The sequence below is a fragment of the Paenibacillus sp. EB106-05-06-XG162 genome, assembly GCF_058791655.1.
The window spans coordinates 173,014-230,684 of the sequence record NZ_JBYTDT010000006.1 but is presented as its reverse complement, the minus strand read 5'-3'; the positions used below and the strand labels follow the sequence as shown (position 1 = coordinate 230,684).

The window sequence follows — 57,671 nt, the reverse complement described above, 5'->3', positions numbered from 1 at the left end:
TCACCAGCATGCTTACATCCTCCAATTGCGATGATGACAAGTGCGTTAACAGAGGAAGGGTCCGATGCCCATTAGATGTTTGATCCCGTAATACGAGATGTTGACCGGATTCATCTGCAATGACAACTTCATCTTGATTGGAATGCATCACCTCGGCCACATGTAGCAATACGAGCGGATTGGCGTGACTTAACGGATTCTTCAGCTGGTTTTTCACTTTTTTGATGACATCTGTATACGATCGCTCGGCATATTTCGATATATGTACGACCTCATGCGAATCCATCGGTCTAGCAGCTATCTCTTCAAAGCGTACTCTTCGGTTCATATCCCCTGGATATTGATATAAGGAGGGAGTTCGCACAGCATCAAAGAAGCTGTCCTCTTCACGCATCAGCTTCGCCGCTTTGTAAGGCCGATATTGAAGGGTACGATGAATCTCCCCACTGTCTCGTTCGAGCCAATATCCTTCGTCAACATATTCTTGTCTTGCCGAATCGTCATAGCTCACAAATGCGAGCTGAACCAACTCTACCTGTTCCTTCATCAACCCGTATTCCTTCAGATCTGTAAGCTGCCATGCATGTCCCAGCCATTCCTCGATCGTCGATTCATGATCAAGCGCCAATGTTGGATCTGCTAATTTGCTTGTCAAATACGCACGTCCCTTTTTTATAAAAGCATGCATCACGGCCAATTGCTCCACGACGTCCGTATATACTTGCTCACGATCGTCTACTTCTGAGAGCAGTAAGGTAAGCCGTCGCAACTCCGTTTGCGCACCCGCGAGATAATAATTTCCCATTTGCTTCACATGCTCTTGCATCGTCTTGATGACCTTCTTATCAATCGTGCCCAGACCATTACGAACCAATGATCGAAGCAACTTCTCGAGGACATCCAATCCTTCGAGCTGTGATTGGATTTTTTTCTTGAGCGCCGTCTTGTTCACTTTCTTCGGCTTAAGTTCCGCCCCTTCACTCGTCTGTTGCGACTTCTTCTCTTCCCGCTTCTCTGCTTTTTCCCGTTTGGCAGCAATGTCTTCCGGCACTGCGGCGGCAGTGAATGCTTCTCCCCCGATGTAGGCATATAATAGTCCCAACGCATGCTTACATGGCAATTGCCTGCTTGGGCAAGAACAACGTAGTATCGGTTTATCCGGTTGAATGAAATCTGCTGAGCATTGGTAATTCGAGCTTCCGCTTCCTTTGCATTCCGCGAATAACAATGTACCGTCTTCGGATTGATGCAGCTGCACGAAACTGCGTTTTTTCACCAGACCTTGGGCATTCTTTATCGCCGCGGTATTCGAAGCTAGTGAATCCACGAATGATGATGTCATTTCAATCAAAATTATCGCTCCTATCTCTCTTACTTCCTTACTACTTTATCAACGTACGTCGGATCTCTTATAAGTATGAATGGTTGAATTATACTCATCTTCCACTTTATACCGATAAGGAGCTTTTGGCTATGCCCGAGTAGTCTCAAGATAGGAACCAAATCAAAAAGGAACCACCCCCATGCCAGCATTCAGCACATAGGATCGTCCCTTTATTATGTGAGGTGCTACCCCCTTCTGAGTTGACGCAATATTCAATATTATATACACTGTATCAACGCCCTCGTGCCTGTTCATATTTTTCAATACATGAAGGAGGAATCAGAAAATGAATATCACCGTCGTCGCATACGACCCAAATTGGCCAGAGGTTTATTTGCAGGAAGAGCATGCCATTCAGAGTATTCTTCAAGATGAGCTTGTGAGCAGCTTTCATATCGGAAGTACTTCCGTACCGAACTTACAAGCAAAGCCGATCATTGACATTTTGCTTGTCGTGAACGATATCAATAAGCTAGATGATTACTCGACACACTTTGAAGAGCTTGGCTATGAAGTCATGGGCGAGTTTGGTATTGCAGGGAGAAGATATTATCGCAAAGGCGGAGATGATCGCACGCATCAAATCCATGCGTTCCAATATGATCAAATTCAAGAAATCGAGCGACATCTCGCGTTCCGAGATTATCTTCGTCAGAACCCTGACATCTGCAAAGCGTATGGCGAATTGAAAAGTAAATTAGCCGAACAATATCCAACAGATATTGATGGTTATAGTATTGGGAAAGATGATTTTGTCGAAAAAATCGAAAAAGAGGCGCTCAAGTGGCATTGGCGCCATCGGTGAAATCAAATCTACCGAAGCGACTTATGCAGAACCTTCCTCTCATCCGGCAGCTTTGCATATTTATCTTGGTAGAGCTTAAGCACGCGCCCTACCCCCATCTTAGTAAGCTCATCCTGAAAGTCATCCCAGTCTTGATTCATCCCGAGTTCTCCCGTTACGAATTGGATCACTTTCAACGTAACGAAGTTCTTGATTGGCGACATGATTTTCGTAATCTCAATGAATTCATCGGACGTAAAGGGAATGGCGGGGCCAGCGAAGAAACCGATTTCGTCTGCATTTGCGGTATATAACTGCTGGGATTCAAGTCCAACGGCGCCCCATCTTCTCGCGTACTCCGCATCCTGATCATAAGGCACCCATATCCCAGATCGTCCGTCCACGCCCGCTTCCTGCGGCGTAACCTCGCCGTATGGATTTAGCTTGGTCTGCAATCGAGCCGTGTATCGATTCTCCCCGTTGACTCGATTGAATGTATCGCCTTCGATTCCCCAGTTCGTCAATTCCACGATTTCATCGGAATATTGCGCATCCAGCAGTGCAATCAGTTCTCGGATATACGGGGATTTCGCATGGATGGCAATGACCCAATTCCCGCGAGAATTCGGATACTGAACGGGCTGCAGCGCCTGCAAGCCTTGATCCGTCATGGGTGGCAGCACTGCTTTCAAGCTATAGAATGAATCTCTCTTTACCCCTTTCTCAATCCAGCCATCCATCTCGATAAAATATTCTCCGAATAAGGCAAACGTCTTGCCTCCGATCACATTTTCGAAAAATTGCGGTTCTGAGACCGTCGCGAAATCAGGATCAATTAGACCCGCCTGATAAAATTTACGGGCCATCATGACAGCCTTCTTAAAGTTAGGCTCGGCGGGACCGAATGTATACGTCATCTCGTCATTATCGAAATAAACACCGCTCTGGGTATGGTAAGCCATATAGAATTGCTGGAACAAATTAGCCGGGCCCGAACGGCTTGAGATCGGCTTGGAATCGGGATAAATCTGCTTGAGCCGGTTCAACGACTCGTACAATTCATCGAATGTCGTAGGAAGCAGCATGCCATTGCGGTAGAAGATATCCTCACGCAGGATATAACCGATCGGCATTTGACCGTACGTGTTCAGACCATCTATGCCATATAGCTTACCATCTTCGGTCATCATATCCTCAACAATCTGGGGGTACCGTTCAATCCAACGCTTTAAATGGGGCATTTCGTCAAGGTAAGGCCGTAAATCTAGCAGCAATCCCATCGGACCGAACCGCTGTACCATATCTTTATTAACGATAAATATATCCGGTTTCTGACCAGCCGAGGTTAGTACTTGATTGATTCGCTTCATATATTCATTGACAGGAAACTGCAGCCAATCAAATGTTAGATTCGTCCTCCGTTCGAATTCTTTATCGATTGGCGTATTCCGGTCGCGATCAAACGCAGGAACCGCAGCATGTATAACGACGGGGCTTATCGGGGGTGTGCCAGACACGAGTTCATCATAGGGCAAACATACGGCTGACAGGACTACTAGAATTCCGGCACAGATCCATATGACCAGTTTTCTACGGCGTATCCACATCCTCTACTCCCCCTCTAACGACGAATTGTTATATATGGTGAAGGCGATCTTGCGGTATTCATTCGGTGTGGTGCCTTCCAGCTTCTTGAACATACGTATGAACGCATTCGCATTATTGAATCCGATGAGTTTGCCGATATCAGACGCTGTATGTTCGGTGCTAAGGAGCAGTTCCTTCGCTTTGTCAATACGTAGGCGGTTGATATAATCGGTAAACGTGACGCCCTGATGCTTCTTGAAGTATTGCGATACATAGTTCGTATTCATATGAAACCGTTCGGAGATTGACGTTAAATTCGCTTCAGCCAGATTAGAGGATATGTACTCCAGCATGCCGGTTATGGCCTGAGACGATTGCTGCTGGGAATGGACCTGAGCGGTTACATGCTCATATATGCTACGACAGGCTTCTTCAATTCGACGTGGATGATTGAGCGCATTGACGTATGCAATCATCTCACCAGCAGGCATTCCGAACATTGCTTCCTCGTCGATTCGACGGTTATACACCGTTTCAGCGGCGAAATAGAGCAGATCACTTACGAATTGCCGGAATACCGCAAATCGCATCTGCTGGCTTCTCGCACCTTCGAACAGCTGATCGAGCAGCACTGAAGCGCCATCCACATAGCCGTTCTCTAAATATTTGCGCGCTGTCTCCTTCACATCCGAGGAGAAAATAGCGCCAATCGCGCCGGGCGTACTGGTTGATGCGTGGTAAATCATAAGGTTCTCCCCTACGCTGCGCATATCGAGTATATCAGTCGCTTCCTTATATGCTTGCTGAATATTCTCTAGCTTATCGAAGACTCTACTTATGCCAACCGTAAGACTGATCTCACCTGCCAATTCTTCTTCATAAATGGATAAGAGTGGATGCATCTGTTGTGACACGAAAAGATCGATAGATTCATCATCCTGCTCCTGCAAGAACAACACCATCTCATTGCTGGTTACATCCAGGACGGGTTTGTGAAGTAGAGTCATACGCGTATGAAGCTCAGCCGCTTGCAGTTGATTATCTCTAGCGAAATCAGACCTAACGACAGCAATCGCAAAGCTGCCGCCTCCGCGAAAAAACTCATATTTCTGCGACAGCCGTTCAATGTCATCCTTGTTCAATTGCTGATGAAGTGCTCGATACAAAAAAATCTGCAGCAGTGATGGCATCGACTCCTGATGGGATTGATGCAATGTCGTAATGCTCTCTTTGATATAATCGTATTCGGATTTGTTGCTCTCGAAGGGAGCTATGGCAAAGCGTTTGACAACATGAACCATCTCAGCGAGCGGCGAATATATGCCTCGTGAGAATACAACGGAAGCAACGATCCCAACCAACATTGATAAAGCGATGACACCTATCGTCATATACAGGAACTGATAGACCGGAGCCGTCAACACCTTCTCGGGCGTTACGACGAGAAAACCGAGGTTGTCCCAAGAAGAAGGGTGATAGGTTAATATATAATCGTCGCCATGAATCGATATTTCTGATTCGGACAATCCACTTGTAGCATTGAGTTGAAGCTTCCCGATGTCGAACGTATCGCCGAGCTTATCGCGATCGGTTGCACTAATGATGCGATTGTGGAGCGTATCGATTAGATAAATATCGCCTTTTTTGGTGATGTTCATATTGTTGATCATTTGATAGATCTTCTGTTCATCAATATTAACAACCATATAGCTGCGTGATCCGACCACGCTCTCTATGTTAAGCACTAGCGGGATAATGGTCTTGTATTTTTTCTCACTTCCCGAACCTCTCTCACTGTACACATCCGTCGCCGGCAAAATGGTCGATACAATGCCACGCTTGAACTGCTCGTCCCAGAAAGCCAATGGATAATCCTTGAATCGGTAGTGCTTGCTTAAGTAGAACGCGGGTTCATAGGAGCCGGATCCTGCTAGGATCGTGTTCAGGTTGGAAAAATAAATATAGGAATCGTCCACGGCGCTATCGCTTACGAAAAGGTCATACAGTTTGCTGCTTAGCAAATACGCCGTTGAAGCGTATTGGATTTGTGACTTGTCTCTCATGGATAATAAATTCAAATAGCTCGGATCAGACGAAATGCTGTACCCCTGGTCCTTCATTTTGTCGAGTAAGCCGTCGAGTGAAGACGAGGCCCGCGCGCAAATAGTTACTGTTTGCTTCACGAGCATCATCGATCATTCGATAATTCGAATAAACGGCAATGGTACTGGACGAGATGAGGAGCAACACAATCAGCACGAAGAAACGCAAAAAGATGGCAATTAGCGTTTTTTTCTTCATTTGGGCTGTGGCCTTACGGGGAAACGCTGTGACCCAATGCTTCATAGGGACCCTCCCACCGGAAATGAATGCGCATACATCTAGTTGTAATAATATAACACAGGTATTGGAACATGTACTACAAAAAATGGATATACAAAAAGGCAGCAAAGACTCCGCTTGAAGCTTCACTGCCTTATTCAATGGTTGGTATTGATGAAGGATTACCGTACAGAAATTGGAGATTCGATGCCTGTAATCCTACATTCATCTCCCGCTTGCAGATCAACACGGAATGATTCACCAGCCGTACAATTGATCTCATTAGATTGATCCCCGATGATAATCAACAGACCTTCACAGCCAAAATCGTTCTGGACTCGGAAGGAGCCACCTCGTTCTGCACGCAGCTTGATATAATCTAGCTTACCTCCACTTAACCTTGCCGATAGGAGTACACCCATTTCGCCCCTGAAATCGCGGAACTCGGCTGTGCGATCAGCCCATGCTGCTGGAATTGCTGGGAATACGCGGATCGTTCCTTCATCCACCTGCAGCAGCATATCCTGCAGGGCACTTACTGCCGCGAAGTTGCCTTCCAACGTAAAAGGGCGGTAATGGAACATGCATACCCCCGAATGCTTGTAATCGCCGTTCAAATGGAATCCATTCGGTGAGCATGTATAACGCCACATTTGCTGCAAATGATAGAGTGCGGCTTCTCCATTCCCTTGCCATGCGTACATCGCTGCCGCCCATGCAAATGAATAACCGACCCATTGGCCTTTGCCTAGCACTTCCAAATGAGAGATCGTCTTATCGATAATGTCACGATCGCGCGTAGACGCGTTTCGATTGAGCAGTTTCAATGGGAATATGGACATCATATGTGAAAAGTGACGATGGCTCTCCGTTAGTGATTCCTTCGGGTTGATCATCAGTACGCCGTCCTTGTTAACAGCCAGCTCTGGTAGATTTTCGAGAACATCTGCCCATTGTTCGGCGTCATCGTTGTAATCTAACTGTCCGGCCATATCTCTCAGACGGCGGAACAGATAGATTAACAGGGATAAGTCATAGTTACTTACGGGATCGAGCCATGCCTCTAACCGGTTATCATGGAACTCCGGCGAGCTTGATAACGGCAGCCTTAGCTTGCCATCTTCGCCTGGCACGAGCCAGCGCTGGACGCATTCCGCCGTTTCTTGGAAGTATACATAAGCTTTATCGCGCAGAAATTCTTGATTCCCCGTGCTCAGCCAGTAATGATCGAAGGCCTGGCATAACCAGATCTGGTTCGTAATGCTCAAGCTGTACATCGGCCATCCGCCCATCGCCCCGCCAGTCAGGGTCATCACCGAAGGGAGATTGATACCAGGCGCATCATAGAAGCGCTCGGCGAATATTCTGGCTTCCGGTCGCAAGTTCCACAGAAAATCGATGAAGCTCTCCCCTTCTTCGAGATGGTTAGCCTTCGGATAATGCCAATAGCTAAGCTGCGTATTGAGATCATGATGGTAATCACCTTTCCAAGGGGGCAGCTTCCCTTCATCGGCAGTCCATACCCCTTGCAGAGGCATCGGTGGAGCTCCTTTTCGGGAACAGGAACCGAACAGATAATTGTTCAGCACCCACATCTTCTCCGCTTCCTCATCCGGCAAGGCGATGGAGCTCTGAGCCCAGTATCGAGCCCACCATTCGACATGCTCGACGAACGCGGCATCATACCCGGTCTCCAGAGCGGATGCGGTCTTCCGTTTCGCCTTCTCCAACCAATCCATGCCATCGTGGTTCGTGGCAACCGTATATACGGCTATCCGCTCCCCTGCAGCTGAATGGCCTTCTGCTACGACAATAGCGTATTCGAGTTCATGCGCGGTATGTTGATGGAACCAACGCACATGACCTTCCGCATGCTGTGAAGCAGCTGAGTAACCAAGCCGAGTCAGGCTTGAATGAAATACGAGGTTCGCGTTGTCATCCTGCTGGGCGCCAACATAATCCGGTGGAACGATGTCCAATCTTCCTGCTGCTTCCGGATCACCAACAATTCGAATATAGCCAAGGCCATTCACGGCATGCAAGTAACTGGACACCGTAACGGTGCGATCCCCGAAGGTCATCTCGATGTTCGCGCATGCTTCCTGTAGAGCTAGGTTACTTTTGATCTGATCAGCAGGTTGTCTGAAATTCAGCTCCAAGCGCCCGGCCGGAAGCTTCGTCGGATACGGATACTTTTCATAAATGCGATCGAATTGGTTCAATAGCCCCTCTTGATCGCCCCGCTTCACGCAATCGATCATTTCAGCATACGTGAACCCCGCGTCATTCACTTCTGGAGCCAGCCGGAGATCCCATAGATCCCCTCGATCCAGACTGAATTTGAGCGGTGCACCGTTCCCCCATAGGAGACATCCCGTTAGTCCATTGCCAAGCGGCAGCGCCTCATCCCACCTTGCGATCGGTTGTTCGAATAGAAGATCATACTTGTTCACTTGATAGAGCTCCTCCCCATCCGTCTTACTAGCAGATAGGGCAAACCGTCTGTATCAGATCAGACGGCGCCCACGAAGCTTGTCATCGTTCTATCTGCCAGCCTGTTACTGCTGTACTTTATCGTTATACAATTTTAGAATCGACTCATAATCGCCCATCTTTTTAATCGTATCTTGGAACTTGCCCCATTCGGAGAAGTCCATTTCACCTTTAATGAATTTCACGGCGCTTTCTTTGACATACGTCTCGATCGGTGTCATCGTATTGGCTTTCAGGTCACTTTCATCCTTCGTGAACATCATTTTTGGCGCATGATCCATAGGAGCAATCGATTCTTTGCCCCCGTACTTGTCTGAGGCGAACCAGTAGTTCTCCATCTGTGCTTTCCCATCATGGTAGAACATCACATCCGGGATCGACGTGTATTTGGCAATGCGCTCCTGTGGTGTAAATACGATACCTGGTCTCGTGCGCATCGATGCGGATACGCCTAATTTTGCGAGTTCACCAACAAAATCATCTGATTGAATCAGAGCGGGCAGGAACTGCTTCTTCCCGTCCTTCACCTCATAAGATTTGCCCTCTATCCCCCACATGAGCAAATCGACCATCTTGTCGCTGTACTGATAATCAAGCAGCTTCACAATCTGCTCCACATTCTCGGATTTCGCAGAGATCACTAGACCCGAGCCGTTGCTTAATCCCTTGCCTTTTGGCTCACTGCCATATTTCCAGGCTTTACCGTATTTCGGATTGTCAGCACCCATGGCTAACGTCCATGTTACGCCAGCCTGCTTGTTCGCATTGAAATCAGCTACATACCCTGACCATAGCGGAGGATAGATAAATGATTTGCCCGAGGTGGCTTTAGTCTTGGCCTCATCCATATTGTCGGACCAATAGGCCGGATCCAGCAGCTTCTCCTTATACAGCTTATTCAGGAATATCAGAGCCTCCTTATAAGCCTCTTCCGTTGGACCGTATACATATTTCTCGCCGTTCCAATAAATGTTCCCTGCGGTATGATTCGCGCTCAGGATGCCGTCATACTCTAAATATTGCTCGCTCTGTCCTACGGGATAGGCATCCGGATACAATGCTTTCAACTGTTTGGCTGCATCATACAATTCATCGAGTGTCGTCGGCACCTTGATATTATGCTTCTGGAAGACGTCGAGGCGATAGGCTGCGGCATATTGGCTTGGCTCAATGTCTGTCGGATTCGTATAGCCGTCATAGAATGCGAACAACTTTTTATTTTCGTTCATCAAATATTGCTCGTTGTTGCCTGTCGCATCGATATATGTTTTATAATTCGGCATCTTATCTATATGCTGTGACAAGTCTACGAACAACCCTTGTTCTCCGAATTTGATTATATTATCTTGACCCCGCACCAGCATGACGTCTGGAATATCGCCGCTCGTCAGCATGACCTTCGTCTTCTCCGTATATTCGGCCCATGGAATGCGCGTCCAATCAATTTTGACTTCAGTCCCTAGATAATTCTGGATGTCCTTCTCATATTCCTGCTGCACAATCGTTCCCGTCGGATCGCCTCCGAAATGCGGAATCACAACCTTCAAATGCAACGCATTGGCCTTATCGGAACTCCCCTTGTCTACTGATTTCGATTCACTTGTGCCTGATCCTCCGCTGCAGCCGCTAAGATACGTTGTAATTAGCAGCAGCGCCATCAACATGCCCATTAACGTTTTTTTCATGTCAACTCTCCCCTATCCTTTGATTGAACCTACCATAACGCCTTTAACGAAATACTTCTGCACGAACGGATAAATGCACAGAATCGGAGCCATTGTGATGACGACGGCAGCCATTTGAATGTTCTTCGGGTTGATTTGTCGATTTTGGATCATCTCTGTTGCCTGTTCGCTGCTGCCATATCCCTGCTGTGTGAAAATAATGCTGCGCAAGAACATTTGGAGCGGATAACGATTCTCGTCCCGCAAATAGATGAGTGCGCTGAACCATTCATTCCAATGCCCAACAATCGTGAACAAGGCGAATGTAGCGAGCAGCGCCTTAGACAGCGGCAGATAGATTCGAAATAGTACCGTCAGGTCATTCGCGCCATCCATATACGCCGATTCACGCAGTTCGCTCGGGATGTTCTGGAAGAAGGTACGAAAAATAATGACATTATAAGCACTGATGCAGCCCGGCAATACCATCACCCAAAACGTATTAAGGAGGTGCAGCTCTTTCATTAACAAATACGTCGGAATCATGCCGCCGCTGAAGAACATCGTCACCGCGAGGAAGATCGTAATCGGCTTTTTGATTCGGAACTTCGATACCGTAAGCGGATAAGCCATGAGCGAAGTCAGCAGCAGCGTCAACAGCGTGCCTACGGTCGCATACATGATGGTATTGGCGTAACTCGTATACAGAAGCCGCTTCTCAAATATGATCTGGTAGCCCTTGATATTGAAGCCTTTCGGGAAAAAACTCACTTGACCGAGCGCAATAAAATCCGCATGGCTGAGCGAAATCGATATGACATGCAGCAGCGGGTATATCGTGATGACGATCAGCAGCAGCATGAATCCATAGTTGAACACATCGAACAAGCGGGAACCTAAGCTATGTTTATACCCCATCTACATTCACCTACCATAAACTTGTTTCGGAAAATTTGCGTGACAATCGGTTCGTAGCCAGGACGAACAGAAAGGAGACAACGGACAGCATCAATCCGACGGCAGCGCTGTATTCGAAGCGTCCTCCCTCTAGACCAACTCTGTACACGTAGGTACCAATGACATCGGCCGTCTCATAGGTCCCTGGGTTGTACATCAGCATGACCTTCATGAAGTCGGTACCCAGAATGCCGCCAATAGATAGGATGAACAAGATAATCGTGGTGGGCATAATGGCGGGAAGTGAGATGTGTTTCATTTTCTGCCAGCGATTCGCCCCATCGATCGAAGCAACGTCGTACAATGTTGGATCGGCATTACTAAGTGCAGCCAGATACAGAATGGTGCCCCAGCCAATGCCCTGCCAAATCCCGGACCCTACGAACAATGTGCGGAAATATTGCGGTTCCGTAATGAAGTTGACGGGCTCCTTTCCGAACCATCCTGCGATCGTGTTGAACATGCCGTCCAACGAGGTGAATTCCTTGAGCATGCCTACAATAATTACGGTCGAGATGAAATGTGGAAAGTACGATACCGTTTGTACGAATTTCTTGAATGCAAGCACTCGAATTTCATTCAGCAGCAGTGCGAGTACGATTGGAGCGGGAAAACCGAACATTAGACTGTATACGCCAAGGATTAACGTATTTTTGACGGTTCGCACTGCAATGGGATTGTTAATAAATTCATGAAAATATTTGAACCCCACCCATTCGCTTCCCCATATGCCTTTTGCCACATTATAATCCTTGAAGGCGATTAACACGCCGTACATCGGGAAATATGCGAATATGAGCACGATGAGGAACCCTGGCAGTACCATGAGATATAAGTACTTTTGTCTCCAAAAGGATTGGAGGAATGGACTTTGATTCTTAGATCGATGCGGATCTACTTGAAGCTCACTTGTCACAGCAGCGGTTTGATTTCTCATGAAACTCACCTCCTTTTATGTTGTTGAATTGGATTAGGACACTCACAAGATATATGATAACGCTTCCATGAATCAATGGATAAAAGATTAGAAGATATCGAAAATGTTAGATCTGGCCCTATACAATATGTTAGATGCTTTAGTTCGAGGGATATAACAATAGCAAAAAGAAGGACCTCCCCGTTTACGAAAAAGGATGTCCTTCTGATTTCATTAGGAATTGTGCAATTGGAGATTTACTGTTGAATGAAGGTTAGGTCAATATAAAATTTGTTAACCAATGGAACAAAAAAACAGGCACTTTCCCTCATGGGCGTAAGTGCCTGTAATTACATTAAATCTATAAGTTATATAGCCTTTCAAGTATCCATTCCGCACATTCATCAGGTGTATTTACACTGGTATCGACTGTGCAGAGGTATGTGATATGCTCTGCCATGATGTCGTGTTGCCAATCCGATTGGTCTACGGATCGGTCGCCACGCTGGATATTTCGTTGCCGACATATTTCCAATGGACAATACACCTCAACGATATGTAGGGGGGAACCCTTAAATATTTCTTTGACTTGTTCATAGTGTGGTTTAAGTTCGGGTTTCTCCACTAATATCCCATCGATTAACACATTCTTTCCGCAATCAGAAAATAGTTTTGCCGTCCGATACATCATCATAATGGCATCACTAAGATATTTCCAATAATCTTCCTGCAAATATTTATCACCAATCATTTGTTCGAAAAGATCATTAGCTACGACATAGTAAAATGCTTCAGATCTCGATTGGATGGCATCTACGATCGAGGTTTTCCCTGAGCTTGTGACCCCATTCAGAAATACAATCTTCCCTTTCTCCACTCATTCGGCCTCCACATTCGTTGGAAATAGAGTCATTTGAGTAACGATCTGCCTGTTTTAATGGCATATGCATAATCTTCTCGCCCGTTTTCACTAGCAATCCGACTGGCTCTCTCCCAATCATAATCTATCATCACATGCTCAATGCTTATGCAATGATTTGTTCGATGTGCAATTACATATTCAGCATAAGGGGTGCCAGATTCCATGACATGCGGAAAAGGAAGCTCATCATCGTAGGCAGGCAGCCCGACACTACCCGCATTTACGATCAACTTGCCGTTCGGTAAGTAAATCGATTTGAACACATGACTATGACCGCAGAAAATAAAACTTTGTGTTATATTTCCGAGTTCTATCATCAGTTCATTCGGATCCTTAATTCTAACGCCATGTTCGTCGACATCCTCCAACAAGTACTTATCATTTACAAATGGTGTCCCGTGACAGAACAGAAGATCATCGCATCTCCAAGTCGCTTGATAAGAAGATCTGATCCAATTCTCGATGTCTGTATTCAATAATGGTTTTACAAATTGAAACGTAGCAGATGGACTGTACGCTTCCAGAAGAATTTGATCGCAATTCCCCATGATATGGATGATGGTCTGATTCTCCATTAATAGCCTTGCTGTACCCAAAGGGTCGATCGGTCCGAACAAACTATCGCCTAAATTCACGACTTGGTGAATCTCGCGCGCTGAAATGTCTTTTAATACTGCTTCTAATGCTAGGCTGTTACTATGAATATCTGAAATAATAGCGATTGACTCTTGCATAATTTCTCTCCTGTTCTATGATGAAAAAAATAACTGCCACTTCCCTCCGAGGGGACATGGCGGTCTCTACTAGATGCGTTCAGCATGCTGTTTATCATGATAGCTCAGCAATTCAACTGGTATACATAGGTACCGTTGTCAAGTCATTATCATCATGATATATATATTCATTAGATAAGATAACACGTAATTTTGTCAATGTTTGCCACGAGTTCGTTGGCTCCGTCTATGAATGCCATTCCTCCATTATGGTTGCTCGAAATAAGTAAAAATCCACGAAGACCTCTCCTCGTGGATTTCTGATAATTATGTCACGGAATTCGTAGATGGGTTAACCACTTGATTCAACATCAACCGAAGGTCTTCTGCATCCGGATCTATTTGGATAGCTAATTCCAAGACCTTCACTGCATGAATTGAGTCACCATGACCAAGAAGGCTCTGAGCGATGTAACGGTAGCTATAATCATTCTCCGCTGGGACAAACCCCAGAGTTGTCCGTTGATCCATATTAGACTTGTGCTCGTTCACAGCAGCCGTAATGCCTTCTGCAGCCAAAATACCAGTCACATGCATGGTGAGTGAACGCGGAATGACCCGAACTTGCTCTCCTAACAATATATCCAGGATCGCATTGTTGACCGAATCGAGTCCGAGGTAGTCCGTATTGAACATGATGGTAACCGCTATCCCCTTCTCAGGTAAAATAACCAAATTGGAGCAAAAACCAGTATCCATCCCTGAATGAGATTTGGCATTAAACCCTCTATACTGCCCCATGAACCAACCCAGACCGATATGACGGAAGTAACCAAAGTCACCAGCCGGTGCAATTTCTTTCCATACCTTCTTCACGCTGGACTCTTGCAAAATCCTCGCTTCGTCCGCACAGCCTCCGTTCAAGTAAGCCATCGCATATTTGCAGGATTCTGCAGCACTAGTCAACAGCGTTGAGCTTGGACCATGGGCACGATTATATGGGAATACACTACTGACCTTAGCCCCGAACTGTGAACTCATCCCCATAATATGCGGTGTTGCCAATAACTGCTCGTCGACACTTGGCTTGAAAAAGCTGCTGCTGTTCATCCCTAGTGGATTTAGAATGTTCTCTTTCATGTATTGCTCAAAGGAGACGCCGGATACTTTAGCAATCAGATCGCCAAGGATTTCAAATGCGATATTGCTATAAGCATATTGGCCAATGCCTGGTTCCCACAGCAATTGATGATTCGAGATGCCGCGGACATAACGTTCGAGCGCTCCATCATCGAACTGCGGGCGATCCCATTCATAATCATCCTCATCCGGCATTCCTGATGTGTGGCTGAGCAGATCCCTCACTGTAATATCGCGATAGCGCTCGTCCTGCAATGAGAAATAAGGCAAGTACGTTAGAACCTTCTCATCAAGAGCTACTTTTCCTTGCTCTACCAACTGCATGATAGCAGTAGCCACGTATGTTTTGGATATTGAAGCCATATGGAACAAGGTGTTCCCGTCAACAGGCTCCCCTGTTTCTTTGCTCTTCACCCCGAAGCCTTTCACATAGATCGGCTGCCCATGATATACGATGCCTACGGCCATGCCAGCAGTGGCGTTGTCACGTTTCATATAGTCACTCAGCAATAAGTCCAGTTGTTCTGTTATCTGTTGATATTCTTGCATTTTCTGGTCCCCCCTTCGATCAGATCGTTGAAATTATTGTCCGTCACGCATTAATTCAATTCTAAAACAGCGCAAATGATATAACTAGGTTTAATATCGTTTATGATTATTTTCTACACAATCTGCCAGCTCTTTCTACCCTCATTTATGGCTCTTCCCACTCGTCGCACAAGGATTTGTTGCATTATATTCATTAGACAAGGAGGTTCTAAGGAATTCCCAGAGAACCGAGCCATTCAAGTATTTCTCGCCATGGCACTCTATAACAGTCAGAGCTACAAGGAAAGTGTTGAGCTGCTGATCACGAATTTATTGGAGACCACCACGGATGAAAAGTTTCATTATTTTAAACGAGGGATTTTGGCTAACACGGAAGATCTTGATGAAAAAGCTGAATAGTACTTAATATGTAAGAAGACCCTTCGGATTGAACCGACGGGTCTTTACTCTTGTTTCAATTTCGATACGATTTTATTAAGACGACGCTTCGCGAATCGCTCGCTGCGCTAACATCGCTATGACAGTATCATCCATCGGTGGATTATGAAGTCCAGCGCGGACATCGCGGTACATACGTTCCAGTGGCAAACTGCGCGATAGACTTGATCCGCCCACAATACGCATCGCTAGATCAACAATCCGCATAGCGGAGTTCGTCGCTATTGTCTTGGCTAGCCCAAGCTCCGGCTTCATCGCTGCACGCTCCGATGGTAATCGATCCCAGCGATCGGTAACGCTGTAGAGCAATGTGCGTGCTGTAATGCGTTCAGATTCCATTTCTCCGATTTTCTGCTGGATATGGGGCAACTCCGCAATCGGGCCGGGTAAGCTGTTGGGACGATATTCCGTTGCAAACTTCACCGCAAAATTCCGTGCAGACCAGGCGATCCCAAGATAACAAGCCGGGACATGCAGGAGCCCTCCGCCGTGATCAGACATACCCGGACTTACCGCTCCTTCGTTCTCACAGATATCGATTCTATGCTCTATTGGCACAAATACTGCATCAAGCACCAGATCATGACTTCCAGTCCCACGCATACCTAGCGTATCCCAGGTCTCATCAATGCTTACCCCCGGGCCTTTTCGTACATAAAACGTGCCAGTCCGCTCTTCATCTACTACAAATGCAGTGACAGTAAATTGATCCAAAATCGGAATCAGTGAACTGAATGTTTTACGTCCGGACAATAGATAGCCGTTTTCCGTCCGTACAGCGGTGGTCAGCGGTCGCCCCCCACGGCTTGGGCTTCCTGTAGCAGGTTCACTCGCAAACTGGTTGATCATCGCCCCGTCTTCAACAGCTCTTCTGCAAAAATCAGCGTACAATTCCCGCGGCCACGACTGTTTAATACGTAACTGAAGGACCTGACTAACATGCCAGCCTACAGCGAGCGCCGTTGAGCCGTCCCCCTTGGCAAGCCGTTCTTGGGCAAGGATCATCTCATACAAGGACGCTTCTTCACCACCGAATTCCTGCGGCACGGTTAGTGCTAAATAACCTGCTTCCTTCAAATGTTCAAAATTTTCAAAAGGAAATGACCCTTCACGATCATGCAAGGAAGCGTGTTGTTCCAATATCTCGGCAAGCTTCTCAGATCTTAAAGCTATCGCATGTTCACGTTCGTTCCTAACAAATGGATCCGATTGAATCGAGTACATATGGCATTCTCTCCCTGCTTCTTTCATTCCTTATATTGTATACCCGAATAGTCTGAATTGTCTAAGGTCCATGTCAGCCATGGAGGCAGCTCTTCTTAGCATATTAACCTATCAATAGCCTGGGTAACAAAAAATCTGTGTTTATCCTGCATCATTTTAACGGTCTCTTCATCTAAGCCCCATTCGGAAAATCTACATAGGCGTAATGCAGCGAATACATCCCAATAGGCTAAATGCGAGTAATCAACTGTCGGCATCATGGCTTGATAATGATTCGTGAAGCAATTCATAGCATCCTCTCCGAAATGGAAAAGAATTTCTAGACGACCATTGGCTAGATCCGCTAACGGATCACCTACTGCTGCATCTTCCCAGTCAATTAACGAGATTAGCTGGCCATTGTTCCACAATAAATTGCCTGGCCAAAAATCTCCATGGAGGATGGCAGCTTTATTGCATGATGGCGATCGTAAAAAGGAATGGATCTTTTCGAGCGTATCCGAATTATTCAGCAAGCTATCCAAGCGTAATAAGTCTTTTACTAACAATTTATTATAATTCTCAATTTGCAGCGGCAGAAAAGACACGTCCACGCGGGAGCAATCGATACGATGAAGTTGTGATAACGCGACTGCGAGTTGATATGTATATTCGTACATATTGGAAGGTGCGAAGTTCGTCTTACCTTCAATGTATTCTATAACTATAGCGGGTTTGAGGAATAGCTCTCCATCTGGAATCATGTAATAAGGCTTCGGTACAGCTACGCTCTCGGAATGCAATAGGTTCAAGAGCTTGAATTCATCTGCAGCGATATGTGGATTGCGTTGTAAATCGAGATCGCCATGCACACGAACGATCAACTTGATGATGTGTCCATCAGATTGCATGATTTCAAGCCCCGTTACCTGCGCGGAAATCCCGCCTTTTAACACCCATGTACGTAGCAACTGCCACGCTGCATTCATTCGATGAACCAATGTGTGAAACTTTTGATCTTCTTGTAACATCGTCATGATCTCCTTTAAGCAGCTTCAATACCATATAAAAACATATCGGAGCTTACTGATCCCGTTGCGGCTTGCTAGCTTCTCGCCTTATTTCTCTTCAATGGTAAAGGAGTGGAAGCGCGTCTCGAAACCACCGCCTTGTGCGGTTGGGCTGCAGCAGTAGATACCCACTTTTACAGGATTACGATGTGGATCTTCGTGTAAATGAGCGATTCGGATCTGCTCCCACGTCTCAGGGTTACCTGGGGTTTTAGTTAATAGGGTATAATCGCTACCTTTCCGTTCAACACGAAATGCCAAAGGCTGCATCACATGTGCATTGTCATAGTTCCTCGTAGACCAGTCCGAATAACCGTGATTGGTAACGACAGCCCCTAGATGTGACGGACCATCTGGGATGTACTCAAGTGACGTCTTCAACCAGCAGGAATCCGATACCATCACGAACAGTCCCGCCTGATCGTAGGTTGACACAGGCTCCATGCTAAGCGAAACTTCGGCGATGAAATCCGTCGTAACGGACTCGTACAAGACATGACCGTTCATCACTTCAAAGCCGTAATGGGTTTTCAACCAGAAATCCGTTTCGGGTTTCGATTGGATGAGTAGGGAATCATTTGTAACACGCCAATGAGCCGGCTCATTCATGATGGTAAGCTTATCAATGGATGCTGGTATGTAGGAATTAATCATGGCAACATAACCTCCGCTTCTTTTCATGGCTACCATTGTACTACAACGGCGTTAAAAAACCAGCGTTCTATGGTATAATGATCCTGTTCTACTATAAATTTCTTATCAATATAGGAGGGTTACCCAATGAAAAAGAGATCCATTAAAAGCTTGTCTTCGGGTATTGGGTATTCTACAGCTGTCTTTTTCTAGAATGGTTGATTGATTGTCACTTCATTGCTTACTTCCTAACGAAAAGGAGAACATACACATGATGAACAATCGTCAACCTATCATACAACGTTCGAACCCAGACAATATTGCCAAACCTGTAGGCAGCTACAGCCATGTAACGAAAATAAGCCGAAATGCGGAGATGTATGTATTTTCAGGTCAAATTGGGATCGATAAAGACGGTCAGATCCCCGAGACGTTCAATCTACAAGTCACCAATACAATGAACAATATTGTTGATATTCTTGCCTCGCAACAACTGACGCCCGATCACGTCGTTAAGGTTAACATCTGGGCTACAGAAGAAATCGATTGGGATCATTTCTATGACATTTGGAACCGTGTATTTGGCCCCACTCCCCCATCTATGACCATTGCTTACGTTCAAGGATTAGGATTACCAGCATTGAAGATTGAATTGGATGTCTGGGCAGCAGGCTAAATTGATCATCGGAAATAATAAACAAAGGGCTCTAAAGCCTAGCGATTACGCTAGGTTCTAGAGCCCTCCGTATTATAGATGAGATCCACCACTTGCATCAATGCATTGACCGGTTACCCAACGACTGTCTTCAGATGCAAGAAAGGCTGCGATATCTGCGATATCTTCTGGCTCTCCCCATCTGTTGAAGGTTGACAAGCCAGCGGCATATTTCTGACCGCCTAGATCCTGCAAGGTACCGGCGTTCATCTCTGTATTGATAATGCCTGGCTGAATGGCATTCACCGTAATCTTGCGGCTCCCAAGCTGCTTAGCCAAGGCAAGTGTTAATGTGTCAATTGCACCTTTTGACATGCTATAGGTGAAAACACCCGGTGATGCCACACGTGTAACGAACGATGAAATATTGATAATATGCCCACCATCCTTCAGACGTGCCAAAGCTTGCTGCGTAATAAAAAACGGACCTTTGACATTCATATTCATCACCTCGTCAAAAGAATCTTCCGTCGCCTCTTCCATGGTTAAAATTTGCCCTATGCCAGCGTTATTCACTAGAATATCAAACCGATGATCACCTGTGCGTTCCCGTAGGACATCATCTAATTTATCATATAAATTATTAACACCATTAATTAAACTCAAATCAGCACCAAGTGTGAATGCCGACCCTCCGTTTTGCTCGATTTGTTGGACAACTTCCTCTGCCGCATGATGTCTTCTTCCGTAGTGTACCGCCACGACTGCACCTTCTTCTGCTAATCGCAGCGCGATACCTCTTCCTATCCCCCTGCTCGCACCTGTTACTAAAGCAACTTTACCTTTCAACCTACTCATTCTCTCATCTCCTTATGTGAATTTCATTTCAGTTATATCACAAGGCGATTTTCGAAATGTTGCTCTCTCATTCGGTATGGCATAGATAATATGACAAGAGCTGGAGAATAAATCTTCTATAAAATGCCATGATAAATGTGGAGAAGCGACACGGTTTATTTAGGAGGTTGAGGAAAATAAAAACAAAAATTTCATTTATACAGGCCATTATGATCATTATGCTGAGTACAGGCCTTCTAAATCATGTCATTATTATTCCTATCATATTGGACGCAGCTAAACGTGACGCCTGGATTTCGGTGCTGCTGGCAGGCGCATGTGCGTTGATTTGGATTTTTATTCTGCACATCGGCATCACTAAAATTAATAAACAGCATCTTTTCGAATGGCTGGCCACAGCTTATCATCCCTTCGTGGGCCGCATGCTTGCGGCAGCAGCCGGGGTATATCTGCTTGTTATATGTCTGTTTACGACCAGAGACACCGTCTATTGGATCCATCTCACCTTCGCTCCGGAGACGCCCATATTGGTACTTTCCAGCATATTTTTATTGATTTCTGCACTAAATGCTTACATGGGTATTTATTCTCTCGCTAATACCGCCAGCATATTGCTGCCCTTTGTCGTTGTTTTGGGCTTTTTTATCATGATATCCAACACGCCTCATAAGGATTATTCCTTATTAAAACCAATACTTGAGCATGGAATGCAGCCAGTTTGGGGAGGGGCCATGTATGCAGGAGTCGGCTTTGTAGAGGTCATTATGCTCTTCTTTTTGCAACACCACATCAAGTCGCAAATGTCATATCTTTCTTTTTTGATTATGATCCTGATTATCTTGGGTCTCACCATGGGTCCGATCATTGGCGCAATTGCTGAGTTTGGTGCAGACGAGGCTGGTAAGCTTCGATATCCTGCATTTGAAGAATGGAGATTATTGACGATTGGTCGATACATAGAGCATTTGGACTTTTTAAGCGTATACCAGTGGTTCAGTGGGGCCTTTCTAAGAATATCTCTGACCATGTTCCTGTTTCTCGATGTTTTCCAAATTCAAAGCCCAAAGGTAAAGGCTTGGGTGCTCGGATGTATTTTTTTAGGTGCTGTACTGTTCACAGCCATTCCTTTTAGCGACCAGTTCTTTCTGAAAATGATTTCTTATTATGTTCTCCCCTTTTCTATTTGGGGAATTGTGATTTTTTCTGTCGTAATAGCGGGGCTGATTAGCTTGGCCTATCGAAAGGGGAAAGTAACATCATGAATGGGTATGGTCAGAAGGAATCTCACCCGTTTGAGGATGCGCTATCAAAGCTATTCGGTTCGAGCTCAGACGTCATTAAGATGACGGTTACTTTGTCTAAATCGGACCGTGCAGTCCATCTGGTTTATTGCCAAGGGTTGTGCGATGTGAACAAAGTGGAGCAAAACATTATACCCGAGCTAAAAAATATCCCGGAACATATTCTACGATCATATGAACTAGATCTATCGCAGAAAGTCCCATTTCACATGACTCCTATTCAATCAGATCAAATGGAAAATGCGATGCGAGAAACCGTTCTGAATGGGGATCTATTTCTTCTATTTACGCCTTCGAATCATTTTTACGCTGTAGCTCTGGCAGATCCCCCCAAAAGACAACCGGAGGAGCCCAATACGGAAGTATCAACGAGAGGCCCAAAAGATGGCTTTACGGAAGAACCCTTTACCAATATCGCTCTTATTCGAAAGAGGCTCAAGACCGATTTGTTGGCGGTCGAAGAATTCACGATTGGATCTCAAACGGCTACAAAAGTACATCTCATATACCACAAGGACATGATTGACCCTGATGTTCTAAACGAAATTAAGGCGAAACTGGCGAATATTCAGGTCGAGGGGCTTGTAAGCAGCTCGCAGCTGGAAGAAATTCTAACCGACTTCTCATTTTTTCCGTTGATGTCTTACACCGGCAGACCGGATTTCGCCGTGAATTCACTGCTTCATGGTAAATTTGTCATTAATATAGGAGGTTCTCCTACCGTGATCATTGCACCCGTGAGCTTTAATTATTTGCTAAACACTTCAGAGGATGCGCATCTGGTGAATATCTTCGTTGCTTTTACGAGGCTGTTAAGGGTGTGCGGCGTGATGCTTACCTTGTTTTTGCCGGGGTTCTGGATCGCGCTTACTACTTATCATTCGGATCAAATCCCCTTTACATTGCTTGCAACCTTAGTGAATTCGAGACAGGGGGTGCCTCTTCCCGCTCCCCTGGAAGCAATCGTGTTGCTGTTTTTGTTTGAGATTTTCCGGGAAGCGGGCATGAGAATGCCTTCCGCATTCGGTCAGACATTATCCGTAGTGGGCGGGTTAATCATCGGACAGGCAGCCATTAGCGCCGGCATTGCAAGTCCAGGTACGATTGTCGTTATTGCGATTTCAGTACTTTCCACCTTTACTTTAGTGAATCAGTCCTTGGTCAGCGTCGTCAGCTTGATTCGGATTGCAGTGCTCATGATTAGCGGACTTCTTGGATTGTTTGGTACTTTAATATGTCTGCTAGCCATGATTCTTTATATGGTGAATTTGCGTTCATTCGGGACCTACTACCTAACGCCCTTAGCCCCACAGCATTTCAAAGAAATGTATAAAGTTATCTTTAGAATGCCATGGGGAAAGAAAAAACAATGACCTGTCATTTGACTGAACACGGTATAAAGGGGTGAAACCACAATGAAATGCATACGATGCATCCTTGTCGTCATGCTGTTTTCGACAATGCTAACGGGGTGTTGGGGAGCCAGGGAAATTGAACATATGATTTACGTCAATACCATGGGGATCGATTATGTGGATAATCAGGTCGAAATTTATGTCCAGATGGTTAATTTTAGCGGCATTGCAAAGAGGGAATCAGGACAGGCACAGGAGCAGAAAACATTCATCGGTAAGGCCAAAGGAGATTCATTCGATACGGCGATATTCAATCTGTACACATCAAGCCCGCAGAGGGTTGTCTGGAGTAATGTGAAAACCATCGTATTTAGCGACAAGGCTCTCAAAAATAATATAATCGAACAAGTTTTGGATGTATGGGACCGTTACTATGAATTCCGATATACGGTTTGGGCCATGGCTACGCATGAACCAATGGAAGAAGTGCTCAATACTCCTTCGATCGCCGACTTATCAGTACTTTATTCGCAGCTTAACAGCCCGTTAAGAGCGTATGAACAGAGTTCAATCATTGCACCGTTGTACCTCTACAAATTTATATGGAAATATAAAGAAAAGGGGCAGACGGTTCTGTTACCTTCGCTGAATATTGTGCATGGTTGGACCGATAATAACAAGCCTTCTCCCAACCTCAGCATGGAAGGCGTTTGTTTGTTGGACAATCAGAAGTTCAGAGGCTGCCTGCAAACCCCGGATTTATTAGGACTTCGATGGCTAGAAAAAAAGACGAAAAGAACCCCACTAGTTATCCGAGATAACAAGACCGTAAAGGCTTTAATGGTTATGAATAAAATCAAATCCTCCATCCGTCCAAAGATGAGCCATGGTCAACCTGTCTTCGACATTAAAGTGTCTATGCAGGCCACCATCCCTCAGCTAAACACGAGTTTTCATAAGAAAAGGCTGGAACAGGAGGCGATAAAAGAAATTAAAAATCAAATCATGACAACCTACCGGAAAGGTTTAGAAATGAATGCGGATGTTTTCGGACTTTCAAGCATATTTTATCGCATCATGCCAAAACAATGGAACAAGTTGTTGACTGCTAAGGGAAAATTCCCACTTGATCCTGAAAGTATCGACAAAATCGATGTTAAGGTGAATCTGGTCAGTGGTGGAATATCGAAGATGAGGTAACGTGCTGCTGACATGGTAGAAACGTATGATGTCCGATGCTCGTGAATAAATACAAATTGACTTGATCACAATAACCCGTGTCTTCCACAACAATTCTACAGGAGTGATAACGATGCGTGAAGGTTTGATTCCCGTGGTTCTTGGAACTTTGGTAACTGCTTCTGCTGCGTCACTACTTGGGGGCAAGTATAAACTTGCTGCTACGGGTGTCCTAGGGTTTGGATTAGCTCATATGGTTTTGGGTGCTATAGACTTAGTCGAACATCGGTAGATGGTTGGAAGACAGGGAAGGGATCATTTCCCTTCCCCTCCTTACTAGAAGCTTATCCTTAATAGGAAAGGGTAGATGAACCATGGGGTATAATGAACTTTTTTTACCGGGACAAATTGTCTACGTCATCATTCGCAACCCACATTCACAGAGTGTCGCGAACGTACAGCAAGCCGCCGTCGTCCATCATCCTAAGAATCCAAATCAGCTGGCGCTTTTCTTGTATGAAACGTATTACCCTCTAACCGAAGAGTTCGCGGTATATGCATCCATGGATGAAGCCGAAGCGGCTTATCAAGATGCTTTTGGTCTTGCTGAAATTGAGGACGTGTATGGTTAAACCGTTCATTCCTCAACTCGTATATGTTGAACCTGGTGCACTGGAATATCCACTCGGTCAAGCGTTAGTACATAAATTCGAGCAGATGGGCATTGAAATTCGGCAGACCACTTCACACAATCAGATTCGAAATTTGCCGGGAGACAATGATTTTCAGCGATATCGTATAGCGAAATCCACATTCGTATTAGGTGTTCGTAAAACGCTTAAGTTCGATACCTCCAAGCCATCTGCGGAATATGCCATTCCACTCGTAACAGGGTGCATGGGGCATTGTCATTATTGCTATTTGCAGACGACAATGGGAAGCAAACCTTATATTCGGACCTATGTCAATCTTGAGGATATCTTCGATGCGGCTGATAAATATATGCAAGAACGGGCACCAGAGCTTACGCGGTTTGAAGCATCATGTACCTCAGATATTGTCGGTGTTGATCATTTAACCCATACACTCAAGAAAACAATCGAGCATTTTGGCAAATCTGAGTTCGGTAAGCTGCGATTCGTGACGAAATTCGCTCATGTGGACCATTTACTCGACGCCAAGCATCAAGGTCGAACTCGATTTCGGTTTAGTGTTAATGCGGATTTTATAATTAAGAATTTTGAGCCAGGAACGTCTAGTCTGGGGGAAAGAATCGAAGCAGCGGTTAAGGTCGCAAATGCAGGATATCCGCTAGGCTTCATTATCGCTCCGATCTACCTCCACGAGGGCTGGCAAGTCGGTTATACAGAAATGTTCCAGAATCTCGCAGGATTGCTGCCCGATTCCGCGAGGAAGGATCTAACTTTCGAAATGATCCAGCATCGATTTACCAAACCGGCTAAACGCGTGATCCAACAGAATTACCCAATGACCAAATTGGAACTCGAAGAATCCAAGCGAAAATGGAAGTGGGGACGTTATGGGATTGGCAAATATGTCTATACCGATAGCGAGCAAGAGGAGATCAAAGATACGCTGGGAAGTCTAATACACACGTATTTTCCAGAAGCAAAGATTGAATACTTCACATAACTTAACTTCAATAAAAGACCCCTTAGATTTCATCGGATGAACCAAAAGGTTTTCCAATGTTCTAAGGGGTATTCTTCCTATCCATGTACCATCGATTGTTCTAACTGATGAAGCACTTCCTGGGCTTGATCTACCCATCTCGATTTCACACTAGCATCCGGATCCACGGGCGCTTGAAATTGATTGAACAGCCCTCCGGTGAGTGAGATATTTGCCTCTTCATCCAATCCCTCATTGTATAGATGATTTAATACAAAAGGCTTTCCTAACTTCACAATAGCGTCGCAACCATCACATTCTCCATCCAAATGCCCACTTATTACATAAAACGGAATCCGCAGCCACACCTTATGTTCCGCGTCCAAATGCTTGTCGAATATCCCCTGCTTGTACTCCCAATTACCGCCTAAACAAAAATTCATTTTACAAAAGGATTCGCTTAAGTCGCAATAGGTACCTTGTACATTTTCAAGTCTTGATTCCAATGTAAACATGTGCAGGATTCCCCCGTGTTTTTTTATACTAGCTTGATCTAGATAACAACAATTTATTCCAGTTGCTAGATGATCAAGCATGAGGACAAATCGCCATATCCGTTATAAAGCCCTGGAAATAGAAGAAGTCTTCCTAATGGAAGACTCCTGTCGTTCTATTAATGATCTCGACTTACGAAATAATTCAATAAATGCTTCAGAAAAGCGATATCGCGAGGCATTTCTTTTAGTGCTTCCATGGCTAGGCAATAGTGTTCCCACATTTCTTTCTTCGCGTTATCCTGACCTAGGATAGACGCAAATGTCGAAGTGTTATTCTCTACATCCTTGCCCGTCGGTTTGCCGAGGAGGACCAGATCTCCTTCTAAATCCAAAAGATCATCTTTGATCTGAAAAGCAATACCCGCATGATAAGCGAATTTCTTGAGCGCCGCAATTTCGGATCCTTTCGCTTCGGCGAGTATCGCCGGCATTACAAGAGAAGCTTCGAAGGCAATACCGGTTTTATAGAAACATATCATGTTCAACTGCTCGAGGGTTAGCACTTTTCCTTTCGACTCAAGGTCCATCGCCTGCCCCATACACATTTCTTCTGTTTTCTGAGCAGAGTAATGGATCAAGTCTAACACCGTTTTGGCATTGAATTGCCCCAATGAGGATTGTTCATTGATGGCCCGAAGGATCAGGAACAGGCCGGTTAATTCTGCTGTGGCAACGTTATGCACCTGATGCAGGGTCGGACGTCCTCTTCGCGTCGAAGCATTATCCTGCGACGGCAGATCATCGAAGATCAAGGAAGCGGTGTGCATATATTCCAATGATCTGAGTAACGGTACAATTGTTGATGATTCTAGCCCGTATTCGTTCACACCCATCATCCAAGTCAATATAGGGCGGATTCGCTTCCCATCCCCTTCAAGACTATAGTTCGCTGCATCAATGAGCGGCTCTTGCATTGGAGAAATATCATATGGCTTGGTAATAGATAATATGTCATTAATCTGATGACGGATCGAGTCGATTGTCTGATGAAAGTCGTCTTTTTCCTGTCGATCATTCTTGAGCATCGTTACCATCTGATCCCGAAGCAGCTTATCGAAGAAATCTACGTTATCCGCTTTATGAACCATATGCTGGACGAGACGATTGAATTCAGGATGACCGGAAGCAAAGATATCCATAATTTCGTTGTACTTCTCCGTTCCTACACGCACTTTACAGCGCTTCAGCCCATTGATTGCCCGATCTAAGATGACTTCACGCGTCTTGGGATCAGAGTGATGCACGTGATGGATCAAATGAGAGATAACGGACCAATACAATTCAAAAGGGTTAATGAGATCGGGCCGCTGATCACGATATTTCAAATAGTAAGTATAAGGTGTGACCGCTCCATCTTCCATATCGTCGAACATATCTGCAAAATCGTCAGCCAGCTGATTGTAAATGCCGTTATAGAAGGTTCGATCATCAAAGCCTTCATCTACTGGCGCACTAATGACGGAACGGACGATCGATCGTGAAGAAGATGATTTGAGAATGACAGGAATATAGAGTTCTTCGTTCGTATAGGTCGATTCCGATAAACCCTTCGCACGGTCGATTTCCTGCGAATGGAAGAATACACAGGATTGCTCGAAGAATATACGCTGTGTGTCCGGACGTTGATAGTCTCGAATATATTCGAACGCTTCCCGGAGCTCCGCATGGATAAATTGAATCAATTCCTGATTACTGCCAGACCACTCGCTGAGCTTCGGTACGGTCCCCGTGAGCAGTGAGGTGCGGATCATTCGCGAATACTGTTCCTTCTCCGTTGGAGTTAAGACCGTAGAATCGAGTAGATCGTCGATGAAAGGATAAGTTAGACCGTAAGAATAACCTAGTCGAATGGCTTCACCCAGCCGCTTGGCACGTTCCGCAGCGGATAGCGTATCGTCCATATCTTCCACAACATGCAGTACCACCCCGATTATGATCTTAATCAATTTGCGCTGAGCGTGCTCAGCACTGATTTCCTCAGGTACATGAATAGAGACCATACGAAGCTTGTTAATCAACCAGATGATGTCCGTTTCGATCCCTTTCTTCTGCCCCCACCGATACAACCCAGCGAGACTCATCGTTTCTAGTCCTGCTTCCTTGTTCTTATTCGATGAAGTAGAATGAATTAAATGATTCTTAATGTCGTTAACGACGTGCTGAATACGAGTCTGTGTCGCGGGTGAATTCAAAGACTTGCCTAAATCCCGCATATACATGTAAGAAACACTTCGATCCAAATAATCTTCTAGTTTGCCAGTTGCGCTCAGCCATTGAATATATTTGTAATAATCCCGTGTATCCGGCTTTTTCTTTCCCTTGGAAAAAAAAGATAGCCAAGCAGGATGAATATGATTCTTCTTCCACAAGTGAAAATCTTCTGTGAGGGTAGGCACATAAGTCTTTTCCTTAACCTGCAGTTTAAGTGCTGCAAAATATTGAGCTGCCTTCTCCTCAGCGAGCCGATACCCTAGATCTGCATGATCTTTAAATGCCACATTCATATGATGGATTCCCTCATCTTTAATTTAAAGTATATTATGTTAATGCTAATTCGTCGGTGTTGTTCACTTAATACGAGGAAGTCTCATTTTGGTTACAGAATCGATTTAACACTTACTAACGAATAACGACAATTCCCATCATATCACCAACGCATTTTAAGACAATAGGCGTAACCATCATGATATGTTAATTAAAAAAACAAACCGCCATCGGCGTCCCGTAAAGGAAGCATGGCGGTTTGAGAAAAAGAAAACCTAGGTTGTATGTTTACGTATTAGTTCTTCGTGTACCAATCACCAACGACGAGCTGCGCAATGGCTGCCAGCGTTCGAATCGTAATCTCACCTTCATCTAACACATCTGCGATAGCAATGCTGTTCCAATTCGGATCCGTCGATTTCACGCCGAAGTATTTCGCAACAAGTGAGAGATCATTGATCGTAATCTTCGTCGCGCCAGGAACCAATGTGATGAGTTTGGATTGGAATGTTACGGCTGCTGCGTTTAATACCGATACCGCCGTATCCACTTGGACCTGTGATGCAGAAGTATTGTTCAACACATCCTTCGCTGCTGCGATTGCTGCTTGTAGTGCTGCCTTAGCGTCTGCCGGATACTTGCCGACTTTATTGCCTGTGACAGCTTTACTCAATAGATTCTGCGCATTTGCAATGGCTGCTGTTAAGGACGCTTTATCCACTGGTGTCGATGGATTTACTGCATTTCTAAACGTGGTTACTGCTGTATTCAGGGCTGCAAGTGCTGTATTGATCTGTTCCTGCGTCGCAGATGTATTATCTCGAACCGTACTTGCCGCTGCAATTGCATCCTTCAAGGCTGCTTTGGCTGCTGCTGGATATTGGCCTGGAGCCGATCCGACGATAGCGTTGTCATGGAGTTGCTGCGCATCTTGTATCGCTGTAATCAATGCAACTCTGTCAGATGACTTCACTTCGACATTCCAAGTAGCTTGGGTTGTTTCCAGCACACTGGCTATACCGTCCCTTGACACATCAAAGCTTGATAGTGAAAGTGCTGTCGTACCTGTCGGTGCATTCGATTTCACTCTGCCATGTAATGTGACGAGTGGGCCTGAACCTTTTATGATATGATCCGCTCCCGTACTTCCTACGATGACAAGAATTTGGCCTTGATCCGGTTTGACACCTGTAGCCAGCACTCCTGAATTATTCAAGTCTGAACTTAATGCTGTGTCAGCTAACGCTAAGGTGCCATCTGTATTCGATTTTGTCGCAAATTCCCATACATTCGGATCATATTGAACGACAATGCTTCCTATAGTGAAGCCATCCGTAACGTTCTTCATGCCAACTGTCAAGTTCGCAGCACTGCCCACATACGATGAAGCGGGTCCTGTCAACGTGGCCGCGTTGCTCGCGCCTTGCGCTGCTGGCGTGACGGTAATCGATACGTTAATTGTTGCTTCCCCGCCTTTCCCGTCCGTTACGTGGAAAGACGCTGTATAATCCCCAGGCGTTTGCGGCGTCCAGGAGAATTGTCGGCTAATCGCATCAAAGGTGGCATTCCCTGGGAGTGTAGGTGCTGTATAGGTTAGATTATCGCCATCCGCATCAGTTGCCTCGACTTGGAAGGATAACGGTTGCCCTTCTACCACACTTTGGGCCACAATCGCCTTAAATACCGGCGGTTGATTGGCTTGGGAAGCAAGCTGAACATCCCCGCTCTTTAATAATTTCAATTGATAAGTGCCTTTAAAAATGGATGAAATCCCTGTAATGTTCACCTTCGTACCAACTGGGAATGACTGCTTGAACGTGTCAACATTGATATTCGTTCTGCTGTCCACCCGAACACGGTTTGTTACCCCATCTTTCACCAAATCGAATTCAAGAGAATTAGTCACCGTTGCATAATTTTGTATCGTGACATCTTTTAGCGTAACGAATATACCTTGGTTGTCGTCATTTAATGTTGTCTGGACGACCGGAACAGCAACCGGGATATTCGCACTCGCATCCAACTTCTCTACTTTCGCATCGTTTATTAGCTCGATTTCTGTATTAAATACGGTCTTCTGTGCTGTGATTTTTACTTTGTCCCCCACATGAAAACCTGTTGGTTGACTCGGATAAATATAAATTCCGGCAGTCCCATCCTGCATGTAGAACCCCGATCCACCGAAGATTCCTGGCTCGGATGTGACAATGCCCTGAACTGTCACATACGTGTTGTCGCTGACTTTTCTAGCTTCAGCGATGGTTGTCAGATCCGGGATCGGTACTTCGGGCGTTCCTTTACCGGTACCATAAGAACCCGGTTTGTATGTAGCTGGATCGTACCATTTGTATCCGGCTGCAGGATTCCCCCAAGGTTCAGTACCCGCAATTTCCACCGAATTCGCTGGATTCTCCAACCCGCTTGCCAGCAATGGCGTCGTGGAATCAAGCGTGATGCCTTTATTTTCGAAGGTTGTGTAATCTTCTTGAACCGCTAACCACTTGACCGTCTGTACAAGGAAAACATTATTCTGTCCTTCACTCTTGAATCCATCATACGTCGTCTTCTTCAAACCGTTATCTTCGCGAACATATCTCGGCGTCACATCTTCAACGGGAGAAGAATCCCCGATGAAGGCTGCTTTACCCTTCTGTAACTTGGAAATGGCTGCGAATGGACCTTCGTCTACTCCGCCGCCTTTATACACGCCTCCATTCGGGAAATTCGCTGGATCGCTTTTCTCAACGGCGTTGTTCCACCCTGAAGTTGTCTTCGGAATATAGACAAGCCCTTTGACACGTGTCGGATCAAGCACCACCATCGTCGAACCCGCATGCATTTCGACATCATTCACGCCAGCTGTAATGCCGAAGGATTGGTCGTATTTCACCGTATCCGTCTTCGTAAAATCGCCTAACGCATTATAGCGGAATCGAACACCGAAATTCTGCCCCAGCCAATCGGTGCTGGTCACACCTTGCATCGCTCCGGAGGCAACTTCCGCTACTGCCATCCCTTCCGAAGGATTATTATAAGCACCACGACGGTATCCGTTCATCACTTCCGATGAATCCCAACGGTTCAGGTTACGATCGGCATTATAGTGATCCGAAATAAAGAAGATACTACCGCCTTCCTTCACATACTGTAGCATCGCCTCTTGCTCGGATGATTTGAAAGGAATATTCGCCTCCCCAATGACAAACACGTTGTATGCTTTCAACTTACTCAGTGTAATCGTAGGGGTATCGTACGCTTGAGAGCTATAGGGGATCGTTCTTTCTAACGCATCAACTTGGAAACCTGCGGCCTTAAGCCCGTCTGCGAAATCCGAGAATGCACCATCAATGACCCAATCCGATGCTCCGGCAGTCTGAGCGTGGGACTGATCGAACAGAACTTTTTTGCCAGTTCCATCAGGAAGGGTTGTGGGAATGCCAATGTTCTCGCTTCCTGGATCAGTCGGATTCGGATTTTCGCCTCCGCCAGGCGTACCATCCAAGACGAAGCTCGTTGGATTTTTCACGCCGTTCATGCCGCTGTATGCTGCTAGTGTGCCAGTGACCTGAACTTTTTTTCCGACATGTGTCGGGTTGCTCTTCAGACCGTATTGGCTCCGGTAACTAGCCGTAATCTGAACATCGATGAGCTTCGTTTTGTCTGTCTCACTTGCTGTATCCGCAATCAAAAAGTTGAGATCATCTTGAAAATTAGAAAAAATGGGCTTTGAATTATACACTTCACCTACGATAAAACCTTCCACCGTGGCCGTCTCGCCGCTGTTGTTCTTCGCAATGGCTTGTGCAACGGTGATCGCCGATGCAGCTGAAGCTGTCCCTGGCAGAAAGTAAAACACATTGCCGATTAACAACGAGAGTGCTAAAAATACAGCGCCAAGCCTTCTCATGTTCATTCTGTTCCTCATCGTCCCTTGTCCCTTCCTTCATCCCAATTTAGTGGTTACAACGTCATAACTGTAGCATGTCTCGGTGTATTTTAGTGTTAATGTTATGTTAAATATTGCCATTATAAGACACAAAAGCAGAGGTCTTTGACGAAAAAAAAGCAACCTCTGCTTGGCAATTCGTTGATTATATGACGCATGGGACGTGTTTATGATTATATGGAAACACCCTCGTTTATTCTCTTTTACCTTTCATTTTTTTCTTTGTTCTACGACCTGTGATGTCAGATATATAGATCTGATATAGGCGATTTTTCAATAGATAAAATTGACCAATGGAGGGTACTAAAATGATGAAAAAGACAATGGCAATGATCATGACCATCCTCATCACTGCGAGTCTAGCTGCTTGCGGATCCAAAGAAACGAGCTCTTCCTACGTACCGAAAGAGCTTAATGTACAATTCGTTCCATCTCAGAATGCAGATACCCTTGAAGCCAAAACCAAACCTCTAGAGAAACTGCTAGGGGACAGACTTGGCATTCCTGTCCACGTCACGGTATCCCCAGATTACAACACCATCGTTGAAGCCATGGCATCCAAACAAGTGGATGTCGGATTCCTGCCGCCGAATGCGTATGTACTCGCCCACGATAATAAAAAAGCCGCAGATCTTCTACTCCAAGCCCAACGATTTGGTGTGGATGATGCAACAGGCCAACCAACGACCGAGAAGGTAGACTTCTACAAAGCGATGATCGTTGTACCCAAAGACTCACCGATTAAAACCCTGGAAGACTTGAAGGGCAAGAAAATCGGCTGGCAAAATGTCACTTCATCCGCAGGCTATGTCTATCCAGCTGCTGAATTGAAAAAGGCCGGCATCGACCCAGATAAAGACGTGACAGGCATCACCATCAAAGGTCATGATGCGGCATTAATGGCGTTATTGAACGGTCAAGTCGATGCCGTCGCGAACTTCCAAGACGCTCGGAATACCGTGATCAAAGATGTTCCGGATATTTTCGAGAAAACGCGTGTCCTTCACTACACGACTAAGATTCCTAATGATACCGTCAGCGTTCGCAATGATATGGACCAAAGTTGGAGAGATAAGATTAGCCAAGCATTTATGGATATCACGAATGATAACGAAGGAGCAAAGATTATCAAGGAGATCTATACACATGTTGGCTATGTCAAAGGTGACGACAAGAACTTTGATTCGGTTCGCGAGTATGCGAAGGCTGTAGGTCAAGAAATCAAGTAACGAGAGAGAGTTGGACTTGTATGATTCAATTCCATAATGTATCGAAAACATATCCGAATGGATCCATTGGACTTCGCCATATTAATCTAACCATTGAAGAAGGCGAGCTTGTCGTCATCGTCGGTTCATCCGGAGCAGGGAAATCCACACTGCTTCGGTCGATTAACCGGTTGCATGAAATTACGGAAGGCGACATCCAAGTAGGAGGCAAATCTATTACGCATGCCAAAGATAAGGAGCTGCGCCGGATTCGACGCGATATCGGCATGATCTTCCAGAGCTTCAACTTAATTAAGCGCGCAACCGTGCTTAATAATGTTTTATCTGGGAGGGTTGCATATCATTCGACATTTCGAACGATGCTCGGCATGTTCCCGCGAGAAGATATTGAACTCTCTCTTCATGCGCTGGAACGGGTTAATATCCGAGAGAAAGCATATATCCGCGCCGATCAACTGTCCGGCGGTCAACAGCAACGGGTGTCGATTGCGAGGGCTTTAGCGCAGGAAGCCAAGATTATTCTAGCGGATGAGCCAGTTGCTTCCCTGGATCCTTTGACGACCCGTCAAGTCATGGATGATCTAAAGCGAATCAATCAAGAGATGAGAATAACGACGATTATTAATTTGCATTTCATTGATTTAGCCCGTGAATATGCAACGCGAATTATTGGTCTACGCGCGGGAGAAGTCGTATTCGACGGGTCGCCGGAACAGGCAACCGACGAAGCCTTTGCAGATATATACGGTCGGTCGATTCGACATGACGAAATGCTGGGAGGCGAAGTGTGAAGCCCGCTGCGACTGGATCAGGACGGAAATCACCTCCTGATATCCAGCTGATCAGAGGACGGTACAAGCGAATAGCTACATGGTTGTTGATCATCGTCGTGTTTATTCTTTGCTCGATTCACATTCATGCCACGCCCTACAAGTTAATGACCGGGTTGCCTCAAATGGGCAGCCTCCTACAGGAAATGATTCCTCCCGATTGGAGTTACATACCGACCATATGGCAACCGATAATGGAGACCATTCAGATCGCGATTGTAGGGACAACGTTAGGCGGTATTCTTGCCATTCCCGTTGCTCTCTTATGTGCCTATAACATGATGCCGAACAAATGGGTTTCGATACCAATGCGTGTCATTTTGAACTTAGTACGTACGATACCCGATCTACTCTTTGCATCGATATTTGTCGCGATGTTCGGCATTGGACCTTTCGCAGGCATGCTCGCACTTCTCTTCTTCTCGTTCGGGATCATTGCGAAGCTAACGTTCGAATCCATTGAAGCGATTGATCCTGGTCCGCTGGAAGCGATGACTGCCGTTGGCGCGAACCGAATGCAAGTGATTATGTTCGGCGTGGTGCCTCAAGCGTTTCCATATTTCGTCTCTTATTTCCTTTATACATTCGAGGTGAATATCCGTGCGGCATCCGTCCTTGGATTAGTTGGTGCTGGGGGAATCGGCATATTACTCGATCGTTCCCTGGGACTCTTCCGTTACGATCGTGCATCCATGATCATCCTGATTACACTCGTCATTGTGCTTATCATTGATTACGGCAGTACGAGAATTCGGAGGAGTCTGCTATGAGAGATACAAGAGCTTATAAACCGATGAGCCGTCGAATTCGCTTTTGGCTTATTATCATAGTTATTCTTGCCGTCTATTACTGGGCGTTTCAAGGCATGCACTTTGAAGGCGTTCAATCCACAACGAAAACAGTGATGCTCTCCATTATCAAAGGATTCCTGCATCCGGATTGGTCTTATGTGTATATTCCAGATGGTGAAGATCTGCTTCGTGGATTATTAGACACGTTAATTATTTCGATCCTTGGCACATTTGTATCTGCGATATTATGCATCCCTTTTGCCTTCTGGGCATCCACGAATATGAGCAGACGCCTCGCGGTATCCGGAAGCGGTAAAATCCTACTCAGCGTAATCCGCGTATTTCCAGAGATTATCGTCGCCATCTTGTTCATCAAAGCCGTAGGGCCCGGTGCATTCGCAGGCGTGCTCGCACTAGGCATTCACTCTATAGGCATGCTCGCAAAATTGTATTCCGAGACGATCGAGAGCATTGATCGCGGACCTCAAGAGGCCTTACTTGCTTGTGGAGCCAATCGACTACAAGTGCTGAGATATGCTGTCATCCCACAAGTCATACCCCAATTCCTGTCTTACTCACTTTACCGTTTCGAGATCAACATCCGTTCAGCGACTACGCTTGGGCTCGTTGGTGCTGGAGGGATCGGGACACCACTCATCTTTGCGCTGCAAGTACGGAATTGGAATCGAGTCGGTGTTATTCTCCTTGGGGTCGTAATACTTATCACGCTGACTGATATCATCTCCGGCAAACTACGGAAGCGAATTATTTGATTTGGAATAAAACAAGTCGAATGAACAACCCCATCATTTCATTTATTTAATTACGTTAAATATTATTATTAATGTTATTAACTATATTCAAATTCCTTGTTCTCTCCTATATACCAACAACCTTTCTAAGACGCTCTACAAAGAAAAAAAGTGGGTACAGTCCGAGGACGATACCCACTTTTTTGCAAGCAATTTAAGGACGACGAAATAATCATTGCTTCCTGCTCCGCTCTGAGATGTACGAGCCAACCAGTGTTAAGAAAGTTCCCACATAGGTGGCCCAGGTGAGTGTCTCATGCAGAATGAGCGCAGAAGCTGCAACAGTAATTACAGGTACAACATATATGTATATACTTGTCTTGACGGCTCCGAGGATACCTACCGCAAGGTTCCATGTGACGAAACATAAGGCTGAAGCACCCAAACCCAAGAATAGAAGATTCGCTGCATTCGTGAGATCATAGAATCGGTCCAGACCAAGTCGGAAATCAAATAGGAACAGTGCGGGCACCATAAAGATTAGTCCATAGAAAAACACTTTACGGGTGCTTCCGACGGTATGATAACCGAGACCGCTAATTTTGCGCATCAATACGGAATAGATCGCCCAGACGATAGGTGCAAGAAAAGCAAGGATGTCGCCAACGGGATTCAGCTGCAGCAGGACACTGCCGTTAAATCCGATGGCTATGATTCCTGCGAGCGCGATAACAAATCCAATCATAAAGCGAACGTTCAACTTCTCTCCTTCTAAGAAGAAGTGTGCGAATAACGCGGTGAAGAACGGGGCAATCGTTACGATAACGCCTACGTTGGAAGCTAGCGTGTAGATTAGCGCCGTGTTCTCCAATAAAAAGTATAAGGTCACTCCGCAAAGCCCTGCCCCCATAAACAGGAGCTCCTCTTGAAAGGAATGGGTTCGAATCTTCCGTGAATAAATAAGGAACAAGACTAGATATCCTAAAAGAAACCGAAAGAATAATATCTCCATCGGAGTGAAATCGACTAATAAGATTTTCGTCGAGATAAAGGTCGTTCCCCAGATGATGATGGTCATGAAGGCTAATAAATGCCCGGCTGTGATGTTGCGTTTATCCCCCATAAAGTGTAAACCGCCTTGATCCCTGTTCACTAACAAATACCCGCATATATTGCTTAGGTGTTAACCCGATCAGCTTTTTGAAAAATTTCGTAAAATGACTCTGATCACTAAAGCCACATAGAAAAGCCACTTCACTTGGTGACACGCCTGATTCTAGAAGCCTCTTGGCGTTGTTGATCCGCGTCGTCTCCAGATAGCTGTACGGTGAGATCCCTTTCTCTCTCGTGAAAGAACGAACCAGATGATATTTACTTAACCCCGTTAATTGACTGAATTGGTCCAACTTGATATTCCTCATGTAGTTCGCTTCGATGTACGCAGACACCGCGATGATTTCAGCTCTCAGTTCCCGATCAGGACCCATGTGCTCTACATCTGAATCTTCGATTAATAATTGCTCGATCAGCAGCAGCATCAACTCTTCTTTTTTGAAATCAGGCTGTTCGTCGCATATCATACGATGTAAATCGCGAAGCGAATCTGCGAGCTCACTATGATAAAGAACCACCTTGGTGAAGCGCGGGAAACGGGCCGTACCTGTAATCTCCATGACGTATTGACGCATCACTTCGGGCTGTATATTCAACGAACGATAATCCAGAGATCTCCCGTCGATCTGTGCGCAAGCATGTGGGTCATGCGGGTTGAAGATCACGACATCGCCGCTATTTACAATAAACTCCTCATTGTTGCATATGACATGTCTTTTCCCTTGCTCGATAAAGCCAATAACATAGTAGTCATGAAAGTGATTGGGGAAATTCTGCATAATGCCTTCAAAACGGTACGCTTCCACCCGCAGGTCTGCATCGAAGCGGATCTCGCGTAACTCGTGAGACAAAATCTCTACACCTTCTCTCCGTCAATATGCTCTCATTATAGATTAAAGATGTTCGAGTTTCTTGTATGATGTTGCTGTTCGAAAGTCACTTTAGGAACCATAGGGTGCATCGAACTCAATGATATGATGATCGACATCTAGAATGTAAATCTGTGTAAATCCCGCAACGCTCTCTGGTCTGGCTTCATAGGGTATCCCCGATTGCTCCAACCAGTCTATCGTATCTCGATAGCTCTTCACCCACACTGCAAAGTGACTATCTTGTGTATTAATCGGACCTTTGCGAAGCGCCTCGCCTTCCGGACATTCGATGAGATGAAGCTGCTGATCTCCGATGGCATACCATGCCCCATTGGATTGAAACAGTGGACGCGTCAATTCTGGCAACTGAAGAATCTCCGTATAAAATTGTTTGGCTTTCGTTAAATCGCGTACTGCGAGACTCACATGATGGATGTTCAAATATTCAATCATTTCCTTCTCCCCTTAGATTTCATTTTACACAACGTCTTCCCGATCTTACCATCCATTCGTAACCATTAACAATGGATTTTGGCGACAAATTCCCCATCGCAATGGAATGATTTCACAGGTGTTGGAGCACATTAACACCATCTTGCAATGTTAGGAGTTCACTATGAAAGCTGGCACAAAATCCGTTACTTTTTTTCAAGCCTGCATGATCATGATCTTATCGACCGGATTACTTAACCATGTTCATATTATCCCGCTTCTACTCCAAAGTACGGGAAACGATGGCTGGATCAGTATTTTACTTGTCATGTGCATCGCTTTCCTATGGATTCCTGCCTTGCTCTATGTTATGAACCGTAAAGGGACACGCCCCATCTATTCGTGGTTGAAAGAACAATCTGGCGCCTTCATAGCCTGGATCATCGTTGGGGTTCTCCTTGTGTATTTATTCTCCGTTGCCTTCGTGTCCTTAAAAGATACGACCAACTTGACAAACACATCCTACCTTACGAAAACTCCTGTCTTCATGCTTGCAACGATTTTGACCATCTTATGCTCATTAGCGGCACTTGCCGGGATTCGTTCTATTGCCATCTGTGCAGGCGCTTTGCTGCCAGTTGTCCTTATCCTTGGTTATTTTGTCATGGGATTGAACTTTCAATATAAAGATTACAGCTTGATCACGCCAGTGTTCGAGAATGGCTTCTACCCGATCCTAAGAGGCATGTTATACCCTGGAGCCGGCATGGTGGAACTATTCATGTTCCTCTTACTACAGCATCATCTCTCGACGAAGGCTAGCTATCGAGGCTTAGCTATTCTTGCGATATGTCTTGCTGGATTAACGATCGGTCCTTATTTGGGCTCCATCGCGAACTTTGGTCGTGAAATTGCCATGGAGCTACGGTTTCCTGTCTTTGAACAATGGCGACTAGTTACGATCGGCAAGTATATCAATCATTTGGATTTTCTGTCCATTTACCAATGGTTATCTGGAGCGTTTATTCGTATTTCCCTGGCGATATTTTTCATTTACGATCTTACGCCCATCCGGAGCAAGCTCCCTAAATTCATTTTTTGCATATCCGTATCTATCGCTCTGATCCTTACTGTTCAGTTCAGTATGAGTGATATGGTGTTTATGAATTGGTTGTATTCGTACTACTATCCAATCACGACAATAGGCATTATTGTCTTATCCTTCATCCTATGTCTGCTGACCCGGTTACATCATGCTAACAGGAGGATTAAACCCCATGACCCATCAACCCGATAATCCTTTAGACCATTCTGGTACCTTAAATCCTACGCCCGGTATACCGTTAACCTATGCGAATCTGAGACAACGCTTGTCCAATTGCGCAGATATCGAATATCATTCCCTCGTATTCGGTACAGATATATCTGTGATGGAGATCAATCTTGTGTGGTGTGATGGTGTAACCGACCACAAGCAGATCAATCAATTCATCATTCCTAAAATTCATCAAATGCTGCATAACCATCATTGGACAGAGGAATTAGAACACAACCCACTCCTAGCTATTGATAAGATTGATGCTTCCAAAGGTGTTCATGAGGCAATTACCAAGGTATTCAGCGGATATTTGCTCATATGCGTGCCGTTACAGAATGTATTCTATATGCTGGATATCTCAGATGCCCCGAATCGCACACCTGAAGAATCAAGCACTGAAATTTCGATCAAAGGACCGAAAGATGGGTTTACAGAGAACATAACGACCAATCTTGGATTAATTCGCAAACGTCTTAAGACCGAATCGTTAAAAATAGAAACCCGTATCATCGGAAGACGATCTCAGACGAATATCGCCTTGTTATATTTGGACGATGTTGCCAATAAAGAAATGATCGAAACCGTGAAACAGCGCTTATCCAAGATTGACCTGGATTCGGTTGTTAGCAGTAACCAGCTTGGCGAAGCTCTGGGAGATTCGAAATATTCCTTGTTCCCGTTGTTGGATTATATCGGAAGGCCAGATTATGTCGTACAGGCATTGGTTCGGGGCCGATTTTCCATTATTGTGGATACCGTTCCCATGGCATTGATCGGTCCAGCTGATCTCTTATTGGAGCTGAAATCACCTGAAGATGTCCATTTTCCGTATTTCTTCGTAACATTTCAACGTCTATTACGCGTAATAGGGCTAATCATATCCATTTTCATACCTGGATTCTGGTTAGCATTATGTGCATTTAACGTCGAGCAGCTTCCGCTTCCGCTGCTAGCCACAGTGACAACTGCACGAATGGGACTCCCCTTCACTGCTGCTATGGAATTGATTCTTATGCTCGGATTATTCGAGATCTTCCGTGAGGCTGGGGCCCGCTTGCCTAAAGCCGTTGGACAAACCGTAGCTGTTGTAGGTGGATTAATTGTAGGAGATGCAGCGATTCGCGCAGGATTGGGTTCCCCAACCATGTTAGTTGTTGCAGCGGTCAATGCGGTTGCCACATTCACACTCGTGAATCAATCCTTAAGTGGAACCGTTAGTATCCTTAAATTTGGAGTGCTGCTCATATCGAATTATTTTGGCATGTTTGGATTTTTTATTTCCATGTTGGGGATATTGCTGTATTTGTCCACATTAGAATCCTTCGGAATCTCCTATTTGTCCCCCATTTCACCGCCTTCTTTCCGCGATATGTTTAAGTCCATTGTGGCTTTTCCTCCTTCTCAAAATGGAAAACGTCCCCATTATATTCACCCGATGGATGAGACGAGGCAAGGAGATGAGCCATGACTTATTCGAGACGAATCAGGAGCTTGTTCATGATATGTATATTCTTGTTTCTTACAATAACCTTAACCGGTTGCTGGGATAAGAAGAACATTCAAGATATGAACTACGTCACGGCAATGGGGGTTGATTATGAGAATAACAAGTATGTCGTCTATTCACAATCCTTGGACTTTACCAACCTTGCGAAGCAAGAAGGCGCAAAATCCAAAGAACACATTCCGGTCTGGACAGGACGAGGTGAAGGTGACACGCTCGACGCGGCGGTGAATGATATTTTCACAGCGTCACAGCTGCCTATCATTTGGGAGCATATCAGTGCGGTCGTCTTTCATGAACGTGCGATGAAGCAGAATCTCCGTAGAATGACCGATTCGATGCTGCGGTATCATGAAATTCGATTCTCTCCTTGGGTATATGGGACTCGGAGCTCCATAAAAGAGCTGTTCGCTGCACCAACCACGTTCAACTTGTCACCCATAAATTCCATCCTTCATCAACCAAAGGAGGTCTATTTGCAGCAGTCCTACATTCAGCCCATTTCACTGAGAGAAATGTTCATCAACTGGTTGCGTCCAGGCTCTACGCTGCTCCTTCCTAGCATTTCGCTCAATAAAAATCAATGGTTTGAAGATTTGAAACCAAAGGATGCTTATACAATTGATGGACTCTTTACGATGGAGAAGGATCAGTTTCAAGGTTGGTGGGATAAAAAAGACATTATGGGGTTACGGTGGGCTTCAAAAAATGTTGTACATACCGCACTCCAAATCGAACCCCATAAGAAGACTGTAGCGATGCTAGCACTCAATGTGCCTGAGAGTAAAATTACTGTAAAGCTAGAAGGCCCTCAGAAAATCCCAAAGGTCACAATTCAGTTACTCATTGACGGTTCGATTGAAGAGGCACTTACAGATATGCAACCGCACAAAATGGAAAAGCTTGCAGAGCAAGATATCCGCAATGAATTACTAAAAACATTCCGCGATGGGGTTCAGAAGGGCGTCGATTTATTCTCCATTCGCGAAGAAATTTACCGTCAGCATGTGAATTATTGGAATCGTCATCAGAAAGGTCAGACAATTCGACTTCGTCCGGATATGATCGATCAAGTTGATGTTAGAGTGAAGCTCAAGAACGCCGGCATGATAAAACTGAGAAGATAAAGAATCACGAAACAAAAAAAGACTTCGGTGGGATCTCTTCTTTTAAGTATCCCGCCAGAAGTCTTTCTCCTTATTTTCGCAACTCATACATGATGACATCAGCGTTAAGAAAATCAGATTGATTCTTATCAAAATTCGTATATTTGTGATCAATGTGCAACCCGCACTGCTCAACAATATTTTCCAACTCGTTCGGTTGATACAGCCTCAGATTAAAATCCTCAACTTCTGTACGAACATACTGACCATCCACATAAAGATCGTAGGACAATGTAGAGGATTGAATTTGCTCTTCGGCATCATAGGTCGAATCCCCTTTGAGCACCACTTCGATAGAGCCTTTTTTTACTTTCTTACCTTGATGTTCCGCATCAGATTCGAGTTTAGCCTCATCTATATCAAAGGAAGTATTGTTGCGATATTCCGAATCGGTTATCACACTGAGAACTATTCGTCCGGTTGATTTCAGAGCATGTTTCATCATTTGTAGAGCTTGGTCGATCACAGCTCTGTCCGTAAGCAATGAAAATGATGCTGCTGCGATAAAAATAAGGTCATAAGGCTCTCTATTCGAATCAAACGCTGCAAAATCGCATAAATCAATTCGAGATGATGAATCCATCGAGCATAGTTTATCCCGGCACCTTGCAATCATATCTTTCGATACATCAAATCCATCGATGGGGTATCCTCGTTCCACAAACGAAATGATAAATCGTCCCGAACCACACATCGGTTCTAAGATTCTCATTTCTTTCGATGCAAAAGATAACAAATAGTTCAATTCTTCGCTCGGTGCTGTCGGCTTGTCAATATCGTAATACAATGAACATAAATCACCATAATAGTGTTTGTCCATGAGCTCCATTCCTCTCCCTGCCGCCTGCTACTTAATCGGAACATAAATATCCATGACAGCATCTTTCAATCCGTGACAGCGTTCATCATAGAATTCAAAGTCAAGTTTGGATTCATCATAGGCATAATCGCTGCTTGGGAACCATTCCTCGAAAATGTATTTCCAGGTTGCCTTCACCGCTGTTGATAGTGGATCCGCATCATAGGAAGACGCTGAATCCATGTTATCAACGGGGGGCGTAGTGAAAACGGCATATTTCGCTTCTGGAACTTCCCATGTCATCATATCTGGTGTAACTTTGGCGTAATCTTCAACAATGACACCAAATAAATAGATGATATTGCCATCATCCGAGGAAGGAATACAGATCCCCACCTCCCCATGTTCTGGCGGATTCAACTGGGTATACATTTTGTTCTCTAGATTCTCACCGATATACGTGTCCCAGTAAGCTGCGATATCTTTGGTATAACCGCTTGCAATGTTAGTTCGAATGCCATACCCTGCCACCTTGAATGCAGGTTTACTCGTGATCATCGGATTCATTTGAAACCCTCCTGTACTCGATGCAGATTGATTTGTACTGAAGTTGTTAATCTTGGCAATGTATACCGTGGGGCTGTAGCCAAATTCCTTACGAAAGGCTTTGGAGAAGCCGCTTGCCGTCTCAAAACCATATTCCAATGCAATATCAATGACTTTACGGCCCAAGAGCAGCTCCCTCCTGGCTTGATTCAATCTCTTCTTGCGGACAAAGTCCATTAGAGGTACCCCTTGAACCATGCTGAACACTCTGCAAAAGTGATAAACCGAATATCCAATATGATCTGCTATCTCATTGGCATTTAGATCCTTTTTCAAGTTCATTTCGATATAAGCGATACTTCGCCTCATATCCTCTGCGTAATTCAATGCATCATCTTTCCTTTCTCCGCGCGGTGATGTCATTTGAACTTATTATAGCTGTCAGGAAGAGAAGCTGCTGTTCCAATTTTGCTAAATCGAAAAGAGGTCGAGAATATAAAAAAAAGCCTGAACATATCAGGCTTTACATGAAATGACGCCTTCGACCATGGTCCATTGCACTTCATATTTCTCGTTAAGCAAGACGAAATCCGCATCGAATCCGACTTCAATATTCCCTTTACTCGACAATCCTAAGATCCGTGCGGGTGATGTTGATGCCATCTGCACCGCATCGATTAAGGGTATTCCGTTCTCAACTGTCAGACGCAGCGCTTCATTCATCGTCACCGTACTCGATGCCAAAGTACCATCAGCTAGCCTAGCAATCCCCTCCGTTACATGAACATGATGGCCGCCGAATAGGTAATCCCCATCACCAAGTCCCATCGCTTGAAGCGCGTCCGTTATGAGCACCATCCCTTCAGGCCCTTTGATACGATGCATCAACCGGACGATTGCAGGATGCAAGTGAACTTGATCGACAATTGCTTGCAGGCTCACATGTGGTTCCTCGAATGCGGCGACGATGAGACCGGGATCTCGATGATGAATCGGTCGCATCCCGTTAAAGCAATGCGTCACATGACTTGCGCCCGCGCCAAATGCTTCTTTTGCCTCCTCGTACGTCGCATCGGAATGGGCAACGGCGATGACCACCCCTTGTTCCTTCAAATAAGCTATGAGCTCTAATCCACCCGGCAATTCCGGCGCGATCGTCACCATCTTAATGAGTGAACCCGCTTCCTGGAAAATAAGCTTCATTTCATCAAGATCAGGATGACGAAGATACTTCTCATTCTGCATCCCTTTGCGCTTCGGGTTCAGGTACGGCCCTTCCAAGTGAATACCCACAATCTTCGCCCCATGCTCATGACCAATCACCGATTTCACGCTGCGAATCATGTTCAGCAAATCTTCTATCGTGGAACTCACGGAAGTTGCTAAGAACGATGTGCAACCTGTTGCTGCACATGCACGAGATACCTCTTGAATACTGGCTTCGGTTCCATCCATCATGTCGTATCCATTTGCGCCATGAATATGAACATCGATCATGCCAGGGATTAGCCACATGCCTTGACCATCGATACGTTCGTATTTGTCGTCGATTTGCAAGCTCTCTTGCGTCACAATTCGCTCAATCTTTCCATCTGCAACACAGACCGTAGCTGAAGGTAATAATTGATGCGGCAGCACTACGTTCACATTTGTGATTATCTTATGATTCATCGCGATTCAGCTCCATCCTATGGATTTTCTGTCGTACATTCGATCAGCGTAATATTTCTAGCATCCAATAGTTCTCTCATTTCGCTTGAAACCGGTTGATCGGTCACGATAATATCGACGTACTCAAAATCGAGCTTGAATCTCGATTTCGCCCCAAATTTCGTATGATCCACGACAAGAATCACTTGATCGGACTGCTTAGCCATTTCTTTCTTCACCCGAACATCTTCTTCATACGGATAATAGAGTCCGTCTGGGCGAATGGCCGTTGCTCCGATAAATGCTTTGTCGGCACGAATTTCGCGAATTTTATCGACTACGGAAGGACCGGATAAGAGGCGGTTCTGGATGTGCAGATAACCGCCGAGCACATAAATACTCAGATCCTCTCGTTTGGATAGAATGCTAACGTTATCTATGGAATGGGTAACCGCGGTAATCTGTTTGGCCTCAACATGCTCCGCGACAAATTGAACCGTCGTCGAGACGTCCAAGTAGACCGTCTCATGATCGCGAATCAGCTTGGCGCTGAGTCGGCCAATCTCATCTTTACTGGAGGATTCCTCTATGAGACGTTCTTGATAGGATGAAAGCTCCTTCTGAAGCTCTGGCAGGGCCACCCCGCCATGTGTTCGTACAACAACACCTTCTTGAACTAACCTGACAATATCTCGACGCGCCGTATCTCGCGATACTTGGAAATGCGAGCAAATTTCGCCAACGCTCATGGATTGATGCGCTTTTAAATAGGCTAAGATTTTCAATAATCTCTCCTCTTGGAACATCTCCATTCCCTCCTCTTTCGGCAATTCAATCAATATCATAAGTATATATAAGTATTTTATGAATTTCAATAAGTATTTATAAGCAAACAAAATGGACCCACCGCATCGCAGTAGATCCATCATACTCAACATCCATTTTCAACTGTTGCCCAACTATTCATTTATATACGTCGTTACACGATTCTGAATCAGCTTTGCCACTTCTTCCGCCGACTTCTGACCGCTGAAATACGATTTAGATTCTTCTTCAATAATGGATAACATCTTATCGTCCGCCTTAGCTAAGCTGCTCGCAGATTGAATGAGCTGCTTCAGTTCATCGAAGTGGCGATCCGTCATTTTCGTTGTGATCTTACCGTTTTTAACGCGCTTCTCGATGTCTTGAAGCGTCTGTTCATTGACGGATGTGAGAAGAGAGAAGCCTTCTCTTTCATTCAAGGATTGCGCTTCTTCCGACATAAGGAATGCAATGAACTTCCACGCTTCATCTTTAACCGGTGAATTGGCTGAAATCCCGAGTTGGTTCGGTACTAAGAAGGTCGTACCAGGTACATCTTCCTTCGTATGCGGGGTAGGCAATAATTTCGGATTCGTATAGAATCGGAATGCCCCTTCAACCACATCCAAAGGTGAGTATAAATAGGTGTGGTAGAACAATTGGTTGCTTGGCTTGCTTTGGTTTGCCGACATGATTTTTTCGTCATACATGCTTTTAATTTGTTCCAGACTTTGCACGAATAACGGTGTATCGAATTTCGCCTGATGATTCTCGGCATCTATGAAATCAGCGTTATTATTCTTAACCAAGATTTGCAAGAATCGTTCCGGTGCGTAACTCGCCAGGGCGAATCGATCCCCTTGGCTGCTCGCCTTGAACTTGCGCGCCACATCCTCGAACTGTGTCCACGTCCAGTTCTTCTCGTCCACCTTGACTGTCTTCGCAAGAGCATCTCCATCCCCGACAAACGTACCGACGAAGAATGAAGTTGGAACGGAATACAAGCCTCCATTCATTTTCATCCCATTTAACACATTCATGTTCAGATTGCTTTTATTCAACGTTTGATCGGCTTCTAACCGATCGTTCATATTGACAAGCATATTTTTAGCCACATATTTCTCGACTGGCAAATAACTCATTTCGATGATGTCTGCGCCTTCCCCCGATAACATCGCTGAATTCGTCTGTTTTAGATACTTTTCAGTTGCTGATTCCGTCATCTCCTCATCGATGCCAAGATAAGCTTGAATTTGTAAGTCGATATCCGGATACTTCTGTTCGAATTTCTTCTCTAACGCCTCGAAGTAAGGATTGTCCGTGAGTGAACTCAGGGTAACAATCGTCTTGCCGTCATTGCTCTTTCGTTTCTCTTTACTAGCCGTAATCTTGCTGGAGCCATCTCCACTACCGCAAGCGGTCGTCGCCGCGATTAAGATACACATCATGCCTATCAGCATTTGTTTTTTCATCGTATGATTCCTCTCTTCTCCTAGATCAATGTTATTGCAGTCGAACGTGATTGCCGTTCTGTAACGGCTCCGTACTCTCCAGAATGATCAGATCATTCATGTTAAAATCAAATGACACAAGCAGGGTTTCCTTGTCATTGGATTCACTCGCTTGGACCTTGGTCTTACGCACAATAAATTCATTGCCAAGTGCGCCCTTCTTCTGTTCAATCCGGTATATATATTGACCCTCTCGATCCTGGTGAATCGCCTCATTCGAGAGGATTAAACCCTCTTGTGCTGAGCGTTTCGTCAGTTTGATGACAGCCTGTTCACCCCCCTTCAGCTGAGAATCGATTATTTGCACACGAATCTGTGCGACCACTGCTGGCGTCTTCGTCTCTTGATTCGATGACGTGTCTATTCGAGGCGCTGCATCAGCGATGTCGTAGACCGTTCCCTCGATAGTTCTGACTTGCTGACTAGCGTCGGGTCGGATCTCAATCGGTACTTTCTCCTTCAACGTGATCCCTAGGCTGGTCATGAGCGAGGAATCGATCATGAACTCCATTCGAAATCCGCGAAGGTTATTCGCAACTTGAACATCTGGTTCTCCCATCGATGCCATCCCTTCAACGGCGTTCAATTTCGTGACGACACCGTCGAAAGGCGCGGTCAGCTTATTGTTATTCTCGAGCTTGTCTTGCAGCGAATGAATCTTCCTCTCCTGTACACCAAGATCGATTCTGCGCATTTCGATATCACGTCTAGTGCTGCGAACCTTCGCTTCGTCGCCATCCGTTGCGTATGCAATAAATTGGTCTTGGCTGTTCTGTAGGTCGAACTTAAGCTTGGCCAATTGTGCTTCCTCGTATTTCAGTTCTTGTTCCGCTGATTTACTGTCATAAGTGATTAGGGACTGTCCTTTCTTCACTCGATCTCCTTCTTTGACCGCAATAGCTGTTACTTTCCAGCCAGCAGGATTTAAGAGCTTCGCTTCCGCCAGCGGTTGCAACACACTGCTCCCCTCGAGCGAATGCTCAATACTGCCTAGGATCGCTTTCTCCGCTCTAACTTTCGGCAGCGTCAGAGATTGAAGCGTGTTGCTGTATATGGTAAAAAGCAAGAGCGCTGCCATAAAAATAATGAAGATCATTCGAATCTTCCGATTGCGTTTGCGTTGATTTAATTCCTCTATTGACCCCATTCCGTTTGCCTCCTAACCGTACCAACTACCCTTTAATACCGGACAGTTGAATGCCTTCGATAAAGTAAGATTCCGCATAAAGAAATAACAGCACCATGGGTGTCATGTAGAGCATGGATGCTGCGAAAGCAACGCCCTTCTCTTCCTGATTAATTCTCGATAGAAAGACAGACAGCGGCTGCTTAAACGGTTCATCCAAGAAAATCAGCGGTTGTTCCACCATGTTCCAGTAATCGACGAATAATAGAACGATAAGGGCTGCGACTCCTGGCTGAATCATCGGGATAATAATCCTGCAGAAAATTCGAATGTGACCAGCACCATCGATTTTGGCTGCTTCGATATAGGCATACGGAATATTCATCGTGAACTGTCTAAGCATAAACACGCCGAATGCTGCGAAAATACCAGGTAATATAATTGCGCTTGATGTATTCATCAGTCCCAAACGATCCGCAATAATATAATTAGGTACGAGCGTAACTTGGAACGGCATGAGCATCGTCAACACATACACAAGAAACAACTGATCCCGTCCGCGGAATTGCAGCTTGGAGAACGCATATGCAGCGAACGCTGCCACCAGTGTCTGCCCTGCAATGATCGGTACAACCATATATACGGAGTTCCAGAACATCAAGAGAAATCTAGGACTATCTACTAAAATTTTATGATATTGCTCGAAAGTCACAACATCTGGCAGCAGCTTCAGATTGACGAATTCCGATGTGTTCATCTTCCCGATTGCCTCGTAATTCATGCTGATTTCACTCGCTGAAGTCAAGGAATTTGTGAAAGTAATCACGATTGGAAACAGCAAGGATAGCGCGATGATCGACATCAAACCTGTTAATGCTATTTTTGACCCTACATTCGTTTTTTGCACTTGGCTCACCTCCTGCTATTCCATAAACTGTCTGAACCTTCGTTCAAGCGCAAACAATAGGATGACGATGATCAATATGCACCCTACCATCATGGTTGCCGCTGCCGTTAACTTCTGAATGTCGAGTGACATGAACGTATTGTTCATATAATGCTGAAGCATATAAATGCTGTCATGGGGATAATCACCTGCAATCAGGTACGTTTCCCGGAATACCTTGAACGAATTGATGATGGACATGATGATGACGAAGAACATCGTCGATGTTAAATAGACCAACGTGATGCTCCTGAACTGCCGAAGACGTCCCGCCCCTTCCAAGTCAGCGGTTTCGTAGTAATCTTTAGGGATTTGCTGGAGTCCTGCCAAGAATAAAATAATGTTATACCCGACGTTCTTCCATAAATACACGGCGATCACAACATATCTCGCAGCGCTTATCTTCATCCAATCGATACGTCCGAAGCCAAAATCGTAAAGCAATGCATTGAGCGAGCCATTCCAATCAAACAGGATCTGCCAGATCACAACAATGGATGCGACGGGAACCACAAGCGGCAATACATATGCCGTTCTTAGGGCATTGCGAATGTAGATGTTCTGATTTAATAGCATGGCTAATCCAAGTGAAATCGCGATGATCACCGGAACCGTTACTACGGTGAACCAGAATGTATTGGACGCGGCTTTGCGAAAGGAGTCGCTTGCCAGCAGTACTTGATAATTATCCAAGCCAACGAATTGGCCATTGATCGTGCTATCCATCATAGAGTACCCGACACCCGCAGCGAACGGAATCACATAAAACAAGGCAAAGCCAATCAAGCTAGGCGCAAGGAACATCCAGGCAGCTGCCGAATCACTGCGAATCCATTTATCCAGGTTGAACTTTCTTATGTATGCAAGCCAAAAACCCCATTTCTTCTTCAACCGTGTTCCCCTCCCTACTACGACAAGGATAGGTGAAACATTTTAAAAAGAAATGGAGTAATCATTAAATTTTCCTTAATTCACTTCAGCTTGCGGTAATCGCACTTCAAAGATGGTACGTATGATGCTGCTGTCGGCCGTGATCGTGCCATTATGCTGTGATACGATATTTTTTGAGATAAATAGACCAAGACCGGTGCTGCCCTCATGATGCGTCCGTGATTTGTCGCCGGTGTAGAACATCTCGAATAGATGCGGTAGTTCTTCCGGTGAGATCGCGTTCCCGTAATTGATTACTTGAACCACAATGTCACCTGCAACAGGGAATGCATGAATATCAACGAATCTACCGTCATTGCCATAACGAACCGCATTCGTTAATAAATTCTCAAACACGCGGGCGAGTAGGTCTCCGTCCCCCATAATCGTTAACTGCGATGATGCCTGTAAGCGGGATACCAAGTTATTCTTCTCAAATAGCGGATATAATTCTTCGGACAACTGCTCCAGTAGAGCGGCGAGATCGATTGGTTTCTTCTCAATTTGCACCATGCCGTGATTCATTCTCGTAATCTCGAACAATTCATCGATCAATCTCTCAAGACGCTGAGACTTGGCGTAAGCAATGCTCGTATAGTGCCGCGCTTGCTCTTGCGACAATTGCTCGTCCTTCAGAATATAGTCCAAATACCCAATGACCGAAGTTAACGGCGTACGCAGATCATGGGCCAAGTTTAACACCAGTTGATCTTTGCTGGTCTCTGCAAAATCTCCTCTTGAGACAGCTTCCAACAATTTTTCACCAGCGATGTTAATGTCTGCTGCAATATCCCCGAATTCATCACGAGACGATACCGTTACACGTTTCTCGAATTCGCCGTTGGCTAAATTTCGAATCCCATTGGATATTTCACGGAAATAAGTTGCATAACGCTTCGTCAGCAAGAAGAAAAAGAGAATTGCTAAGGGAATAAAAAAGATCAAGAAGAAATTGATATCGCCAACTTCTCGGATAAAATAACGAATTCTAGTCTCAAAATCTTCAAATTTCACTTGGGCATGATAATAGAGCTGAAGTATTTTGTACAAGCCGTAAATGATACTTCCCGCTAAGAGCATACTTAGACCGAATATCAAGATCATTTTGGAGCGAAAGCTTCTTAACATGCTACCCATTGAACGTGTACCCTACCCCCCACACGGTTTTGATCAATTTGTTTTTGTTCATATCTTCCTTCAGCTTTTTGCGCAAGCCCCGGATATGCACCATGACCGTGTTGCCGCTCTCATAGTAAGCTTCACCCCATACTTGCTGGAAAATATTCTCCGCACTAAACACCTTCTTCGGATAACTAGCGAGCAGATATAAAATATCGAATTCTTTGGGAGTTAAATCGATCGGTTCGCCATACAACGTGACCGAACGCTGATCCAGATTTATCATCACACCTCCAACTTCCAGCACGGTTGAACCGGCGACGGGCGCTGGTTGATTCAAATGCTTGAAACGTCTAAGCTGTGCATTCACGCGAGCGATCAGCTCCATCGGGTTGAACGGCTTGGTTACATAATCATCCGCCCCTCGTACAAGACCCGTGATTTTATCTAAATCGGTTGCCTTGGCGCTTACGAAAATGATCGGCATCGGATTATGCTCTCGAATTTGGCGGGTGACTTCGTATCCATCTAGTTTGGGCATCATGATATCCAATATCGCAAGATCAATATGATGAGTTTGCACCGCATGAATTGCTTCTTGACCGTCGGACGCCTTAATAATCGCATACCCTTCTTTCTCTAAATGCAGGCAAATCAGATCAACAATCTCTGCTTCATCATCTGCGATTAGTACCGTAATCTGTTTCATGATATCCATCCTCTGCGTATAGTTAACAATTGCACCATTATATCAAATTCATTCCTTTACTTCCAAACGTTGAATCACATCGAGATGCTGATCCGATTTGTTTTTTTGAATCACGATCATTATTTATTGTTTTACGATAAATTTTAATTGACTAACAATTATTATTGAATTATTATCAATGTTATCGAAAGACAGGAGGTTACAATAAAGCAGCAAGAATTAAACTACGAGATCGGTATAAAAGGAGATATACACATGAAAAGAAAATTTGTGATCGCGTCTATTCCCCTGCTTCTTGGCGTTCTATGTTTAGCCCTCTTTGCAGTGATAGGGTCCAGTGTCGATTCTGACGGGACATTGCATGAACCATTCTTTCTAATCCCAATCGGTTACCTATTCTTATTCAGCGGCATGATTGCTCTGCTGTACACAGGTATCACCTCGACGATGAAGAAGATACGGCAAAGATAACCAAAGACGACATCCCTCTCGTTAAGGAAGGATGTCGTCTTTGGTTGCGTCGTCACGCTTTGTTTAGGACGAGCTCCAGCTGCACATCAAGTTCATTCTCTGCCTAGACGATCTCCAGCTTCATTCAATTGTCCCCGTACGAATGAGATTCACATGGAATTGGGATTGAATTTTCGCTTTTTGATATTTTTCTCCCCATTTATCTCGTGTGAGATGGGCATTCCTTACACTGCTCCTATATACATTTCCGAAACCGATCGCATCCGAATTCATTCGCTGCAGCTTCTGGATCAGTTGATCGGTTTCTTTTTGCAGCTCTTCGCCGATCTTCTTCTCAAGAAGCTTCTTTGCTTCATCTTTGCTGAAATCATAACGGTCTGTAATCTCCTGCAATTCTACATCCATATGTACTCGTACATGGAACTGGAGCGGCTTCATGGAGGTAAGACGGATACGAACCTTGCTCCCAATATTGGAAATAACGACACGTACTTTTCCGCCCTTTTGACTCTCCAAATGCGGCTCTAATTCAATACGGTCAATCCCGATTTCTTGTAAAGCTTCCTTTTGTTTGCCTCGAAGCAGCTTGAGCAAATACCCCTCGCTTGGCACGATGGTGCCCACAGCCCTATCATCTCGGAAGAGGACGAGTCCCGATATTTCAACGCGATCATCTTTCTTCATCAGAATGGGAAGGACAGCGTCCGAGCCGATGCTGTACATCGCACTACGATAATCCTGAACGGTACACGAGGGAACCCAATCATCTTCGATGTGCTGTTGAATCATCTCATACAAATGTGTTCCAATATCCGGAATTTGTGGATAGTTATGCGATAATAATTCGTGCGCCGATCCATTGCTCATAGCAAGATAAATACTGTCGCCCAGAAAAGGATCCCGAGTCAAATTTTCGACCACATCGGAAACGCCTGCCTTACCCAATTGATCATCAAATATGACAACACGAATTTGCCCACTGACAGAGCTGTGCGATATCATGCTATTGATTTTAATCCGTGCACCCTTAGAACTGTTCGCAATCGTCGATATCACTTTGGATTTTTTGGCGGATTCTGTTGTGGGGTTAAGAATGACGGACGTGACGTTGAGCTTGTTATTCGGTAACCCATCAAACCCGACTGCTACACTAAGACCGAGCTTTTCTAGTACACTGGTCCCCACACAACCTACAAACAGGCATAAACTTATGATGATAAGCACGGCAATCTTCCACATCGATTTCATGATTCTTTACTCCCTTTGTGATCCTTCCACCATTGACGAACATACGTCATGATGAACAACAAGCATGGATAGTAATACGATACAACAACCGAATATTGTCCGATATAATCATTCAGCAGATCAATTTGCCGACGATTCTGGAAGCATGTAGAAGCAATGAGTACGACGGTTGCGATACCATAAATCGTGAGCTTCTGGTTCCATTTGAAAATCCTGGTCGTTCCCCGGACGAGAATCCATGCTAGCATCATCATTCCCGGTACGACGACGAACATCCAGAATGGGATTGCGATGAACTCGATCCGCTCCAAGAACGGGTACTTAATGATTTTCAATAAATTGATGGAGCCCCAGATCGTCTTAGGCATCTGATTCTCACTGAAATATATAATGGAGAGAACCATAATCATGAGGTATAGCAAGTTACTAAATAAAATGCTGCCTTGGGCATACCGTAATGCATTGTCTTTATCTTTCACAAGGGTATATAAGAAGAAAATCACTTCAAATCCAGCGATCGTAAAGCCCATCTTCATCGCTCCCGCGACCAAATGCTGTACCGTGGTATCATAGACCGGCAACAGACGCCGCCAATCTGCGTATTGCAGCGGGTAATAGAACAAGATCGTCGTCGCCGCGATCATAATAAAACTAATAAAGCTAAGTTGCAGTACGACACGGATCCCGCCAAGGCTGCCATATACCATCAAGACGACTAAGATTAAGCCTAACAACCAAGTTGGGAAATCAGGGAAAATCCACGATTGTACGGCTTCGATGTAGGTTCGAACAATGGCTGTCATATTCGTGATGAAATATAGCATGATAACAACGCTTAATGCATTACCGACCCATTTGCCGAACAACGTACGATGGATATCGTACAGATCATCATCATTGTTCTTCTTCATGGTCGTGATCATCATCCACATCACAATATGGGTTACAAGGCCGGCGAGGATAACGGACATCCATGCATCATGCCCTGATTCCTTGTAGATGTACCGCTGGAATCCAAAGATCCCAACGCCAATCTGAACACTGGGAATCAGGAACAACAGCATATATGCCTTGAACTGGTATTTGGCTGGTGTATGCTCAGGATTGGTCATTTTGCCACCTTAAATAAGTTAGTTGTCGATATCCCCTGTCCATAACGAGGATAACCGGAAGGACTTGATAAATTTACGGATACTGTGTCCTGTCGAGGTCAGCCCCATCGGCTCAGGCATTAGCATATCTTGGCTTAACGTGTTCGATTGGTCTTTCGGGTGAATGGCGTAAAAATAAGGTTGCCCTAAGCTCGTCTGACGAATTAAATGGATCACCACCAAGAGGGACATAAAGACGATCCCAATGCTACCCCAGAACCCTGCAAGAATGACCATTGGGTAACGTACGAGCCTGAGTGTACTGCTCATAAAATAATTCGGTGTAGCAAAGGAGCCCAGCGCTGCAAGCGCAACGAGCATGATTAGAATGTTGCTCGTAAAGCCTGCTTGCACTGCCGCTTGTCCGATCACGATCCCCCCCACGATACCCATCGTCTGTCCGACCTTGGTAGGCAGCCTTGCGCCAGCTTCCCGAAGCAATTCCATCGTAATCTCAAGAATTAGCGTCTCGAATAAGGGCGGAAACGGCACCTTTGATCTCGATTCAATGAGAGACACGAGCAAAGAAGATGGAATGATCTCATAGTGAAACGTTAATGCAGCCACATAGGCCGGTGTTAAATAGACCGAAATAAATAGCGCGAGCACCCGCAGGCAGCGAAGAAATGTCCCAATTCCCCAGCCCATATAGCGGTCTTCCGTGGATAAGAAAAAATCCGTAAATTCAGTCGGACCGATAATCGCTAACTGACTTCCGTCAACGAGTATGATGATTTTTCCTTCAAGCAGCGAGTGGCTAGCCAAGTCAACGCGCTCTGTTAACAACATCTGCGGAAAAATGCTGCCGTCATTGTCCTGGATCATGTGCAGCAGTTCGGCGCTTCCCGTGACATCATTGTTCTGAAGTCGTTCGATCCGTTGTCGTACCACATTGACGCAGTTCTCTTCAACACGGTCCGACATGAACATCAGCCGAATGAGGGTATGTCGCTTATTTCCAAAGTGTAGCTCCTCATTCTGTAAAGATGGATCTGGAATCGATGAACGCAGTAACGCTGTGCTGGTCTCAATCGACTCGGAAAAAGCGAGCATCGGGCCAAGGATCGTCGTCTCATTCTCGGGAGCGCCGATCTGCCGTTTCGGCAGATTAGCCACATTCGCGACGACACCTATATCCGGTGTTGCTACATAAGCCCACCCCTTCATCATGAGAGGAATGGCCTCGTTCAGCGATTCTAATGGCTTAACTTCTCCAACCGTCAATATTCGCATAAGGTCTTCGGTATTCGGAATCCATTTCACTTGCAGCAGCGGCGCAAGAATGAACTTGTTTAACATGTCTGTATCCACAAGTTCAGGTAAATAACATACAGCCGTATTGGATGAAACGGCACGAATAACAATTTTCGTATGATCCTGAAATCGCAATGCGAATTGGTCTCGTAATGTGTCAACGAAGTCTGTCATTTCAATCCGCACCTTTCTAACCAACTTGGGAAAATCAGTTAAATTGTACCCATCTCAAGGGCAAACCATACGGAAAGAAATGACAACACATCAAAACAACTAGGTTTCCTCAGACTCATTGCAGCATGTAATCTCGCATTTCTTCCATTCGTTTATTTCGGAAGCTTGGCCTCCGCTGCATAAATGGCACTCCGAATCATCGTCTCCCATTCGTTTATTTTTTTCTGTGATGCATGAATTTGACTTAGATCTCCAACGATTAATCTCAATTCTGCAGCTACCTTCACGGCATCCCCCTGCTTGACAGCTGCTTTATAACGTTTGTCAGCCGCAATTCTTTGTTTATTGAAATCTGTTATTTTTTTGTTCTCAGCTGTAATTTGTTTTTTTAGCGTTTGCACCGGTACTAAAATATCTTTTACAATTTTGATTTTTTCGGAAGCCTGCTTCTTCGCAGTTGTTAAAGCATCTTTTTTCAACATGA

The 57,671-nt window shown here is 45.1% G+C and carries 51 protein-coding genes (2 of these 51 only partly in view); 16 read left to right on the top strand and 35 right to left on the bottom strand.

Annotated elements, in window-relative coordinates; genetic code table 11:
• On the bottom strand, positions 1-1,351 hold the 5' portion of the coding sequence (locus AC3WU2_RS15745; RefSeq protein ID WP_492455708.1) for an SWIM zinc finger family protein. Its footprint begins 89 nt before the window's first position; the window shows 1,351 of its 1,440 coding nt (coding positions 1-1,351); the start codon lies at positions 1,349-1,351; the stop codon falls past the left edge of the window.
• 319 nt (positions 1,352-1,670) lie between these two features.
• Between AC3WU2_RS15745 and AC3WU2_RS15740 the strand changes: the two genes are divergently transcribed.
• Positions 1,671-2,189 carry a GrpB family protein gene (locus AC3WU2_RS15740; protein WP_492455706.1) on the top strand — a complete coding sequence of 173 codons (519 nt, stop codon included), beginning with the start codon at positions 1,671-1,673 and terminating at the stop codon, positions 2,187-2,189.
• Positions 2,190-2,197: 8 nt separating this feature from the next.
• Here the strand turns inward: AC3WU2_RS15740 and AC3WU2_RS15735 are convergent, their stop codons facing one another.
• The 13 genes from AC3WU2_RS15735 to AC3WU2_RS15675 form a co-directional block, all read right to left on the bottom strand.
• Positions 2,198-3,775, bottom strand: coding sequence for an extracellular solute-binding protein (locus AC3WU2_RS15735; RefSeq protein WP_492455704.1), 1,578 nt, complete (start codon positions 3,773-3,775; stop codon positions 2,198-2,200).
• 3 nt (positions 3,776-3,778) lie between these two features.
• A complete protein-coding gene (locus tag AC3WU2_RS15730) occupies positions 3,779-5,818 on the bottom strand; it encodes a helix-turn-helix domain-containing protein (protein ID WP_492455702.1) in 2,040 nt (679 codons plus the stop codon).
• A gap of 25 nt (positions 5,819-5,843) precedes the next feature.
• Positions 5,844-6,101 (bottom strand): hypothetical protein, encoded by a 258-nt coding sequence (locus AC3WU2_RS15725; protein ID WP_492455700.1) that lies wholly within the window; start codon positions 6,099-6,101, stop codon positions 5,844-5,846.
• A gap of 158 nt (positions 6,102-6,259) precedes the next feature.
• The gene (locus AC3WU2_RS15720) at positions 6,260-8,530 is read right to left on the bottom strand and encodes a glycosyl hydrolase family 95 catalytic domain-containing protein (protein ID WP_492455698.1); all 2,271 of its coding nucleotides are present in this window, start codon (positions 8,528-8,530) and stop codon (positions 6,260-6,262) included.
• Between the two features lie 105 nt (positions 8,531-8,635).
• Positions 8,636-10,255, bottom strand: a complete 1,620-nt coding sequence (locus AC3WU2_RS15715; RefSeq protein ID WP_492455696.1) for an extracellular solute-binding protein — start codon at positions 10,253-10,255, stop codon at positions 8,636-8,638.
• 12 nt (positions 10,256-10,267) lie between these two features.
• On the bottom strand, positions 10,268-11,152 hold the full coding sequence (locus tag AC3WU2_RS15710; protein WP_492455694.1) for a carbohydrate ABC transporter permease: 885 nt from the start codon (positions 11,150-11,152) through the stop codon (positions 10,268-10,270).
• A gap of 10 nt (positions 11,153-11,162) precedes the next feature.
• Positions 11,163-12,128: an ABC transporter permease gene (locus tag AC3WU2_RS15705; RefSeq protein ID WP_492455692.1), complete on the bottom strand. Its 966-nt coding sequence runs from the start codon at positions 12,126-12,128 to the stop codon at positions 11,163-11,165.
• A 340-nt stretch (positions 12,129-12,468) separates the two neighbouring features.
• Complete coding sequence (locus AC3WU2_RS15700; protein WP_492455690.1) at positions 12,469-12,984, bottom strand: phosphotransferase-like protein; 516 nt, start codon at positions 12,982-12,984, stop codon at positions 12,469-12,471.
• A gap of 32 nt (positions 12,985-13,016) precedes the next feature.
• Complete coding sequence (locus AC3WU2_RS15695; RefSeq protein ID WP_492455688.1) at positions 13,017-13,763, bottom strand: metallophosphoesterase family protein; 747 nt, start codon at positions 13,761-13,763, stop codon at positions 13,017-13,019.
• 306 nt (positions 13,764-14,069) lie between these two features.
• On the bottom strand, positions 14,070-15,431 hold the full coding sequence (locus tag AC3WU2_RS15690) for a serine hydrolase domain-containing protein (RefSeq protein WP_492455686.1): 1,362 nt from the start codon (positions 15,429-15,431) through the stop codon (positions 14,070-14,072).
• 474 nt (positions 15,432-15,905) lie between these two features.
• On the bottom strand, positions 15,906-17,093 hold the full coding sequence (locus AC3WU2_RS15685) for an acyl-CoA dehydrogenase family protein (protein WP_492455684.1): 1,188 nt from the start codon (positions 17,091-17,093) through the stop codon (positions 15,906-15,908).
• 95 nt (positions 17,094-17,188) lie between these two features.
• A complete protein-coding gene (locus tag AC3WU2_RS15680; protein WP_492455682.1) occupies positions 17,189-18,103 on the bottom strand; it encodes a phosphotransferase family protein in 915 nt (304 codons plus the stop codon).
• Between the two features lie 87 nt (positions 18,104-18,190).
• Complete coding sequence (locus AC3WU2_RS15675; protein WP_492455680.1) at positions 18,191-18,796, bottom strand: DUF1349 domain-containing protein; 606 nt, start codon at positions 18,794-18,796, stop codon at positions 18,191-18,193.
• Between the two features lie 250 nt (positions 18,797-19,046).
• On the opposite strand from AC3WU2_RS15675, the gene AC3WU2_RS15670 reads away from it, so the two are divergent.
• Positions 19,047-19,451, top strand: a complete 405-nt coding sequence (locus AC3WU2_RS15670) for a RidA family protein (protein ID WP_492455678.1) — start codon at positions 19,047-19,049, stop codon at positions 19,449-19,451.
• A gap of 72 nt (positions 19,452-19,523) precedes the next feature.
• On the opposite strand, the gene AC3WU2_RS15665 is transcribed toward AC3WU2_RS15670, so the two are convergent.
• A complete protein-coding gene (locus AC3WU2_RS15665; protein ID WP_492455676.1) occupies positions 19,524-20,288 on the bottom strand; it encodes an SDR family oxidoreductase in 765 nt (254 codons plus the stop codon).
• Positions 20,289-20,455: 167 nt separating this feature from the next.
• Here AC3WU2_RS15665 and AC3WU2_RS15660 point away from each other — a divergent pair, with 167 nt between their 5' ends.
• From AC3WU2_RS15660 to splB, 6 genes are all read left to right on the top strand, one after another.
• Complete coding sequence (locus tag AC3WU2_RS15660) at positions 20,456-21,550, top strand: GerAB/ArcD/ProY family transporter (protein WP_492455674.1); 1,095 nt, start codon at positions 20,456-20,458, stop codon at positions 21,548-21,550.
• Positions 21,547-22,962 carry a spore germination protein gene (locus AC3WU2_RS15655; protein WP_492455672.1) on the top strand — a complete coding sequence of 472 codons (1,416 nt, stop codon included), beginning with the start codon at positions 21,547-21,549 and terminating at the stop codon, positions 22,960-22,962. Before AC3WU2_RS15660 ends, AC3WU2_RS15655 begins: the two co-directional genes overlap by 4 nt.
• 42 nt (positions 22,963-23,004) lie before the next feature.
• Complete coding sequence (locus AC3WU2_RS15650) at positions 23,005-24,144, top strand: Ger(x)C family spore germination protein (protein WP_492455670.1); 1,140 nt, start codon at positions 23,005-23,007, stop codon at positions 24,142-24,144.
• Positions 24,145-24,256: 112 nt separating this feature from the next.
• Complete coding sequence (locus tag AC3WU2_RS15645) at positions 24,257-24,415, top strand: hypothetical protein (RefSeq protein WP_018758315.1); 159 nt, start codon at positions 24,257-24,259, stop codon at positions 24,413-24,415.
• Positions 24,416-24,497: 82 nt separating this feature from the next.
• The gene (locus AC3WU2_RS15640) at positions 24,498-24,755 is read left to right on the top strand and encodes a transcriptional regulator SplA domain-containing protein (protein WP_492455667.1); all 258 of its coding nucleotides are present in this window, start codon (positions 24,498-24,500) and stop codon (positions 24,753-24,755) included.
• Entirely contained in the window at positions 24,748-25,776 is a 1,029-nt protein-coding gene (gene splB, locus AC3WU2_RS15635) for a spore photoproduct lyase (RefSeq protein WP_492455665.1), read from the top strand. Before AC3WU2_RS15640 ends, splB begins: the two co-directional genes overlap by 8 nt.
• A gap of 77 nt (positions 25,777-25,853) precedes the next feature.
• Here the strand turns inward: splB and AC3WU2_RS15630 are convergent, their stop codons facing one another.
• From AC3WU2_RS15630 to AC3WU2_RS15620, 3 genes are all read right to left on the bottom strand, one after another.
• The gene (locus AC3WU2_RS15630) at positions 25,854-26,270 is read right to left on the bottom strand and encodes a YugN family protein (RefSeq protein WP_492455663.1); all 417 of its coding nucleotides are present in this window, start codon (positions 26,268-26,270) and stop codon (positions 25,854-25,856) included.
• Between the two features lie 158 nt (positions 26,271-26,428).
• Positions 26,429-28,816, bottom strand: a complete 2,388-nt coding sequence (locus tag AC3WU2_RS15625) for a polyprenyl synthetase family protein (protein WP_492455661.1) — start codon at positions 28,814-28,816, stop codon at positions 26,429-26,431.
• A gap of 275 nt (positions 28,817-29,091) precedes the next feature.
• Positions 29,092-32,709, bottom strand: a complete 3,618-nt coding sequence (locus AC3WU2_RS15620; protein WP_492455659.1) for a DUF6359 domain-containing protein — start codon at positions 32,707-32,709, stop codon at positions 29,092-29,094.
• A 341-nt stretch (positions 32,710-33,050) separates the two neighbouring features.
• Between AC3WU2_RS15620 and AC3WU2_RS15615 the strand changes: the two genes are divergently transcribed.
• The 4 genes from AC3WU2_RS15615 to phnE (AC3WU2_RS15600) are packed head-to-tail and all read left to right on the top strand — an operon-like array spanning position 33,051 to position 36,365.
• Complete coding sequence (locus tag AC3WU2_RS15615) at positions 33,051-33,971, top strand: phosphate/phosphite/phosphonate ABC transporter substrate-binding protein (RefSeq protein ID WP_492455657.1); 921 nt, start codon at positions 33,051-33,053, stop codon at positions 33,969-33,971.
• A 20-nt stretch (positions 33,972-33,991) separates the two neighbouring features.
• Positions 33,992-34,762, top strand: coding sequence for a phosphonate ABC transporter ATP-binding protein (phnC, locus tag AC3WU2_RS15610; protein ID WP_492455654.1), 771 nt, complete (start codon positions 33,992-33,994; stop codon positions 34,760-34,762).
• On the top strand, positions 34,759-35,571 hold the full coding sequence (gene phnE / locus AC3WU2_RS15605; RefSeq protein ID WP_492455652.1) for a phosphonate ABC transporter, permease protein PhnE: 813 nt from the start codon (positions 34,759-34,761) through the stop codon (positions 35,569-35,571). The genes phnC and phnE (AC3WU2_RS15605) overlap by 4 nt, the downstream gene beginning before the upstream one ends.
• On the top strand, positions 35,568-36,365 hold the full coding sequence (gene phnE, locus AC3WU2_RS15600; protein WP_492455650.1) for a phosphonate ABC transporter, permease protein PhnE: 798 nt from the start codon (positions 35,568-35,570) through the stop codon (positions 36,363-36,365). The genes phnE (AC3WU2_RS15605) and phnE (AC3WU2_RS15600) overlap by 4 nt, the downstream gene beginning before the upstream one ends.
• Before the next feature lie 211 nt (positions 36,366-36,576).
• Here the strand turns inward: phnE (AC3WU2_RS15600) and AC3WU2_RS15595 are convergent, their stop codons facing one another.
• The 3 genes from AC3WU2_RS15595 to AC3WU2_RS15585 all read right to left on the bottom strand — a co-directional run bounded on the left by AC3WU2_RS15595 (position 36,577) and on the right by AC3WU2_RS15585 (position 38,782).
• Positions 36,577-37,467: a DMT family transporter gene (locus AC3WU2_RS15595; protein WP_492455648.1), complete on the bottom strand. Its 891-nt coding sequence runs from the start codon at positions 37,465-37,467 to the stop codon at positions 36,577-36,579.
• Positions 37,457-38,308 (bottom strand): AraC family ligand binding domain-containing protein, encoded by an 852-nt coding sequence (locus AC3WU2_RS15590; RefSeq protein ID WP_492455646.1) that lies wholly within the window; start codon positions 38,306-38,308, stop codon positions 37,457-37,459. The genes AC3WU2_RS15595 and AC3WU2_RS15590 overlap by 11 nt, the downstream gene beginning before the upstream one ends.
• Before the next feature lie 90 nt (positions 38,309-38,398).
• Complete coding sequence (locus tag AC3WU2_RS15585) at positions 38,399-38,782, bottom strand: VOC family protein (protein WP_492455644.1); 384 nt, start codon at positions 38,780-38,782, stop codon at positions 38,399-38,401.
• Between the two features lie 163 nt (positions 38,783-38,945).
• Between AC3WU2_RS15585 and AC3WU2_RS15580 the strand changes: the two genes are divergently transcribed.
• Genes AC3WU2_RS15580 through AC3WU2_RS15570 form a run of 3 tightly spaced genes read left to right on the top strand, consistent with a single transcriptional unit; the run spans position 38,946 to position 42,710 of the window.
• Positions 38,946-40,058, top strand: coding sequence for a GerAB/ArcD/ProY family transporter (locus AC3WU2_RS15580; protein ID WP_492455642.1), 1,113 nt, complete (start codon positions 38,946-38,948; stop codon positions 40,056-40,058).
• On the top strand, positions 40,039-41,547 hold the full coding sequence (locus tag AC3WU2_RS15575) for a spore germination protein (protein ID WP_492455640.1): 1,509 nt from the start codon (positions 40,039-40,041) through the stop codon (positions 41,545-41,547). The genes AC3WU2_RS15580 and AC3WU2_RS15575 overlap by 20 nt, the downstream gene beginning before the upstream one ends.
• Before the next feature lie 29 nt (positions 41,548-41,576).
• Entirely contained in the window at positions 41,577-42,710 is a 1,134-nt protein-coding gene (locus AC3WU2_RS15570) for a Ger(x)C family spore germination protein (RefSeq protein ID WP_492455638.1), read from the top strand.
• A gap of 70 nt (positions 42,711-42,780) precedes the next feature.
• Here AC3WU2_RS15570 and AC3WU2_RS15565 read toward each other — a convergent pair whose 3' ends face one another.
• The 10 genes from AC3WU2_RS15565 to AC3WU2_RS15520 all read right to left on the bottom strand — a co-directional run bounded on the left by AC3WU2_RS15565 (position 42,781) and on the right by AC3WU2_RS15520 (position 52,889).
• Positions 42,781-43,569, bottom strand: a complete 789-nt coding sequence (locus AC3WU2_RS15565) for a class I SAM-dependent methyltransferase (protein WP_492455636.1) — start codon at positions 43,567-43,569, stop codon at positions 42,781-42,783.
• A gap of 27 nt (positions 43,570-43,596) precedes the next feature.
• Positions 43,597-44,436, bottom strand: a complete 840-nt coding sequence (locus AC3WU2_RS15560) for an AraC family transcriptional regulator (protein WP_492455860.1) — start codon at positions 44,434-44,436, stop codon at positions 43,597-43,599.
• Between the two features lie 174 nt (positions 44,437-44,610).
• The gene (gene nagA, locus AC3WU2_RS15555; RefSeq protein WP_492455634.1) at positions 44,611-45,765 is read right to left on the bottom strand and encodes an N-acetylglucosamine-6-phosphate deacetylase; all 1,155 of its coding nucleotides are present in this window, start codon (positions 45,763-45,765) and stop codon (positions 44,611-44,613) included.
• A 17-nt stretch (positions 45,766-45,782) separates the two neighbouring features.
• Complete coding sequence (locus tag AC3WU2_RS15550; RefSeq protein WP_492455632.1) at positions 45,783-46,550, bottom strand: DeoR/GlpR family DNA-binding transcription regulator; 768 nt, start codon at positions 46,548-46,550, stop codon at positions 45,783-45,785.
• Positions 46,551-46,703: 153 nt separating this feature from the next.
• On the bottom strand, positions 46,704-48,020 hold the full coding sequence (locus AC3WU2_RS15545) for an ABC transporter substrate-binding protein (protein WP_492455630.1): 1,317 nt from the start codon (positions 48,018-48,020) through the stop codon (positions 46,704-46,706).
• 31 nt (positions 48,021-48,051) lie between these two features.
• On the bottom strand, positions 48,052-49,206 hold the full coding sequence (locus AC3WU2_RS15540) for an efflux RND transporter periplasmic adaptor subunit (RefSeq protein WP_492455628.1): 1,155 nt from the start codon (positions 49,204-49,206) through the stop codon (positions 48,052-48,054).
• A 25-nt stretch (positions 49,207-49,231) separates the two neighbouring features.
• Positions 49,232-50,092, bottom strand: a complete 861-nt coding sequence (locus tag AC3WU2_RS15535) for a carbohydrate ABC transporter permease (RefSeq protein WP_492455626.1) — start codon at positions 50,090-50,092, stop codon at positions 49,232-49,234.
• A gap of 15 nt (positions 50,093-50,107) precedes the next feature.
• Positions 50,108-50,935 carry a carbohydrate ABC transporter permease gene (locus AC3WU2_RS15530; RefSeq protein ID WP_492455858.1) on the bottom strand — a complete coding sequence of 276 codons (828 nt, stop codon included), beginning with the start codon at positions 50,933-50,935 and terminating at the stop codon, positions 50,108-50,110.
• A 162-nt stretch (positions 50,936-51,097) separates the two neighbouring features.
• Positions 51,098-52,198, bottom strand: coding sequence for a sensor histidine kinase (locus AC3WU2_RS15525; protein WP_492455624.1), 1,101 nt, complete (start codon positions 52,196-52,198; stop codon positions 51,098-51,100).
• Entirely contained in the window at positions 52,191-52,889 is a 699-nt protein-coding gene (locus AC3WU2_RS15520) for a response regulator transcription factor (RefSeq protein ID WP_018758287.1), read from the bottom strand. The genes AC3WU2_RS15525 and AC3WU2_RS15520 overlap by 8 nt, the downstream gene beginning before the upstream one ends.
• A 255-nt stretch (positions 52,890-53,144) precedes the next feature.
• Between AC3WU2_RS15520 and AC3WU2_RS15515 the strand changes: the two genes are divergently transcribed.
• Positions 53,145-53,360: a DUF3955 domain-containing protein gene (locus tag AC3WU2_RS15515; RefSeq protein WP_492455622.1), complete on the top strand. Its 216-nt coding sequence runs from the start codon at positions 53,145-53,147 to the stop codon at positions 53,358-53,360.
• A gap of 120 nt (positions 53,361-53,480) precedes the next feature.
• Here AC3WU2_RS15515 and AC3WU2_RS15510 read toward each other — a convergent pair whose 3' ends face one another.
• From AC3WU2_RS15510 to AC3WU2_RS15495, 4 genes are all read right to left on the bottom strand, one after another.
• Positions 53,481-54,608 (bottom strand): Ger(x)C family spore germination protein, encoded by a 1,128-nt coding sequence (locus AC3WU2_RS15510; protein ID WP_492455620.1) that lies wholly within the window; start codon positions 54,606-54,608, stop codon positions 53,481-53,483.
• On the bottom strand, positions 54,605-55,720 hold the full coding sequence (locus AC3WU2_RS15505) for a GerAB/ArcD/ProY family transporter (protein WP_492455618.1): 1,116 nt from the start codon (positions 55,718-55,720) through the stop codon (positions 54,605-54,607). Before AC3WU2_RS15505 ends, AC3WU2_RS15510 begins: the two co-directional genes overlap by 4 nt.
• A gap of 18 nt (positions 55,721-55,738) precedes the next feature.
• Positions 55,739-57,187: a spore germination protein gene (locus tag AC3WU2_RS15500; protein ID WP_492455616.1), complete on the bottom strand. Its 1,449-nt coding sequence runs from the start codon at positions 57,185-57,187 to the stop codon at positions 55,739-55,741.
• Positions 57,188-57,339: 152 nt separating this feature from the next.
• Positions 57,340-57,671, bottom strand: the 3' portion of a protein-coding gene (locus AC3WU2_RS15495; protein WP_492455614.1) for a hypothetical protein. 469 nt of this gene lie beyond the right edge of the window; the window shows 332 of its 801 coding nt (coding positions 470-801); its start codon lies off the right edge, out of view; the stop codon is at positions 57,340-57,342.

Excerpts from the sequence above, each read along its gene's own strand:
- AC3WU2_RS15740 (WP_492455706.1), top strand. The coding sequence starts at position 1,671 with ATGAATATCACCGTCGTCGCATACGACCCAAATTGGCCAGAGGTTTAT.
- AC3WU2_RS15735 (WP_492455704.1), bottom strand. The coding sequence starts at position 3,775 with ATGTGGATACGCCGTAGAAAACTGGTCATATGGATCTGTGCCGGAATT.
- AC3WU2_RS15730 (WP_492455702.1), bottom strand. The coding sequence starts at position 5,818 with ATGAGAGACAAGTCACAAATCCAATACGCTTCAACGGCGTATTTGCTA.
- AC3WU2_RS15725 (WP_492455700.1), bottom strand. The coding sequence starts at position 6,101 with ATGAAGCATTGGGTCACAGCGTTTCCCCGTAAGGCCACAGCCCAAATG.
- AC3WU2_RS15715 (WP_492455696.1), bottom strand. The coding sequence starts at position 10,255 with ATGAAAAAAACGTTAATGGGCATGTTGATGGCGCTGCTGCTAATTACA.
- AC3WU2_RS15710 (WP_492455694.1), bottom strand. The coding sequence starts at position 11,152 with ATGGGGTATAAACATAGCTTAGGTTCCCGCTTGTTCGATGTGTTCAAC.
- AC3WU2_RS15705 (WP_492455692.1), bottom strand. The coding sequence starts at position 12,128 with ATGAGAAATCAAACCGCTGCTGTGACAAGTGAGCTTCAAGTAGATCCG.
- AC3WU2_RS15695 (WP_492455688.1), bottom strand. The coding sequence starts at position 13,763 with ATGCAAGAGTCAATCGCTATTATTTCAGATATTCATAGTAACAGCCTA.
- AC3WU2_RS15690 (WP_492455686.1), bottom strand. The coding sequence starts at position 15,431 with ATGCAAGAATATCAACAGATAACAGAACAACTGGACTTATTGCTGAGT.
- AC3WU2_RS15685 (WP_492455684.1), bottom strand. The coding sequence starts at position 17,093 with ATGTACTCGATTCAATCGGATCCATTTGTTAGGAACGAACGTGAACAT.
- AC3WU2_RS15680 (WP_492455682.1), bottom strand. The coding sequence starts at position 18,103 with ATGTTACAAGAAGATCAAAAGTTTCACACATTGGTTCATCGAATGAAT.
- AC3WU2_RS15675 (WP_492455680.1), bottom strand. The coding sequence starts at position 18,796 with ATGATTAATTCCTACATACCAGCATCCATTGATAAGCTTACCATCATG.
- AC3WU2_RS15670 (WP_492455678.1), top strand. The coding sequence starts at position 19,047 with ATGATGAACAATCGTCAACCTATCATACAACGTTCGAACCCAGACAAT.
- AC3WU2_RS15665 (WP_492455676.1), bottom strand. The coding sequence starts at position 20,288 with ATGAGTAGGTTGAAAGGTAAAGTTGCTTTAGTAACAGGTGCGAGCAGG.
- AC3WU2_RS15655 (WP_492455672.1), top strand. The coding sequence starts at position 21,547 with ATGAATGGGTATGGTCAGAAGGAATCTCACCCGTTTGAGGATGCGCTA.
- AC3WU2_RS15650 (WP_492455670.1), top strand. The coding sequence starts at position 23,005 with ATGAAATGCATACGATGCATCCTTGTCGTCATGCTGTTTTCGACAATG.
- AC3WU2_RS15645 (WP_018758315.1), top strand. The coding sequence starts at position 24,257 with ATGCGTGAAGGTTTGATTCCCGTGGTTCTTGGAACTTTGGTAACTGCT.
- AC3WU2_RS15640 (WP_492455667.1), top strand. The coding sequence starts at position 24,498 with ATGGGGTATAATGAACTTTTTTTACCGGGACAAATTGTCTACGTCATC.
- splB (WP_492455665.1), top strand. The coding sequence starts at position 24,748 with ATGGTTAAACCGTTCATTCCTCAACTCGTATATGTTGAACCTGGTGCA.
- AC3WU2_RS15630 (WP_492455663.1), bottom strand. The coding sequence starts at position 26,270 with ATGTTTACATTGGAATCAAGACTTGAAAATGTACAAGGTACCTATTGC.
- AC3WU2_RS15625 (WP_492455661.1), bottom strand. The coding sequence starts at position 28,816 with ATGAATGTGGCATTTAAAGATCATGCAGATCTAGGGTATCGGCTCGCT.
- AC3WU2_RS15620 (WP_492455659.1), bottom strand. The coding sequence starts at position 32,709 with ATGAACATGAGAAGGCTTGGCGCTGTATTTTTAGCACTCTCGTTGTTA.
- AC3WU2_RS15615 (WP_492455657.1), top strand. The coding sequence starts at position 33,051 with ATGATGAAAAAGACAATGGCAATGATCATGACCATCCTCATCACTGCG.
- phnC (WP_492455654.1), top strand. The coding sequence starts at position 33,992 with ATGATTCAATTCCATAATGTATCGAAAACATATCCGAATGGATCCATT.
- phnE (WP_492455650.1), top strand. The coding sequence starts at position 35,568 with ATGAGAGATACAAGAGCTTATAAACCGATGAGCCGTCGAATTCGCTTT.
- AC3WU2_RS15595 (WP_492455648.1), bottom strand. The coding sequence starts at position 37,467 with ATGGGGGATAAACGCAACATCACAGCCGGGCATTTATTAGCCTTCATG.
- AC3WU2_RS15585 (WP_492455644.1), bottom strand. The coding sequence starts at position 38,782 with ATGATTGAATATTTGAACATCCATCATGTGAGTCTCGCAGTACGCGAT.
- AC3WU2_RS15580 (WP_492455642.1), top strand. The coding sequence starts at position 38,946 with ATGAAAGCTGGCACAAAATCCGTTACTTTTTTTCAAGCCTGCATGATC.
- AC3WU2_RS15575 (WP_492455640.1), top strand. The coding sequence starts at position 40,039 with ATGACCCATCAACCCGATAATCCTTTAGACCATTCTGGTACCTTAAAT.
- AC3WU2_RS15570 (WP_492455638.1), top strand. The coding sequence starts at position 41,577 with ATGATATGTATATTCTTGTTTCTTACAATAACCTTAACCGGTTGCTGG.
- AC3WU2_RS15565 (WP_492455636.1), bottom strand. The coding sequence starts at position 43,569 with ATGGACAAACACTATTATGGTGATTTATGTTCATTGTATTACGATATT.
- AC3WU2_RS15560 (WP_492455860.1), bottom strand. The coding sequence starts at position 44,436 with ATGAACTTGAAAAAGGATCTAAATGCCAATGAGATAGCAGATCATATT.
- nagA (WP_492455634.1), bottom strand. The coding sequence starts at position 45,765 with ATGAATCATAAGATAATCACAAATGTGAACGTAGTGCTGCCGCATCAA.
- AC3WU2_RS15550 (WP_492455632.1), bottom strand. The coding sequence starts at position 46,550 with ATGTTCCAAGAGGAGAGATTATTGAAAATCTTAGCCTATTTAAAAGCG.
- AC3WU2_RS15545 (WP_492455630.1), bottom strand. The coding sequence starts at position 48,020 with ATGAAAAAACAAATGCTGATAGGCATGATGTGTATCTTAATCGCGGCG.
- AC3WU2_RS15540 (WP_492455628.1), bottom strand. The coding sequence starts at position 49,206 with ATGGGGTCAATAGAGGAATTAAATCAACGCAAACGCAATCGGAAGATT.
- AC3WU2_RS15530 (WP_492455858.1), bottom strand. The coding sequence starts at position 50,935 with ATGTTCCTTGCGCCTAGCTTGATTGGCTTTGCCTTGTTTTATGTGATT.
- AC3WU2_RS15525 (WP_492455624.1), bottom strand. The coding sequence starts at position 52,198 with ATGGGTAGCATGTTAAGAAGCTTTCGCTCCAAAATGATCTTGATATTC.
- AC3WU2_RS15520 (WP_018758287.1), bottom strand. The coding sequence starts at position 52,889 with ATGAAACAGATTACGGTACTAATCGCAGATGATGAAGCAGAGATTGTT.
- AC3WU2_RS15515 (WP_492455622.1), top strand. The coding sequence starts at position 53,145 with ATGAAAAGAAAATTTGTGATCGCGTCTATTCCCCTGCTTCTTGGCGTT.
- AC3WU2_RS15510 (WP_492455620.1), bottom strand. The coding sequence starts at position 54,608 with ATGAAATCGATGTGGAAGATTGCCGTGCTTATCATCATAAGTTTATGC.
- AC3WU2_RS15505 (WP_492455618.1), bottom strand. The coding sequence starts at position 55,720 with ATGACCAATCCTGAGCATACACCAGCCAAATACCAGTTCAAGGCATAT.
- AC3WU2_RS15500 (WP_492455616.1), bottom strand. The coding sequence starts at position 57,187 with ATGACAGACTTCGTTGACACATTACGAGACCAATTCGCATTGCGATTT.